Here is a 57,006-nt window from a genome sequence, read left to right as displayed (position 1 = left end):
CGTTCCGTGTCGAAGAAGTCCGCGACCGACTCCGGGCCCTTGCCCTTCGGGAACGCGTCGGTGCGGTACGCGATCGGGGTGGCGTTGATCCAGTTGCCGAGGTAGCACTCGCCGACGGTGCCCTCCGCGAGGTCCGTCTGGTCGATGTCGGCCAGGTCGAGCTTCTCGAAGAGCGTGCCGCAGTTCTGCTGCGCCGCGTAGGGGGCCGTGGCCATGACGTCCCACTGCACGGAGCCGCTCTCCACCTGTGCCTTCACCTGCGCGACGTCGGGCGGTGAGGTGTTGACGAAGGTGACGTTCGGGTGCGCCTTCGTATAGGGCTCCTGCCAGGCCGCGATCTGTGCGTCCTGGCCGCCGCCGCCGTACCCGACGAAGGTGATCGTGGCCGCCGCGTCGTCACCGGCCGCTGCGGAACCGCTCGGGGCGGCCGTTCCGCCGCTCGCGCAGCCGGACAGCAGGGCGGTGATCGCGACGACGCTCACGCCGACGGCGAAGCGGGTGCGGCGGGTGCGGGGGTCGGTGTTCCTACTGATGGATCTGGAGGTGGAGCTGGGCGCCATTGTCGTCTCCTCGGTGTGTGCGCGCCGACGGCCGCCGGGCGCGGGTGGGTGTTCGGGTGCGTCTGCAGGTGTTCGGATGTGTGGGTCGGTTGTCGAATGATCCTCGGGGTGGCTCACGCGGCGACGATGCGCTGCCGCTCCGGTCGCCACCAGGCGGTCACGGTGTCGCCGAGCGTGTGGGCGGCGTCGAGGGCGTCGATACGGACGCGGCCGAGCAGGCCGGTCCCGCCGAGGTCGAGCATGGCGGTCCGGTACGAGCCCATGTACTCCAGGTCGCGGATGGTCGCCTGCACCGTGTTGGCACCCGGTGGGACGGTCGTCGGGTCCTGCACGATGCGCAGGTCCTCCGGTCGCACGACGACGGCGCCGTGCACGCCGACGCCGGGGTGGTCGGCGACGGTGGTCGGATCGATCGACCAGGTGTTGCCCTCCCAACCGGCCTGCGGGCCGAACGCGGAGCCACCGAGGTCGAAGACGTTCGAGTCGCCGAGGAACGTGGCGGTGAACAGGGTGTCCGGCTCCCGGTACAGCTGCTCGGGCGAGCCGACCTGCTCGATGCGTCCGCTGTTGAACAACGCGATCCGGTCGGAGAGGTTCATCGCCTCCTCCTGGTCGTGCGTGACGAAGACGAAGGTGGAGCCGACCTCGCGGTGGATCCGCCGGATCTCCATCTGCAACGCTCCGCGGAGGTTGCGGTCGAGGGCGCCGAGCGGTTCGTCGAGGAGGAGCGCCGCCGGGTTGAACACGATGGCCCGGGCGAGCGCCACGCGCTGCTGCTGCCCACCGGAGAGCTGGGAGGGGAAGTTCCCGTCGCGTCCGGGCAGCTGCACGAGCTCGAGGACCTCGCTCACCCGCCGGGCGATCTCGGCCTTCGGCAGCCGGCGCTCCCGGAGCGGGTACCCGACGTTCTGCGCCACGGTCATGTGCGGGAAGAGGGCGTAGTTCTGGAAGAGCATGCCGAGGTTGCGCTTGTGGGGCGGCAGGGACCCGACATCGGCTCCGTTCAGGTCGATGGTGCCGGCGCTCAGCGTCTCGAAGCCCGCGATGAGGTTCAGCGTCGTCGTCTTGCCAGAGCCGCTCGGGCCGAGCAGGGTCATGAACTCGCCGGGCTCGATGGTGAGCGAGATGTCGTCCACGGCGGGCGCGGCGAGCCCGTAGTCCTTCGTCACCCCGTCGAGACGGATCCTCGTCCCCTGGCGTGGCTGCGTCGCCGTGGTCGACGGGGTGGTGTCTGCGCGTGAGATGGTCACGACGTCTCCTTACGGGTCTTGGTGCGGCTGCCGATGAGCATGGGCACCAGGAAGATGATGGTCACGGCGACGACGACGAGGCTCGACGACGCGGAGATGGTGGGGTCGAGCTCGAAGGTGACGCTGTTGTACATCTGCACCGGCAGCGTCTGGAAGGTCGGCGAGCGCAGGAACAGGGCGATCACGACCTCGTCGAACGAGGTGACGAAGGCGAAGATGGCACCGGTGAGCACGCCACGGCTGATGAGCGGCATGGTGACGGTGATGAAGGACCGCAGCGGTGAGGCTCCGAGCGAGGCCGAGGCGCGCAGGAGCTTCGGGTCGAAGCCGCCGAGCGCGGTCGTCACCGACACGAGCACGAACGGCACCCCGAGCGCGGCGTGGGCGAGCACGTACCCGAGCAGGCTGCCTGTCAGGTGCCACTGGAGGAAGGACACGTAGACGGCGACCGCCACGACGATGGCCGGGGTGACCATCGAGATCATGAGTAGGGTCCGCAGGAACCCGGCGAGCCGTCCGGTCAGGCGGTTCAGCCCGACCGCCGCGGCCGTGCCGACGAGGGTCGCGATGACGGCCGCCAGGATGGCGACGAGGAACGAGTTCCCGAGCGAGGAGAGCCACTTCGGGTCGGTGAAGAAGTTCTCGTACCACCGCAGGGAGAACTCCGTCGGCGGGAACTGGAACGCCGAGGCTGCGCTGAAGCTCAACGGGATGACGATGAGCGTCGGCAGGATGAAGTAGAGGGCGACCAGGGTCCCGATGACGATGAGCCACCAGGGGACCGGGTCGACCCCGCGGTCCTTGCGCCGGACCCGGCGTGCCCCTGGCGAGGTCGAGGGTCCGCGGGCGGTGAGGACGCTGCGGGTGTCGACGTCGTCGACGTCGCTCAGCGCGGTCATGAGTGCTCCTTCGTCGGGGCGGTGCTGGTGACGCCGATGGCCGAGATGGTCCCGCCGAAGCGGTTGGCCCACGCGACCAGGGTGAGGGTGACGACCAGGACGAGGATGCCGAGGGCCCCGGCCCCGGCGAAGTCGAGGAGCTGCGTCGTCCGCTGCGCGAGCAGCTGGGCGATGAGCGACTGCTGCGGCGAGCCGAGGAGGGCCGGGGTGACGTAGAAGCCGAGGCTCAGCGTGAAGACGAGGATGAGTCCGGAGACGACGCCGCCGCGCGAGAGCGGCCAGTAGATCTTCCAGAACGCGACGAGCGGGGAGGAGCCCAGGCCGCGGGCCGCGAGGAGCAGCTTCCGGTCGATGCCGCCCAGTGAGCTGTACAGGGGGAGCACCATGAAGGGGAGGAGCACCTGGCTCATCGCGATCGTGACGCCGACGACACTGCCCTGGAACACCACGTCCCCGGCGCCGAAGAACTCGAACACGCTCTGCACGGGCCCGCCGCGCTGGAGCAGCACGATCCATGCGTAGTTGCGGGCCATGACGGAGGTCCAGAACGGGATCAGCACGATCACGAGCAGGATGCCGCGGGTGCGCGGGCCGACACGCGTCATGAGGTAGGCGTAGGGGTAGCCGAGGAGGAAGGCGACGACCGTGACGATGATCGCCGTCGTGGCCGTCCGGCCGAGCACGGTGAGGGTGACGCCGTCGGTGAAGAGGGAGGCGTAGTGGTCGAGCGTGACGTCGGGCGTGCCGAAGCTGCGGAGGAGGCTTTGCCCGAGTGGGACGAGGAGCACCACGGCGAGGACGCCGAGCGCCGGAACGAGCAGCAGCCAGGCCGGTCGCGGCAACCGTCGGGTGTGCGGGGAGGTGGTCGTCATCTGATCATCCGTTCAGCATGGCGCTGAGCTGCTCGGCAGCCTCACGCAGCATCGTCACGCGCTCCTCGGATTCGGGAGAGGAGGGGAGCATGGTCGTGGTGCCCAGGACGGCCATGGCCGCCTGGACGTCGTCGGCGCCGAACACGGGGGCAGCCACGGAGGCCAGCCCGACCCGGCCGAGGTCGGCCCAGGCGATCCGGTCGCGCCGGGCGAGGGCGAGTTCCGCGTGTTCGCGCTGGGCCTCCGCCGGCGGCAGGCCGGCGTGCAGGCGGGCGACGACCGTGGGGTCCGATTGGAAGGCGAGGAGCACCCGCGACTGGGCGGCCTTGATCTCGAGGACCGTCCCGACGCGCACCGTGAGCACGATGGTGCCCTCGTTCGCCTCCTCGACATGGCCGACGACGGCGCCGGAGCGGCCGAGGAAGCTGACGACGGCGGTGAGACCGGTGCGGTCGGAGAGCTGCCGGAGGAGGGAGGGCGCGAGGCTCATGATCTGCTGGCGCGTCGAGACGAGCCCGGAGAGCTGGTCGATGAGCGGACCGGGGCCGGACGAGGCGTTGAGGAAGCCGGAGGACTGCATGGAGAGCAGGTACCGGTGCGCCGTCGTGCGGTTCAGGCCGAGCCGATCCGCCACGAGCGCGGGGGAGAGGACCCTCGTGTGCTGGTCGAACAGCGCGAGGATCATCGCCGCCCGTTCGATCGACTGGATGGACCCGCGGTCGGTCTCGGGGAGCGGAACCGGCTGGGCCGGAACCTGCTGGGCGATGCCTGCGGTCGCGTCACTCATGTCACACCTCCTCATCGAGGGTCGAAGCGGTTGTCGTCGATCAGTACAGCAGGTGTCTGTTCATAATGCAATCCTCAATTTCGCATCATGAACACAGGACGGTCGACAAGTCCGGGATGATCCTGGCGCTTTCGCTAGACACGATCGGCTTGTGTGCGTAATCTGAACCAAAAGTACGCAATCCGAACACAAGGAGGTTCTCGGATGCTCGCCACCGAAGACGCACCCATCCCGTCGCCCGCACTGCTCAAGGTCCTGCACGGAGCGGTCGACCTGCACGTGCACTCCGGCCCCAGCCCCTTCCCCCGTCGGCTCAACCACGTGGAGGCGTCCTACGACGCCGCCCGCATCGGGCTGCGGGCCATCCTCATCAAGTCGCACCACCACAACACCGTCATGGACCTCCTGGCGATGCGCGACCTCCTCGCCGACGCACCGACCCCCGCCTACGGTGGTGTCGCCCTCAATTCCGAGGTGGGCGGGATCAACCCCTCAGCCGTCGCCGTCGCGATCCAGATGGGCGGCCGCGCCGTCTGGGGTCCCACGGTCTCGGCCGGTCAACACATCCGCGCGCACAGTCACGACGACGGCTTCCCCACCGCCGGTTCCAACCTCGAGGAACGCGAGGAGTCCATCTGGGCGGCGGAGGGCGACGTCTCGGCCGAGACGGTCCGCGTCACCCAGCTCGTCGGCGAGGCCGGCATCATGCTCTCCGGTGGACACCTCGACGCCGAGTCGATGAAGGCGCTGTTCGCGACCGCGAAGGACAACGGCGTCACCAGGCTGCTCCTCCACCACCCGGACTTCATCGTCAACGCCTCCGACGGCGACGTCGAGGAGATGCTCGGCTACGGCGCCTTCGTCGAGCATGAGATGTCGATGTACCACCCGGGCGTCCCCGCTCCCGGCTTCCCCATCAGCCAGCTCGTGGACTGGATCGAGAAGGTCGGCCCGGAACGCACCGTCATCGACTCGGACCTCGGGCAGCTCACCAACCCGCTGCCGGTGGACGGGTACATCTACGTCATCCAGCAGCTGCTCGACCACGGGGTGTCCGAGCGCGACATCCGGCAGATGATCTGCCGGAACACCGCCTTCCTCCTCGGGCTCGAGGAGACCAACTGATGCTGGCCGCCGAGCAGGTCATCATCAGTACGGCCGTCACGGGTTCGGTCAACGTCCCGTCCCAGAGCGACGCCCTGCCGCTCAGTGCCGACCAGGTCGTCGCCTCCGCACTCGAAGCGGTGGAGGCGGGATCGGCCGTCATCCATCTGCATGCCAGGCATCCGGACGGACGGCCCGCCTGGGAGGCCGAGGTCTACGAGCAGATCATCCCGCGGATCCTCGACGAGACCGACGTCGTCATCAACATCACGACGGGCGGCTCCTCGGCCATGACCATGGAGCAACGGCTCGCGGGGGCGATGCGCTTCGCCCCCGAACTCGCCTCGTTGAACATGGGGTCGATGAACTTCGTCTACGCGGGCATCGCCGACAAGGTCACGGAGTGGAAGCACGACTGGGAACGCCAGTACGTGCTGAACACCTACTCGCAGCCGTTCATCAACTCCTTCGACCGCATCGAGCACACGCTCCGCGAGCTGGGCGACGGCCTCGGGACCCGGTTCGAGTACGAGTGCTACGACATCGGCCACCTCTACTCGCTCGCCTACTTCGCCGACCGTGGGCTCGCGAAGGCGCCGTTCCTCATCCAGGGGGTCTTCGGCATCCTCGGTGGGATCGGGGCCGACCACGAGAACCTCACCCACATGGTCGCGATCGCCGACAAGCTCTTCGGCGACGACTACTCGTTCTCCGCGTTCGCCGCCGGCCGCGGCCAGATGCAGTTCGGCACCCACAGCGCCTGGCTCGGGGGACACGTCCGGGTCGGCCTCGAGGACAGCCTCTGGATCGGGAAGGGCGAGCTCGCCACGAGCAACGCACAGCAGGTCCGGAAGATCCGGGCGGTCGTCGAGGACCTCGGCAAGACGATCGCGACGCCGGACGACGCTCGACGCATGCTCCACCTCAAGGGCCTCGACCGAGTCACCCGCTGACCAGGACCCCACCTCACGACAAGGAACCCCATGACGATGTATGCCAAAGACGACATCCGTTCACGGCTGGCGATGGCACCGACCGGCGCCGCGCCGTCGATCGACCCGACCACCCCGGTCAAGCCGTCGCAGTGGATCGCGTTCGACGACGTCCCGCCCGCCGAGACGGGCTCCGCCGGCGGCCGCACCTGGATCGCCAGGGCCGCCAACCTGGTGATCGTGTATTCCGACGCGCGCGCCGGTGAGCGGTTCAGTCGGGCCGGGCAGCCCGATGAGTACGCCGTGCTCCTGTACTCCGACAGCGCCGCCCTCCGCATCTCGGCGGGTGGCGCGGAGGCCGACGTCGCCGAGGAGGCGTTCGTCGTCGTCCCGCCCGGCGACAGCGAGATCGAGGTCGTCACCGACGGGCCCGTGATCCGGCTGTTCTCCACCCGGGCCGAGGACCTCCTGCAGCGCGCCTCGAACGCCGACGCGTACGCCGAACCCGACCAGCGGGCCGCTCCGCTCGAGCCCTGGCCGGACCCGGTCGGCGGATTCGCGCTCCGGGTGTACCGGCTCGCCGACACCCCGATCGCCGAGGGGCGGTTCGGTCGGATCTTCCGCACCACGAACCTCATGGTGAACTTCCTCGCGGAGGAACCCGCGCCACGGGACGCCCACAAGCTCTCGCCGCACTTCCACGATGACTTCGAGCAGATCTCCTTCGGCGTGAAGGGCCGGTTCCGTCACCACATCCGGTACCCGTGGGGACCGGACTCCTCGCAGTGGCGCGCCGACGAACACGAGGAGATCGGCACCCCCTCGATCTGCATCATCCCGCCGCCGACGGTGCACACGACGCAAGGGGTCGGTCCGCACCAGCAGCTCCTGGACATCTTTGCGCCCCCGCGCGTGGACTTCTCGGCATCCGGTTGGGTGCTGAACGCCGACGACTACCCGGCCACGTGACCATGGCGACGAGACGGACGAGCCGGTTCCGAGCCGCCCTCGCCGCTGACGCCGGTCCGGCTCTCGGCACCTGGGTGAAGCTGCCGGCGATGGAGAGCATGGAACTCGTGGCGCTCGCCGGCTTCGACTTCGCGGTCATCGACCTCGAGCACTCGCCGATGAGCATGGAGACGGCCGCGCAGCACATCGGGGTGGCGCTGCTCGCCGGCGTCTCACCGATCGTGCGCATCCCGTCGCTCGATGGCGGTGTCGTCCAGCGCGTGCTCGACGCCGGTGCGGAGGGGATCATGCTCCCGCATGTGGACTCGGTCGCGCAGGCCGAGGCCGCAGCGGCAGCCGTGCGGTTCGCCCCGCTCGGCACCCGCGGTGTCGGCAGCACGAGCCGCGCCGGTGCGTGGGGGGCGACGTCACGCGAGGAGTACCTGCGGTTCGGGCAGGAGGAGGTCGTGTTGATCGCCCAGATCGAGAGCGCCGCCGCCGCACGCGCCGCCGGGGCGATCGCCGCCGTCCCCGGGGTCGACGCCCTGCTCATCGGCGCGGCCGACCTCTCCACGAGCGAGGGTCGGAGCGAGGCCGACCCGGTCGTCGTCGACCTCATCGCCCGAGCGATCCGCGACACCGTCGCCGCCGGGAAGCCCATCGGCAACGCCGGCGGCGCCAGTGCGGCCTCCGTGCAGGCCTCGGTCGACGCCGGCTACCGCTTCACCCTCATGAGCAACGACGCGAGTCTGCTCGGCGGCGCGGCGTCCGCGGCGGTGCAGGCGGGCCGCTCGGTGCGGTACGCCTGACGACAGCAGGACGATGAGACATCCCGACGACACCGACTCCCGAACCGATCAAGCCGCAGCACCCACCTGGTGGAAGGACCCCATGAACACAGCGACACACACGACCACACCGCGCCCTCTCCTCGACGGCAAGGTCGTCCTCGTCGTCGGCGCGAGCGCCGGCATCGGTGCCGACGCCGCGCGCGTCTTCGCCGAGCACGGTGCCTCCGTCATGCTCGTGGCGCGCACCGCCGGGCCGCTCACCGCGGTCACCGACGACCTCGTCGCGGCCGGGTACGACGCCGCGTCGATCACCGGCGACATCAGCGTCGGAGCCGACGTGGCCCGCATCGTCGACGCGACCGTCGAGCGGTTCGGCCGGCTCGACGGCGCGTTCAACAACGCGGCGCTCACGCAGGCAGGGCGCCTGGACGAGGTGAGCGAAGCGGACTTCGACCGCCTCCTCGCCGTCAACGTGAAGGGTGTGTGGCTCTGCCTGCGCGAGGAGCTCCGGGTCATGCGCGCGGCCGGTGCCGGCTCCATCGTCAACGTCAGCAGCATCGGCGGTCTCCGCGGCAGTTCCGGCATGGGCGCCTACCAGGCCACCAAGCACGCCGTGATCGGACTGACCCGTACCGCCGCGCACGACAACGGACCGCTCGGCATCCGGGTGAACGCGCTCGCCCCCGGCCCCACCGAGACCCCCATGCTCGACCAGACGAGGGTCGCCATCCCGGGCGGAGTCGAGGCGCGGATCGCCGCGACGCCGCTCCGCAAGGCGGGCACCGGCGCCGAGGTCGGTGAAGCGGCAGCCTGGCTCCTCAGCGACCTCGCGAGCCACATCAGCGGTGTCGTCCTCCCGGTGGACGGCGGCTTCAGTGCCTGACACCGGCCTCGACCATCGCACCACCGAACACGCCACCGCCACCCACCCCGCCGCCTCCGAACGGACAGGACCCAGCAGCATGACCGAGACCGGAACCCTCCGCCTCCCACCCCGCATCCACGTCGGCTTCGGCGTCCGCCGCCAACTGCCCGTGATCCTCCGCGAGCACGGGACGCGCGTGTTCGCCGTCGTCGACCCCTTCCTCGCCGACTCGCCGGACTTCACGACGATCGTCGACACCCTGCGTGCGGACGGGTTCGAGGTCGCCGTCTACACCGAGGTGCTCCCGGAACTCCCGGTCGACTCGCTCACCGAGGCGGGCCGAGTGGCCGCGGACTTCGCCCCCGACGTCGTGCTGGCCTACGGCGGTGGCAGCTCCCTCGACGCGGCGAAGCTCATCGCGGTGCTCGTCGCCCACGGTGGCGTCCTCGCCGACTACTACGGCGAGAACAACGTGCCGGGCCCCGTCCTCCCGATCGTGGCCGTACCGACGACCGCCGGGACGGGCTCCGAGGTCACCCCGGTCGCCGTCATCTCCGACCCCGCCCAGGAGATGAAGATCGGCGTCTCGAGCCATCACCTCATCCCGGTCGCCGCCGTCGTCGACCCCGAGCTGACCATCGGTGCACCACCGTCGGTCACCGCGTACGCCGGCATCGACGCCCTCGTGCACGCGCTCGAGTCGTTCACCGCGGCCGAGCTGCCGTTGGACTGGGAGACCCGTCTGCCAGTGTTCACCGGGCAGAACCTGTTCGTCCGACACCTGGCGCTCGAGGCGATCCGACGGATCGCGCCCAACCTGCCCAGGGCCGTCGCCGACGGCACCGACCGCGAGGCCCGAGCCGAGGTCGCGTACGGCAGCCTCCTCGCCGGCATGTGCTTCGGTCCGACCGGCACCCACCTCTCCCATGCCGTCCAGTACCCGGTCGGCGCGATCACCAAGACCCCGCACGGACTCGGTACCGGGCTCATGATCCCGTACGTCCTCCAGGCGTGCGTGCCCGTCATCCCCGAACGGCTGGCGGCCATCGACGCGGCACTCGGCGGCACCGAGACCGACGTCCATGCGGCGGCACAGGACGCGGTCGACCGCGTCGCGGAACTCTGCCGCACCATCGGCATCCCGACGAGCCTCGCCGAGATCGGCGTCGAGGCCGATCAGCTGCCCCGTATCGCCGAGCTGGCGATGCGCTCGAGACGACTCGTCGACATCTCACCGATCGGCTCCGACCCGGAGCTGCTGCACGCCATCCTCCAGGCCGCCCACGCCGGCGACCGATCCGCCCTCCGAGCAGACACGGACGCACGATGACCACCACCCTCACCACCACGAGCACCGAACCGATCGCCCGCCTCTTCATCGACGGCGTCTGGCGGGCCGGGTCCGACGGACGCACCTTCCCCGTCGTCGACCCGGCCGACGGCAGCACGATCGCCGACTTCGCCATCGCGAGCCGCGAGGACTGCCTCGCCGCCGTCGAATCCGCCGTCGCCGCCCAGGCCTCCTGGGCGGCCACCCCGCCCCGGGAACGCGGCGAGCTGCTCCGTGCCGCCTACGAGGTCCTCACGGACGAGGTCGAGACGCTCGCCGAGATCATGATCCGGGAGAACGGGAAGTCCTACCGGGACGCCATCGGCGAGGCGAACTACGCCAAGGAGTTCTTCCGGTGGTTCGCGGAGGAAGCCGTCAGGATCCCCGGCGACTACCGGCTCTCCCCGAGCGGCGACAAACGGATCGTCGTCGACCGACAGCCCATCGGCGTCTCCCTCCTCATCACCCCGTGGAACTTCCCCGCCGCGATGGCGACCCGCAAGCTCGCCCCGGCGCTCGCCGCCGGGTGCACGGTCATCCTCAAGCCCGCGCGCGAGACGCCGTTGGCCGCGGCCTACGTGGTCGACGTCCTCCGTCGGGTCGGGTTCCCGCCGGGTGTCGTGAGTCTCGTCACGCCGGTACCCACCGGGCCGATCGTCGCCGAGATGCTCGCGCACCCGGCCGTCCGCAAACTGTCGTTCACCGGGTCGACCGAGGTCGGCCGGGAGCTCCTGCACGCGTGCGCGGACACCGTCGTGAGCGCCTCGATGGAGCTCGGTGGCAACGCCCCCGTGATCGTCCTCCCCGGAGCCGACCTCGACCTCACCGTCCGCGAGTCGCTCCTCGCCAAGATGCGCAACGGCGGCTCGGCGTGCACGGCGGCGAACCGCTTCTACGTGCACACGAGCGTCCACGACGCGTTCGTCGATCGGATGGGCGAGGCGCTCGCCGCGATGCGGGTGGGGCCGGGGCTCGACCACGAGAACGAGCTCGGCGCGCTCGTCTCGGTGCAGGAGCGCGACAAGGTGGCGGCGCTCGTCGAGGGCGCGGTCCGCGACGGGGCCAGCGTCGTGCAGGGCGGTCGACCGTCGAAGGAGGGCGCGTTCTACGACGCGACGCTCGTGACCGGCGTCCGGCACGGCTCGGAGATCACGACTACCGAGATCTTCGGTCCGGTCACGGCCGTGGTGCGGTATGACGAGGTCGACGAGGCGGTGCGCATGGCGAACGACACGGTCTTCGGACTCATGGCATACGTCTTCGGTGAGGAGCGTGAGGCGGTCGCCGTCGCCCGCCGCCTCGAGGCGGGCATGGTCGCCGTCAACCGCGGTGTCGTGAGCGACCCGGCCGCGCCGTTCGGCGGGGTCAAGCAGAGCGGCCTGGGGCGTGAGGGGTCGAGCGAGGGCATCCTCGAGTTCCTGGAGGAGCAGTACATCGCGCTGACGGCGTAGCCGGGGGTGATGAGGCTGGCGGCCGGCTGGGCGATGCGGCATCGTGGGAGCGGCGCCCGACGGTTCCGTCCGCGCCCAGCCGCGCCAAGCATCGAGGAGCTCACGCATGACCGATCGCATCCTGACCACTCATGCGGGGAGTCTGCCGCGCACGCCCGAGTTGACCCGGTTGCTCGTCGCCCGGGACCAGCGGCGCGCGTTCGACGTCGCGGAGCTGGAGGAGGTCGCGGCGGATGCGGTGGCCGCTACGGTCGCCGCCCAGCTCGCGACAGGCCTCGACCTCATCAACGACGGTGAGGTCCCGCGCGTCGGGTTCTCGACCTACGTCCTCGAACGCATCGAGGGATTCGGCGGCGCAGGGCACCGGAAGCCGACGCTCGACTCCCTGGCGTTCCCCGACTACGCCGCCTTCCAGGCCAAGCAGATCGTCGAGGGCGCCGACGTCGCGCGCGTCTGGGATCCGCCGATGGCGCAGGGACTGCTCACCTACGACCCGACGCTGTCCGGCATCACCGCCGACCTCGACGGCTTCGACCGGGAGCTCGCCGTGCAGGCAGCCCAGGGGCGGGTGCCCGCCGGTACCTTCTTCTCCGCGGCGACGCCCGGGATCGTCTCGACCACCCTGCTCCTCGACGCGGCGAACCCGCACTACGGCGACGACCGGGCGTACGTCTTCGCGCTCGCCGAGGAACTGCGGGTCGAGTACGAGGCGATCGCCGCTCGAGGCCACGTCCTGCAGCTCGACGCCCCGGACCTCGCCATGGAGCGGGTCATCCAGTTCGGCGATGCGACGCTCGAGGAGTTCCTCGCGGCGGTGGACCTCCACATCGGCGCCCTCAACCACGCCATCCGGAACATCCCTCGCGAGCAGGTCCGGCTGCACGTCTGTTGGGGCAACTGGCAGGGTCCGCACCAGGACGACGTCCCCGTCGACGTGCTCCTCCCACACCTGTACCGGGCGAACGTCGGTGCGTTCAGCATCCCGCTCGGCAACCCGCGGCACCAGCACGAGGCCCCCGCGTTCCGCGAGCACCCATTGCCCGAGGGGGCGCTGCTCATCCCGGGCGTCATCGACGTCACCACCAACTACCTGGAGCACCCGCAGGTCGTGGCGAACCGCATCGTCGAGGTCGCGGAGGCGGTCGGTGATCCGACGCGCGTGATCGCCGGAACCGACTGCGGTCTCTCGACGTTCGCGAGCTACGAGTTCGTCGCGACGGACGTGGCCTGGGCGAAGCTCGGCGTGCTCGTTGAGGGTGCTGAGATCGCATCGAAGCGGTTGTTCGGCGCCTGACCCGTCGCCGATCCGACGTGGGCGAGGGCGCGGGCGCTCACGTGGTTATCGACGTTTCGTCGCTGACCGAGAGCGTGAGCACGGCCTTGCCGATGAGGGCGTCCTGCTCGAGGTCGCCCTCCAGTCGGCGGAGCTGCCGCGCGACGTCGTTCTCCCGGTCGTCGCCGACGAGGTCGACCGAGGCGACGAGGAAGAGCCGTTCCGGGCCGCTGAACTCGAGGTATAGCGCCGTCACTCGCTCGATCTCGGGGTGCGCCAGGAGCGCGCTGATCGTCTGCGCCCGATACGCCGGGCTCGGGGAGGCCCCGAGGAGGTAGCGACGGTTGCGGTTGATGAGCAGGAGCGCGACCCCGCCGAGCAGCACGCCGATCGCGATCGAGCCGATGGCGTCCCAGACCGGGTCGCCGGTCACCTGGTGGAGGCCGATGCCGGCGCCGGCGATGATGAGGCCGAGGAGTGCCGCGGAGTCCTCGAAGAAGACCGAGCGGAGCGTCGTGTTGGACCCGTTCACGATGTAGTCGAAGAACCCGCGGCCGTACTTCTTCGCCGTGCGACGGCCCTCGAGGATCGACTGCGTGAACGAGAAGCCCTCCAGGAGGAAGGCGACGCCGAGCACGAGGTAGCTGAGGGCGTAATTCTCCATCGCCTCCGGAGCGGTGAGGCTCTGGATGCCGTGCTGGATCGAGACGACGGCGCCGACGGTGAAGATCCCGAAGGCCGCGAAGAGCGAGAAGATGTAAGCGTCGCGGCCGTAGCCGAGCGGGTGGGCGGCGTCCCGCTGTTTGTCGGCGCGTTTGTCGGCGATGAGCAGGAAGATCTCGTTCCCCGCGTCGGCCCACGAGTGTGCCGCCTCCGCGAGCATCGACGCCGAGCCGGTCAGTGCGGCGACGATGGACTTCGCGATGGCGACGATGACGTTGGCCAGGAAGGCGATCACGACGGTCATGGGGCAACGCTACGCCCAGCCGGGCCGCCGTGTGCGCGAGGGACGCCTAGGACTTCAGGACGCGCAGCGCCGATCCCTTGTGAGCGGCCTTCGCACCCGTCTTCTCCGACTCCACGATGAACGCGGGCTCGTCCTTCGACGCCGTGAAGTGCTGGCCGTCGAACTGGAAGTCGGCGGTCTTCCGCTCGACGACCTTCCCCTGCGTCCGACCCTGCGAGGTGCCCCACGACACCCGGTCACCCACTCGTACGTCCGCCATGCTGCCTCCTCGTCGCCAGGCGCCGCACGCGCGACGTGTCGACGACGATGCCAGGACGGCTGACGGGCCGACAAGGGCTTGCGCCCCGATCGGTCCGAGGTCGAGGCCGAGTCCTAGAAGACGTTGATGACGTCCTCGCAGCTGCTCTCCTCGTCGAGGGCCGTGATGACCTTCTGGTCCTCGATGTCGCCGAACGGGAACCCGTCGGGCTGGCCGTCGCCGTACTCGCCGATGTCCTTCAGGACCTCCTGCGACTCCGTGATGACCTGGTCGTAGTTGCGTTCCAGGACGGTGGGGAACTCCTCGAACTCGGCGATGCGCGCTTCGGCGATCTCGATGCGGGCGTCGTAGTGGTCGGTGAAGGCTTTGACGATCGCCTTCGCGTCCTCGCCCGCGGGCGGGTTGTCGGCGACGGCGTCCCGTGCGGCCTGGATGGTGGCCACGTGCGCGTTCGCGGCGTCGAGGATCGCCTGCTTCTGGACCGGGCCGTCCTCCGCCGTGCGGTCCGCACTGCGGACGTCCATAAGCGAGCTGAGGACGTCGTTGTCGGCGTCGTCCGCGGCGAGCATCTCGCTCCAGCCCGTGCAGGCCTCCTTCGCGAACGCGGCGTTGTCGCCCGAGTCGCCTGCGTCATCGGCGCCCCCTGCGCATCCCGTCAACGCCATCATCATGGCGGCCCCCGCGATCGCTGCCGTCCCGAACCTGCGCATTGCCGCCCCCACCGTCTCATCGCGGCCCGACCCCCGGACCACTCGATCAACGGTAGCGAGCGCGGTGGCGTCGCCGCGATGGGGACACCTCCCCATCTCGCGTAGCGTTGGCGGGATGAGTGACGCCACCACCACCGAGGAACACCGCAGGACCGCTGCGCACGCCTACAGTGCGCTCGGCTGCCTGCTCCTCGACGCGGGCACCTCCGTCACCGACGTCCGCGACTCCCTGGAACGCGCCACGGCCGCATCGGGCGACGAGGGCCTCGCTTTCTCGGTGCTGCCGCAGCTCATCATCGTCAACGACGTGCACACCGGCGCGGTGCTCGCCGTCGGCAACACGCACGGCGAGCTGTCGTTCCGCGGCGCGGCCCGGGCGAACCGGCTCATGCGCGAACTCGAGCTCGGGCACTGGCCGGTGGGCGACCTGCCGGCTCGGGTCCAGTCGATCCGGGAGACGCCCCGACCCCACGCCTCGATGCACTGGGTGATCGGGAATCTGCTGCTCGCGGGTGGGCTCGCCCTGCTGTTCCGCTGCCCGTGGTGGGCGATCGTCGCGTCCATGCTCGTCGGCGCGTTCGTCGGCCTCGTCATCACCCTGCTGGCGCGGTGGCGGGGAGCGGTCGCGATCGCCCCGTTCGTGACGGCGTTCGTGTCGACGACGCTCGTCGGCACACTCGCGTCGGCGATGGACCTCGGCCCCGTGCCGCTGTTCGCCGTCTGCGCGCCCATCGCGATCCTCGTGCCCGGGGCGCTCATCACGAACGCCCTGCTGGAACTGACCGCGACCGACATCGTGACGGGTTCAGCACGCCTCATGTACGGGTTGATCGTCCTCGCCTTCATGGCGGCCGGCATCTCGGCCGGGGCGCTGCTCACCGGCCTGTCGATCGACCCCGACTCCACGGCGCTCGTCGGCCAACTCGGCCGCGGCACCACGGACCTCGTCGGTTGGGAGGCGATCCCGCCGCTCTGGTTCACCTGGATCGGGGTGGTGATGCTCGCGGCCGGCATCGGGATCGCGTTCGGTTCCGGTCGCTCCCTGACGCTGCTGACGATCTGCGTGATGGCGCTGACCTATGCGGGCATCGTCCTGTTCGCCCCGCTCGTGGGGAACGCGGTCGCGACGGGGCTCACCGCCGGGCTCGTGTTCGTCGTCGCGCGCATCGTCGAGCGGTACTCGGCGGCCGTGCCGTCCAACGTCACGTTCCAGCCGGCGCTGCTCATGCTCGTGCCGGGCACCGTGGGGCTCGTCTCCCTCGCGACGCTCGAGGGCTCGGCGGTCACGGCGGCGCTCACGGTCTTCATCAGCCTCTGCGTCGGCGTCAAGACGGCTGCGGTCGTGACCGGGGTCGTCATCCCGCCGGTGCGTCCCCGGTCCGCCGCGCCCGCGCCTTGATCGCGAGGATGACCTCGGTCTTCGCGTCGGCGTAGTCGTTCATGTCGTCCCACGACCGGCTGAGCAGCTCCCGCTTGGTGCGCTCGTACAGCGCGCGGTCGTCGGCGTTGGAGCGCAGGTGGTCGCGGAGGAGCAGGTACTCGTCGATCTCCGGCGCGCCCTGTTCGTAGAGGTGCACGTGGACGTCGCGCTCCGGCGTCCGGACCATCCGATGGCGCGGTTCACGGACGCGCAGCACGTAGCCCGCGGCCAGCAGCGGGTCGAGGGAGTCCTCCTCCGCCGTGATGTCCTCCACGGCGACCACGATGTCGACGATCGGCTTCGCGGCGAGTCCGGGCACCGAGGTCGAGCCGATGTGCTCGATCGCCACGGCGTCGGCCCCGAGGGCGTCGAGGATGCGCTGCCGGTGCTCACGGTACCGATCGGGCCAGTGCGGGTCGGCGTCGTGCAGTTCGACCCGGACCGGCTCGGTGCCACCGACGAGTTCGAGCGCCGTGACGTCCGGGCGTCGAGGGCGTCGGTGCAGGCCGTCCTGGAGCGTACGGATGTTCGCGCCGAGGACGCCCGAGGCCAACAACCCGGAACCGAGCGGGCCCGACGGGTCCGTGCCGAGCAGGGGGAGGAGACGGAGGGCCGACCGGACCGGGCCGCTCGCGTGCTCGAGCTGCCAGACGATCTCGGTCGCACCGGCGCCGGGGTGGTCCAGCTCGGCGGCCTTCGCGGCGTAGGCGGCGGCGCCCAGCGCGTGCGCGCCCATGTGGGCGACGCCGGCCGCCTGTCCGGCCGACCAGGCGGCGGCCTTCGCCGCGGGTGCGGTGACCACCTGCGAGGCGCGGTTCGCGACGAACCGTCGGCGGATCTCCCCGGCCGCGTCGAGCTCGCCGGCCGAGAAGGCCCGTGCCCGCGCGATGGCGTCACGCGGACGGTCGTCGTCCGGCGCCTCCGTCTCGAAGAGCGGCAGGACCCGTTCGGCGCAATCGGCGGCCCAAGCGGCGACGAGACGGCGGTCGGCTTCGGGGAGTGATTGCGGCGAGAGCATGCTCCACCTTCGCACGCCGCCGCGGATTCCCGCCGGGTGCCGGGTTAGCGTAGACGGATGGCCGCCCTGAACCTGCCCGTGATCTCCTGCAGCCTCGATCCGGCGAGTCGCAGCCGGACCCTCGCGTCGATGAGCAGCGGGCTGCTCCGCGACCAGGGCCATGAGTCGTCCGTCATCGATCTGGCCGAGCTGGAGCTGCCCGCCTTCGACAACGACCAGGTCTTCGACAGCCCCGTCTTCCGTCGGCTGCACGACGTCATCTCCGCCGCGGACGGTGTCGTCCTCGCGTTCCCGATCTCCAACTGGGCTCCGGCGGCCACCGTGAAGTCGCTCATCGAGGCGACGGGCGCGACCGGCGAGGACGGCAGGGTCGCCGCCTGGTTCGACAAGGTCGTGACCTTCGTCTGCGCCGCGGGCCTGCCGCACAGCTTCATGGCGACCGGCACGCTCGGGCAGTCGCTCATGCTGGACTTCAAGTGCGTGATCAACCCGTACACCGCCTACCTGTCCGAGCGGGACTGGGAACGACCCGAGGTGCTGCGGGTGGACCGCGCCGAGCGGCTCGCCAAGACGATGACCGTGCACGCGGAGCTCTCGGGCCTCCTGGCCGCGCGGACGTACCGCTCCGTCTGGGAGGTGTGAGCTCGCGCCTCGGAGCCGGACGTCTCAGAGGCGGACGACGAGCTTCCGCGCCGAGACCCCGGCGCGGACGCGGTCGAGGGCGGGCTGGATCGCCTCGAGGCCCTCGCCGACCACCTCCGGCGCGGGTGCGCAGACGTGCCGGCCCGCGGCGAGTGCGCTGGGCAGGTAGTCCTCCCAGAGCATCGGGCCGACCTCGTTGGTCATGAGCGAGCTTCCCCAGACGTAGCGAGCGGTGACACCGGCCCGGCGTGCGCGGAGCTGGAGGGCGACGTTCGCCGCCACCAGCCGGCTCATGGTGCGCACGAACGCCAGGCTCGGGCCGCCACGACGCGGTAGGGAGCCGAAGGACACCGAGGGGCTGGCGAGCGCGACGCGTCGGGCGCCGGTCGCCGCGGCGACGGCGACCGACGGTTCCGCCGAGCCGGTGCCGACGGCCAGGACGCCGGCGACGTCCGAGCCGGCCAGGGCATCGATGAGGTCGGCCACGACGGTCGGGCTGCGGTAGTCGAGAACGATCTCGGCCCCGAGGGCGCGCATCCGGTCGTGGTTGTGGGGCGACGCGGTCGTGGCGACGCGGTGGCCGGACGCGACGGCGAGCTGGATGGCGTTGCTCCCGACGCTCGTGGCGCCTCCCCACACGACGACGGTCGTCCCCGTCGGGACGGGGTGCTCGGAGGGGTGGGGGAGCGCCAGGTGGTCGGCCTGGAAGAGGGCGGTCGCTGCGGTGGAGATCGCGAGTGGGAGGACGACGGCGTCCTCGTCGCGGAGGTCCGCCGGGATGGGGGCTGCGAGGTCGGCTCGGACGACCGTGTACTGCTGGAACCCGCCCTCGGCCTCGTGGCGTCGGCCGCGTTCCATGCCGACGGCGTAGGCGACGACCCGGTCGCCGACCGCGAAGCGATGGACACCCTGCCCGATGGCGACGACTTCGCCGGCGACGTCCTCGCCGAGCACGGCGGGGCTGGGGAGCCAGCGGTACATGAGGTTCCCGGTCCACTGCTTCACCTCGTCGAGCGGGTTCACGGCGACCGCGCGGTTCCGGAGGAGGACCTCTCCCGGGCCGGGCTCGTGCATCGCGGCGGGACCGACGACGAGGTCTGCGCGGTGTGCTGGCAGCCAGGCTGCGGTGTTCGTCGACATGCGGACTCCAAGGGGATCGGGACGACCGGCATCCAGTCGATGACATGTCGTGCCATCACTGTACACCTGACGACACGTCGTGTCATCCGCTAGCCTGATCGCATGGCACGCTGGGCACCCGATGCGGCTCTCCGACTCGAGAGCGCTGCGATGGAGCTCTTCGCCGAGCGCGGCTTCTCGGCGACGACGGTCCCGGAGATCGCCGAAGCCGCCGGCCTCACGACGCGCACCTTCTTCCGGCACTTCGCCGACAAGCGCGACGTCCTGTTTCTCCGCGAACGGGAGCTGCCGTCGGTCGTCGGTCGGCTGGTCGCGATGGCGCCGCCCGGGCTCGACCCGCTCGCGCTCGTGATGTCGGGCCTCGAGACGGTCGCGGCCGGTGAGCTGCAACGCTGGCGGGACGACATCGCCGCCCGTCGGACGATCATCCGCTCGGAACCGCAGCTGCGCGAGCGGGAACGGTTGAAGTCCGCCGTGCTCTCCGACGCCATGCGCGACGCACTGGTGGGCAGCGGGGTCACTCCGGCCGACGCGGCGCTCGCCGCATCCATCGGCTCCGCCCTCTTCGACGCCGCCCTCGAGCAGTGGTTGGCCGGCCCGGACGACGTACTCCTCATCGACGTCCTCCGCACGATGCGCCAGCGCCTCGGGGATCTGGCTGGGCGCTGACCGAGGAGATCGGGGCCAGTGGCGAGCGCAGCTTGGCCGTTCTGTTCACGACCCCGCCGTCGCCCGCTCGTACGGTGGATGCATGACACTGAAACTCGGCTTCATCGGCATCGTGACCAATGACATGGCGGCCTCGCTCGCCTTCTACCGCACCCTGGGTGTGCCCGTCGGGCCGGACCAGGACGACGCTCCCCATGTAGACGCCGTCCTCGACGGCGGCGTGACGCTCGCCTGGGACACGGTCGCGACGATCCGCGGCTTCGACCCCTCCTTCACCCCGGCAACTGGTGGCCACCGGATCGCGCTCGCCTTCGACCAAGGGAGTCCAGCGACCGTCGACGCCACCTTCGCCGCTCTCGTCGATGCCGGATACGCCGGGCACGTCGAGCCCTGGGACGCCGTGTGGGGACAGCGGTATGCGACGTTGCTCGATCCGGACGGGAACTCCGTCGACCTCTACGCCGCGCTCGACACGAACTGAGCGGGGCTCGAGCCGACGAGCCGGCGGAACTCGCGGGAGAGGTGGGGTTGATCCGCATATCCTGCCTCGGCGGCGACATCGGCGATGGGCATACCCGAGCGGAGCAGCGTCCGAGCTCGTCGAGACCGTTCCAGGCGCACGAGGGTGGCGTAGCCGTACCCGAACGTGACGAGCATCTGACGCCGGAAGGAGCGTTCAGATCCGCTCATCGTGCTGGCGATGTCTCGCGCCGGAGCCGCCTCGGACGCCGCTCGGCGGATGGCGTCCGACCAGCGACTCGACGCCGCAAGCTGGACGGCGAACGCCTCGAGTGTGCCGACCGGGGCGGGCCCGGCTTCGAGCGGGATCATCGCCTCGCGCAACCGTGCCGCGGTCCGACGATCGGTGACGTCGTCGAGCGGCACGAGCTGATCCGCGATCGCTGCGAGGTCGATGCCGAGCAGGAGCCTGGCCCGACCGGGCTGCATCCTGAATCCGAACGACCCGGTGGCCCCGTCGCGACCGGTGGCGAGCCACCGTGTGGACGGTCCGGCCACCTCGACCCGGCCGTCGCGGAGGATCACGTCGACACAGCCGTCAGCCGGAACCGTGGCGCCCCCGGCGCTCCCGATCGAGCGCCACAGAGCCTCGCCGTGGGTGAACAGATGCTCGGAGTACACCGGATCAGTCTCTCAATCGGCGTCCGATCGTGTCGACGAGGATTCGGACGAGGACAGGGACCGCGGAGCGTGCCGAGGTGCTGCTCATCGGTCTGCGGCTCACTCGTGGCGGCCGACGCCGGGGCAGGCGGGTGCCTGAGCCAGCCACCAGGCGGCGATCGCCTGGTCGGCCTCGCTGGGGTCGCGTGGTGGATCCAGCTCGTCGTCTGCGCTCCCGCACGGCTGGGCCGTGAAGCCGGCGATCCGCGGATTGTCGGCGCTCATCGAGAACGAGATCGCCGTCGCCGAGGTGTTCGCGAGCGTCGTCACCTGCTGGTACGCCGCCCACTGCGGACTCGCCTGCAGCTCCGCGAGGGGCACTCCTCCGAGTCGCGTGTCCCCGGGGAACGCCACCGCGAGGAGGAGCTCGTCGGGCCGGTCGAGGCCCCCACCATGCTGCTCCCCGTACCAGTCGATGCCGGCCACCGAGCCTCCGAGCGGCCCGAGGACGGCGGTCGTCCCCTCGATTGCCGCAATGGTCTCCAGTACGGCGGGCGGGACGGGGAGGCCGGTCGCACTGAACCGAGGGGCTCCGGAGGACGACTCGGGGTTGTTCAGGACGAGCGTGGTCTCCGCAGCTGCCAGCGGGTCCGGGAGCTCGGCCTGGAACTCCCCGACGAAGCCGGCGATGGTGGCTGGCGCGAGCGGTTCGGCGAAGACGAACATGACCTGGAGGTCGGAGGATGCGGGTCGATCCCCGTCGGCGGATGTCGCGACGAGCTCGACCCGGATCGAATCGACCGCGACCGGATCCGTGTCGGCCGCCCAGTCGCGCCAGGCCGTCACGGTCGCATCGATCGTCTTCGCCGGTGCACCGGTGCCGAACCGGACCGAACCCCCTGCGGCGTCCTCGATGATCACCTCGCCGGATTCCTTGCCGTCGGTCGCCTGAGCAGCAGCCGTCGCGACGTCGGCGTAGGACTCGGGCGGAGCGCCGTCGGTCATCTCGACGGTGATCCTGGCGTTGTAGTACGTCTCGAGCCCGCCGCCGTTCGACGCCTCGACCGTTCCACTGACGTCCTCGACATCGGGCAGGCCCTCGACGGCCTCCACGATCGACGCCCGCGCCGCGTCAGCGCCGGCGCTCGAACCGCACCCGGTGAGCAGGACGGCGGCTGTGACCGCGCCGAGTCCGGTGGCGATCGCCCGGCGTGCGTTCCGGCGCGCGCGGGCGCCTCGTGATTCCCCCATGCAGGGAGGCTATCGTGATGCCGCGCTCGTCGTCCGGCGGACGGCGGGGCTTCCATGGTCGAGGATGGATCCATGCCGAACCGGGAGCCGTCCAGCACCAACCCCTACCGCATGAGTCGTCGGCGCATCTCGACGCTGAGCGGTGCGCTCATCGGATCCCTGGTGCTGCTCGTCGGCGTCGCGCTCATCGGGGCCGCGATCGGCGGTGACGACGCCGAGTCCTGGGTCGCCATCGTGTTGTACGTGGCGTTCGGCCTGCCGCTGGCCGTGGGTGCGGTCTTCGGCGGCCTGGCGATCTCCCGGTGGGGGTGGATAGCCGGCACCGTGTTCGGCTTGGGTTGGCTGACGATCCTCGTCGTCGTCTTCGACAACGGGTTCGGACTGTTCACCGACGGTGAGGCCGTGGGGCCGGTGGTCTTCGACAACGCTATCTGGCAGATCATCGGCGTCGCCGGTCTGGTCGTCGGCGGAGCACTGTTCTTCGTCGCCGGTTGGCTGAGCAAGGTCCCGATGTGGATCGGCGGGCCGGCCGGCGGCGTCGACGTCTCGCGCCGGAAGCGTTCGGGCGAGGGGAACGCGGTCGTCCCACCGGCGAAGCGCAAGTCGCGCCCGAAGCCGAAGGGTCGCTCGAAGCAGCAGCGACGCCGCCGCTGACGGGCTGAGGTGGTCGTGGCGGACTGTTCAGTCGCCTCCGCCGCCGCCACCCCCGTCTCCGCCACCCCCGGAATCGCCGCCACCGCCTCCGTCCCAGCCGCCCGAGTCGTGCCCACTGCCGTGGTGACCGCCGCCGTGGTGGTTGTCACCATCCACGATGTACGGTCCTCCGGCATCCGAAGACGATCCTCCACGACGCTTCGATGCGGGAGGACGCCTCCGTCTGGCCTGGACGGTGATCGTGAAGATGATGACCGCGACGGCCGCGACGATGACGAGTGTGGCGACACCGGTGCTGTTCATGGCTCGACCGTAGCGATGTCCGACGCTTGTCGCATCACCCGCGGGTCGAACCTCAGCGCCTCGGGATCGTGGAGCCGCGGAGGACGAGTCGGCCCGGCAGGTACTCGACACCCTGTGCGACCTCCGTGCCCTCGATCGCCTCGAAGATGCGGGTGGCGGCGAGCCGGCCGAGCTGTTGCAGGTTGGCATCGATCGACGACAGTTCCGGGCGAGAGTTGGTGGCCAGGATCTCCCAGTTGTCGAAGCTGACGACCGCGACGTCGCTCGGGACGTCGCGCCCGAGGTCGCGGACGGTGTCGAGGACGCCGCGCGCGATCTGGTCGGAACCGGCCACGATGCCGTCGATCTCGGGGTGCTGGGCGAGGAGCATGGCCGCGGCATCGCGGCCCCAGTGCTCGGTCCACTCCGAGAACATCGGCGAGCCGACGAGCTCCAGGCCCGCCGCTGCGAGAGCGTTCTGCACGCCCGTCACGCGGTCTCTGGCTGCGGCGTACTGCGGCTCGCCCGTGATCATCGCGATGCGGGACCGCCCGCAGGCGATCAGGTGCTCGACCGCGAGCCGACCGCCGTCGCGGTTGTCGGGGGTGATCGAGACGTCGGTCGGGTCGTCGGAAGGTGCGTAGGCGTACACGACCGGCACGGGCAGCTTGTGGCCGAGCGATGGCCGCGGGTCGGTCGTCCGGCCCACGACGATGATGCCGTCGACGCGCCGGGTGAGGAGGGCGTTCAGGTGGTGCTGCTCGCGGATCGCGTCCCCACGCGCGTCGCAGAGGAACACGTTCACCTGTCCGGCGCCGAACGCGTCCTCGGCGCCCATGAGGATGGGGATCACGAAGCGACCCTCGAGGTCGCTCGTGAGGAGGCCGACGGTGCCGGTGCGGCCGTTGATGAGACTCCGGGCGAGTTCGTTGGGGGTGAAGGACACGGTCTTCGCGGCGTCGAGCACTCGCTGGCGGGTCTTGGGTGCGACCTCGCTGCGTCCGTTGATGGCCTTCGAGGCCGTCGCGATCGAGACACCGGCGATGCGGGCGACGTCTCCGAGCGTCGCCGCCCTGCCGCTCGTGGCCCCGCCTGCGGCCATGGCGTCGTCATCGGTCATGACGCCCCCCTTCTCGTTCCGGAAACGTTACCGGATCCCACTCTTGACGCTACCGTGATCCCAGGCTAGCTTTACCGAAAGGCGTTTCGAGAGTTTCGAAACTTCCCCCCGCACCGCCGGGCCCGACCGGTCCGCTCAACGACGAGTCAGAGGAGTCACCATGCGCAGCACGCACACCAGACGGATGCAGCGGGTAGGAGGAGTGGTCGCCGCGGGCGCCCTCCTCGTCGGCCTCGCCGCCTGTTCCTCCGGCGGCGGCGGGAGCTCGCCGCTCGCCAGCGCCGGCCCCGAGGGTGTTGACGACGGTTCCGAGCTCACGCTCTGGACCCGCGCCCCACTCGAGAAGCAGGCCAAGCTCCTCGTCGAGGCCTACAACGCCTCGCATGAGAACCAGGTCAAGCTCACCGTCGTCCCGAACGACGACTACGTCGCGAAGGTCGGCGCGGCAGCCGGTTCCGACAGCCTCCCCGACCTGTTCGCCGCCGACATCGTCTACGTGCCGAACTGGGTCGAGCAGGGTCTCTTCCAGGACCTCACCGCCAACATCGACGGACTCGACTTCAAAGACGAGATCAACAAGGGCCACCTGGCCGCCGGTACCTCCGACGACAAGGAGCACGTCCTCCCGTTCGTGCTCGACCTCTCGATGCTCTTCTGGAACAAGGAGCTGTACAAGGAGGCCGGCCTCGACCCCGAGCAGGGCCCGACGACCCTGGCCGAGTTCGCCGAGGACGCCAAAGCCGTGCAGGCCCTCAACAAGCCCGATACCTACGGCACCGCCACCGGGCTCAACTGCGGCGGCTGCCTCGTGTTCACCTGGTTCCCGAGCGTCTGGGCCGACGGCGAGCAGGTCATGAACGAGGACGGCACCGAGTCCCTCCTCGCCGAGGACGGCGCCAAGGAGGTCTACAGCACGTGGGCCGACCTGTGGAAGTCGGGCGCGGTGCTCCCCTCCTCGAAGGACGAGGCCGGGCCCACCTGGACCGCCGGCTTCACCGAGGGCAAGGTCGGCGTCATGCCGTACCCGGCGACCCTCCTGTCCTCCACCCCGTTCGACGTCGGCGTGTCCGGCATCCCCGGCCCGAAGGGCGGCGACTCGACCTTCGTCGGTGGCGACGGCATCGGCGTCTCGAAGGACTCCAAGAAGGCCGCGCAGTCGTGGAACTTCCTCAGCTGGCTGATGTCCGAGGACGCCCAGGTCGGTGTCCTCGCGAAGGACAACGACGTCGTCTCCCGCTCCGACCTCGCGAACAACGAGTACTCGAGCAAGGACCCGCGACTGGTCACGATCAACGAGGTCGCCTCCAAGGGTGACACCCCGTACTCGCTGAACTTCCAGGAGGCCTTCAACTCGCCGACCAGCCCCTGGCTGACGCTCGTGCGGAACGCGGTCCTCGAAGGCACCGACACGGTCGACGCCGACAGTGACGCGATCACGGACGTGCTCTCGCAGTAGTCCGACCCGCGGGTGCGCCGTCGCATCCCCCGCTGTGACGGCGCACCCGCACCCACCCGCTTCGAAAGGTCCACCCATGAGTACCACCCTCGCCAGACGAGGCCCGACGGACTCGGTCGGTGCCAGGAGACGTCGATCCGCGCACGCCCGCACCGGCTGGCTCTTCGCGCTCCCGACGGCCGTCTTCGTCATCCTGCTGTTCCTCGTCCCGCTCGGACTCGTGTTCCAGATGGCCGCGTCCGACTGGCCCCTCCTCGGCGGCAACCAGGGTGTGAACTTCCCCGAGAACTTCCCGAAGGCGATCGACAACCGGTTCTTCCTCGACTCGGTCGTCTTCACGCTGAAGTACACGGTCATCGCGACCGTCCTCCTCATCGGCCTCGGTCTCGGCCTCGCGCTCCTCGTGCAGGAGTCCAGCCGGTGGAAGGGCTTCCTCCGCACCGCCTTCCTCATCCCGAGTGCCCTCGGCCTCGCCTCGGCGTCGCTCCTCTTCTACGTGCTGTACTCGCCGATCGCCGGCCCCTTCGCGGACCTCACCAAGGCCATGGGCTTCACGTTCCTCGGCACACCCGACGCGGCGCTCTGGTCGACGGTGTTCCTCATCGTCTGGCGCTTCGCCGGCTTCTACATGCTGCTCATGCTCGTCGGCCTCCAGGGGATCCCCGAGGAGGTGTACGAGGCGGCCCGCATCGACGGTGCCTCACGCTGGCAGACCTTCCGCGACATCACCGTCCCGCTGCTGAAGCCCACCCTCGCACTCACCACGGTGATGTGCGTCACCGGTTCCCTGCTCGCGTTCGAGCAGTTCTACATCCTCACCAAGGGCGGCCCGGACAACAGCACGATCACCGTCGTCCAGCTCATCTACAACGTGGCGTTCCAAGGCCCCAACAACCTCGGCGTCGCCGGCGCCCTGTCGGTCCTCGTGCTCGCCGCGCTCATCGTCATCAACATCGTGCAGATCCGCGCGTTCAGCAAGAAGGTCGAGGACTGAGCATGACCATCACCCGGAAGGAACCGGCCACCGTCACCTCGACGATGCCCGACGTCCGCGGACACGGACGCTCTCGCTCTCGCGGGCGCGAGGCCAAGCCCACGAACTTCTTCGGCATCGCCATCAGGATGCCGTTCTGGATCTTCACCGCGGCGCTCGCCGTGATCTTCCTCTACCCGCTCGTCTGGACCGCCGTGCGTTCGGTCTCCCCGCTCGCCGGCACGAACCAGACCGAGGGCTGGGGGCTCGGCAACTACATCACGCTCGCCGGCTACCAGGACGGCATCCTGCAGTACATCGGCAACTCGGTGTTCGTCTCCTTGCTCACCGTCATCCTGACGCTCGTCATCTCGCTCTTCGGCGGGTATGCGTTCGCGAGGTTCCAGTTCCGCGGCAAGAACGCCCTGTTCCTCGCGACCATTGCGATCCTCATGGTCCCGTACGCCACGCTGCTCATCCCGCTGTACGTGCTGCTCAACCTGGTCGGGCTCTCCAACTCGCTCGTCGGGGTGGCGCTCGTGCTCACCATGTTCCAGCTGCCGTTCTCGACCTTCATGATGCGCATCGCGTTCGAGTCGATCCCGAAGGAGCTCGACGAGGCGGCGATGGTCGACGGCTGCACCTCGTGGACCGTGCTGTGGAAGGTGCTCGTGCCGGCGGTGAAGCCGGGTCTCATCACGGTCGGACTGTTCGCGTTCCTCGCGGCGTGGAACGACTTCATGGCGCCCCTCATCCTCATCAACGATTCGGCGAAGATGACGCTGCCGCTCGCGGTCTCGAACCTGCGCGGTCAGGTGCAGGGCGTCGTCGACTACGGCGCGACGGAGGCGGGCGTCGTCGTCCTCGCGCTGCCGTGCATCCTCCTCTTCCTCATCCTCCAACGTCACTACGTGCGCGGCTTCATGTCCGGCGCCTTCAAGGGGTAACCATGAGCACCACCATCAGCAACACGTCGACGCACACCGGCCTGGGCATGGCTCCGGTCGTCCCCACCACCGGTGCCCTCACGCCACTCGGGCTGGACGAGGTCCGGATCACGGACGGATTCTGGGCCGACCGCCAGCGCGTGAACGGCAGCGCGACCCTGCCGCACGTCGAGCACTGGCTCGAGCGCGAGGGATGGCTCCGCAACTTCGACCTCGCCGCCGCGGGCACCCTCCCCGAGGGCCGCCGCGGGCGGGAGTTCGCCGACTCGGAGGTCTACAAGTACCTCGAGGCCGTCGCGTGGGAGCTCGGACGGCTCGGCGGTGACGACGCCTTGGAGTCGCGGTTCCGCAGCGTCGTCGACCGCGTGGCCGCCGCCCAGGAGGCGGACGGCTACGTCAACACCCGCTTCGGGCGCCCCGGGCAGGGTGAGCGCTGGTCCGACCTCGAGTGGGGTCATGAGCTGTACTGCCTCGGTCACCTCTTCCAGGCGGCGGTCGCCCGGGAGCGGACGAGCCCGGGTGCCGACGACGGCCTGCTCGGGATCGCGACGCGCGCCGCGGACCTCATCTGCGAGGTCTTCGGCACCGACGGCATCCAGTCGGTGTGCGGGCACGCCGAGGTCGAGGTCGGTCTCGCGGAGCTCGCCCGGGTGACCGGGGAGTCGCGGTACCTCGACCTCGCCTCGCTCTTCGTCGAACGGCGCGGCACCGGGGTCCTCGCGGACATCGAATACGGCCGGGCGTACTTCCAGGACGACGTCCCGATCCGCGAGGCCGAGGCGCTGCGGGGTCACGCGGTCCGTGCCAACTACCTCGCCGCGGGCGCGACGGACATCGCCGTCGAGCACGGTGACACCGGCCTGCTCGAGGCTCTCCGCGGCCAGTGGGACCGCACGATCGCGCGCCGCACCTACCTGACCGGCGGGCAGGGCTCGCACCATCAGGACGAGGCGTTCGGCGAGGACTTCGAGCTGCCGTCCGACCGCGCGTACTCCGAGACCTGCGCCGGTATCGCGTCGATCATGTTCAGCTGGCGGCTCCTCCTCGAGGATCGGGACGTCCGCTACGCCGACCACATCGAACGCGTCCTCTACAACGTCGTCGCCACGTCGCCGTCGGCCGCGGGCACCGCGTTCTTCTACGCCAACACGCTGCACCAGCGCACGCCGGGGGAGTCGAGCCCCGCCGACGAGGTGTCGCCACGCGCGTCCTCGTCCGAACGTGCGCCCTGGTTCGACGTCTCCTGCTGCCCACCGAACGTCGCTCGCACCCTTGCGAGCCTCGCCGCCTTCGTCGCCACGAGCGACGACCACGGGGTGCAGATCCACCAGTTCGCCTCGGCGACGATCGACACGACCATCGGTGGGGCGCACGGCGGGCGGTTCCGTGCCGAGCTGGTGACCGACTACCCGCGCTCCGGAGTCGTCTCGCTACGGATCCTCGAGGCACCGCGGGAGGCGGTGACCGTCTCGATCCGGGTGCCGTCCTGGGCCGACGACGCGCGCCTGTCGGTCGCTCCGGCGGACGGCGCGGACGAGACGCTGGATGTGGCCCCCGGGTACGCCGACGTCGCCCGAGTGTTCGCCGCGGGCGACGTCGTCGAGCTGTCCTTCGACATGCGGCCGCGCGTCACGCACCCGGACCCGCGCGTCGACGCCATCCGCGGCGCCGTCGCGATCGAGCGTGGCCCGGAGGTCTACTGCGTCGAGTCGGTCGATCTGCCGGGAGGCGACGAGTCGCTCGCCCACATCGAGATCGACCCGGACGCCGGTGTCGAGGAAGCGGGCGACGGGCGCCTGACGGTCGCGCTCCGTGCCCGCCCGGACGCGGACGCGGCCTGGCCCTACGCCGAGCGGTTCGACGCGTCACACGACGCCGAGCCGTTCACCGCGACCATCGCGCCGTACCACTCGTGGGCCGAGCGTGGCCCGTCGACCATGCGCGTCTGGATCCCCACGACGCGGAGCTGACCGACGCTCGACAGGCCACTCGGATCGCCCGAGATCACCCCGGATCGCAAGGATTTCGGGGCGGTGTCGGGCGATTCCGCGTGCCTGATCGTCCGTTTTCCGCGGCGTGTTCCGAAACTTCCGAAAAGCCTTGCGGGAGCTGTGAGTGTGCCGATAACCTCCCCGGGAGTGTCCTACTCACCGACGAGAGGGAATCAGACAGCGTGGTCAGAACACAGCACACCACCCCCGAGCGGGGGACGCGCAGATGGCGCGGCGGGATCGCGGCGACAGCCGTCCTTGCCGTCATCGGCACGACCTTCCTCACGGCGCCGGCACAGGCCGCGAACGCCGACATCGGCTACCCGACGTTCTCGGGCAGCGACACCCCCATCCCGGCGACCGGCACGGGGTACACGGCCGGCAACCAACTGCAGGCCATCTTCGACGCGGACGTCGCGGCGGGCGCCGGAGCCCTCGGCGGCCCCGACTTCTGGATGGACCGGATGCTCCAGCGCACCGGCACCACCGGCAGCTTCGGCGACGACAACCAGTGGCTGTTCAGCCGTGGTCGCGCGGTGTTCATGAAGGAGCACGACCCCTCGAAGCTCGGCTTCGGCGGTCAGGTCGCCTACTGGGAGGCCATCGACGGCAAAGCGGCGTACACGATCGCCGCCAAGGTCGACGGCACCGACGTCACCCTCACCGAGGACACCGCGAGCCGCGTGCAGACGCCGAGCTACTGGCGGAGCGTGCACCGTCACGCCGCCACGGGCATCGAGGTCGTCCAGACGAAGTACATCACCGACGCGAACGTGGCCGTCACCGGCCTCGAGGTCCGCAGTACCAACGGCGCACACACCGTGCAGCTCACCGCCACCTCCGCCTACACGACGGCCGTCGAGGGCGACGAGCTGACGGGCGTCGTCACGGCGGCCAACAAGCTCACGACGATCTTCCCGCGGCTCTCCGGCGACGGCTTCACTCCGGACGGCGGCGGGATCACGACCAGCCTCGCCGTCCCGGCCGGCGGCACCGTCTCCACCAAGGTGCAGCTCGGCTTCGTCACCGACGAGATCGCCGAGTCGCGCACGCAGTACGACGCCGTCCGCGGCCTCGCTCCCGACGCCTCGTACACGGCGCAGGTCACGGCGTACAACCAGTGGTGGGCCGACAACGTGCCCTTCCTGGACACGCCAGAGGACAACATCGACAAGACGCTGTACTACCGCTGGTGGCTCATGCGCTTCAACTTCCTCGACGCGGACATCCCCGGCAACGATTACCAGTTCCCCACCTCGATGGAGGGCGTGCTCGGGTACAACAACGCGATCGTGCTCACCACGGGCATGTTCATCGACGACCTCAAGTACTTCCGCAACCCGATCTACTCCTACGGCCCCTGGGTGTCGGCGGGGGAGACCTCGAAGAGCTACAAGTTCGTCGACAACCCGGGCGACCCGGCGAACTGGTCCAACAGCTACACGCAGTACATCTCCGAGGCCGCGTGGCGCTCGTACCAGCTGCACGGGGGACCGACGGCGATCGCCGAGAACCTGGCGGAGTACGCCGAGGACGACGTGAAGGGCCTGCTCGACGCGTACGACACCGACGACAGCGGCCTGATCGACTACAACTGGGGTGCGATGACAGGCAACGACGCCGACGCGGTGTCGTTCCACGAGCGCCCGAACGCGTACATGGACCGCACCGAGAACGCGTACCTGTACTCCAACGCGCTCGCCTCGGCCGCCGCCTACCGGACGGCCGGCAACGAGGCGAAGGCCGTCGAGATGGACGAGTTCGCGCAGGGCATCAAGGAGAAGGTCGTCGAACTCCTCTGGGACGCCGACGCGAAGGTCCTGAAGCACCGGTTCACGTCCGACGGCAAGCTGGCGAAGTGGAAGGAGATCAACAACTTCTACCCCTTCACCGTCGGCCTCATGCCGAAGCCGGGCGACGCGGACTACGACGACGACTACGTCAAGGCGCTCGACCTCTTCGCGGACGACGCCCAGTATCCGATCTTCCCCTTCTACACGGCGAACCAGGCCGACCAAGCGGACTACGGCGGGCCGGGCAGCAACAACTTCTCGGTGATCAACTCCACCGTGACGTTCCGCATGCTGGCGAAGGTGCTGCGCGACTACCCGACGAAGGCGATCGACGCCGAGTGGTACAAGAAGCTCCTGTACTGGAACGCCTGGTCGCACTACCAGAACGGTGGCGACAACCGCCTGCCCGACCAGAACGAATTCTGGTCCGACGGCGACGCCGACCCGCAGAACATCGGCTACCGCTCCTGGATCCACCACACGATCCTCGGCGCGACGAACTTCACGATGATCGAGGACACCATGGGCCTCCGTCCGCGGAGCGATGCGAAGATCGAGCTCGACCCGATCGACATCGACTGGGACCACTTCACGGCGAACAACATCGCCTTCCGCGACCAGGACCTCACGATCACCTGGGACGCCCCGGGCGGTGAGCGCCACTACGGCGACAGCGTCCCGGAGGGCTACTCGGTGTTCCTCGACGGCAAGCTCGCCTTCACCATCGACTCCCTGAGCAAGGTCGTCTACGACCCCGCGACGGGCACGGTCGAGGTGGCGGACGACGTCACCGTCCTGTCCTCGACGACGGCCTCACTGCAGGCGCCGCAGGACGTCTCCTTCGCTGCCGGTGACCGGGTGGTCGACCTGTTCGCCAAGGCCGGCGCCGACGTGGACCCGGCCAGCGCCGGATCCGTGAACGCCGCCGAGGGTGCCGAGGTCAGCGCGAGCTTCTCCGCACCGAGCCGCCCCGCCACCGCGGCGGTGGACGGCACGACCGCCAACGAGCCCTTCTGGGGCACCGCTGGGTCGCCGAACGCGAAGGACTCGCTCGTGCTCGAGCTCGGAGGCACCAAGACCTTCGACGACGCCAGGGTGTACTTCTACAACTCCTCGTCCACCGCCACCGTGCAGGGGTACTCGGAGCCGGCGACCTACTCGCTCGAGGTCCGGAACGGCGACACCTGGACGGCGATCCCGGCCCAGGCCCGCGGCCCCGTCTACCCGCGAGCCAACTACAACCACGTCCAGTTCCCCGAGGTCACCGGCGACGCCGTGCGATTGACGGTCAACCACGCCGCCGGGTTCAAGACGGGGGTCAAGGAGCTCCAGCTCTTCGCGACCGGCGTCGAGGCGCCGGCGTCCACCAACCAGGCTCCATCGGTGAACGCGTGGGTCGACCAGGCGAACTCGGCCGGTGGCACGCTCGCGCTCGTCGGCGAGGTCAAGGACGACGGGCTGCCGCTCGGCGACGTGACCTCCTCGTGGAGTGTGGTCGACGCGCCGCAGGACGGTCTCGTCATCTTCGGCGACGCCACATCGGCGTCCACCACCGCGAGCTTCACCGCGGAGGGGGCGTACACCCTGCGCCTCACCGCGAGTGACGGCGAACTCACCAGCACGAAGGACCTCGTGGTCCAGGGCGCGGTGTCCGCGGGTGGCCAGAACGTCGCCCGCGAGGCCACGCCGACCGGTGAGTTCACGGCGGGATGGAACAACGTGAACGCCGTCAACGACGGCACCGTCCTCCACAGCGGTGGGTCGCAGGCCGACATCTGGGGCACCTGGTCGGGCAGCCGTCCGGCCACGAGGTGGCTGCAGTACGACTGGGCGAACCCGGTCCGGGTCGACTCCGCGACGGTGTCGTTCTGGGCCGACCAGACGAACCCCTCCTCGGGCTCCGGTGTGAACGTGCCGAAGGCCTGGAAGGCGCAGTACTGGACCGGCGACGCCTGGGCCGACGTCACTGGCGCGTCAGCGTACGGCGTCGAGCGCGATGCCCCGAACGCCGTCGAATTCGACGCCGTGACGACGACCAAGCTCCGCCTCGTGCTGAGCGCGGCCGGCCCCGGCACTGGAGCCGACCCGTACGCCGGTGTCGCGGTCAGCGAGTGGGAGGTGTTCGCGGTCGCCCCGACGGCGATCGAACCCATCGACGTGCGCACCACCACCGGTGTCGTGCCGACACTGCCCGCGACGGTCGACGCGACGTTCGCGGACGGCAGCCACGCCGACCTCCCGGTCTCGTGGGCGTCGATCCCACCCGAGCAGGTCGCGGGTGAGGGCAGCTTCTCCGTCGTCGGTCTCGTGACCGGTTCAGCGGTGCCCGCGAAGGCGACCGTCTGGGTGCGGGCGACCGCTCCTGGCCAGATCAACGCCGTCGATCCCGTCGCGGTCACCACCGCAGCCGGGGTCGCCCCGGCCCTGCCTGCCTCGCTCGGTGTCCTCTACAACGACGGGTCCCGCGAGGACCTGCCGGTGATGTGGGCGACCGTCGACCCGGCGGCATATGCGGCCGAAGGCGTCTTCGAGGTCGCGGGAACGGTCGAGTCGGCCCTCCCCGGCGCGAAGGCGGCTACCGCCACGGTGACCGTCGGCGCCGGCGGCGGCGAGGAGGACGACACCGCTCCGGTGGTCGCGCTCACCGTCGACCCCGCGGCCCCGGCTTCGGGTTGGCACACGGGAGCGGCGACCGTCTCGGTCACCGCGACCGACGACCGCGACTCGGCGCCCGTCGTCGAGGTGTCGATCGATGCCGCCGCCTGGGTGCCGTACACCGGCCCGATCGCCGTGAGTGGGGATGGTGTCCACACCGTCGCCGCCCGCGCGACCGACGCCACCGGCAACCGCTCCGCCGCCTCCGACGTCACCGTCCGGATCGACGCGACCGCACCGCAGGTGACCCCGGTCGCCGACGCTGCGGCCCGCACGGTCAAGGCGACCGCGACGGACGCCGGTTCGGGCCTCGCCTCCATCGAGGTCCGCATCGGTGATGCGCCGGAGTGGACGCCCTACACCAAGGCGGTCCTCGTGGGCCTGGAGGAGACCACGGTCCACCTCCGTGCCACCGACACCGCCGGCAACGTCTCCGCCGAGACGAGTGTCGTCGTGCCGAAGAGTGACGGCCAGTTGCGCCGGAACGTCGCGATCGGAGCCGTCCCGACGGCCTCGTTCACGGCCGCCTGGAACACGGTGGACGGCCTGAACGACGATGTCGCTCCGACCTCGTCGGGTGACGTCACGCCGAACGACAACGCGAGCGTCTGGGGTGCCTGGCCGCAGATTGGGCAGCAGTGGGTCCAGTACGACTGGGCCGAGGCGGTCACCGTCGGCGAGACCGGGGCGTACTTCGTCTCGAACCTCGACGACGCAGGCCTCGGCATCGAGGTCCCGAAGTCCTGGAAAGCGCAGTACTGGGACGCCGAGGCCGGAGACGGCGTCGGTGCCTGGGTCGACGTCGAGGCGCTCGGCGCCTACGGGACCGAGGTCGACGCGTTCAACGCGGTCGCCTTCACCCCGGTGACGACGACGAAGCTGCGACTGCTCCTCGAGGCCAGCGGCACCGAGAGCGGCAAGGGCAGCCTGGGGATCAAGGAGTGGCAGGTGTTCGAGGCGGCCGACCAGCCGGTCCCGGACGTCACCGCCCCGGTCGTGACGGCCACGGTCACGCCTGAGCGACCCGCCTCCGGTTGGTTCCGCGAGGACGTGAGTGTCTCGGCGACCGTCGTCGACGACCGCGACCTCATCGCGACCCTCGAGGTCCGGGTCGGAGCCGGCGAGTGGGCGGCCTACACCGGTCCGGTCGTCGTGAGCGCTGACGGGGCCACCACGGTCTCCTTCCGCGGGACGGACGCCGCCGGCAACGTGTCGGAGCCGTCGGTGGTCGAGGTGCGGCGCGATGCGACCGTCCCGACGGCCGCCGCGACGGTCGACCAGACCGCCCGCACCGTCACGGTGACCGCCGAGGACGCGCACTCCGGTGTCGCGTTCACGGAGGTCCGGGTCGGCGACGGGGCGTGGGCCACGTACGCTGCGCCCGTCGCGGTTGGTGACGCGGCGACCACGGTGGCCGTCCGTGCCACCGACGTCGCCGGCAACGTCTCCGAGTCCGTCTCCGTCGACGTTCCGGCGAAGCCCGTCACGCCTGAGCCGACGCCGACGCCGGTCGACCCGGAGCCGACACCCGGCCCCAGTGAGCCGAGCGGTTCGCTGACCGGTGACGAGGTGCTGCGACTCGGTGTCACGAGCGTGGCCCCCGGCGGAGCACTGCCGGTGTCGCTGACGGGAGCCCAGCCGGGCGCGGTGTTCCGCGTCGAGCTGCGGTCGACGCCCGTGACGCTCGGCACGCTCACGGTGGGTGCCGACGGCACGGCGAACGCGGTGTTCACCGTCCCGTACACGATCACGGCCGGCGTCCACACGCTCGCCCTGGTCCTGCCGGGTGGTGAGGTGACGGCGCAGGTGACCGTCATCACGCCGGGTGCCAGCACGCCGGACGCCATCGCGTCGACCGGTGTGCCCGAGGAGGCCGGCACGTTCGGCCGCCTCGCCGCCCTCGCGGTGCTCCTCGGAGCCGCCGCCGTGCTGATCGCCCGCCAGCGGGCTGGACGCACACCGCTCGAGCGCGGACCGGCCGGACCGCTCGGCTGATCCCCTCGGCAGGCCCGGGGAGCGCATCCCGCTCCCCGGGCCTGTCCCGTCCCGGAAGTCGCGCTCCGGTCCCTGAGCCCCATCACCCGGTCCCTGAGCCCCATCACCCCGGTCCCTGAGCGTGTCGAAGGGCCGCCCGCACCACCACACCGATCACTGGAGATCCTCGTGTCCCGTCCCCTCCGCCTCGCCGCTCTCGGAGCCGCGACCGCCGTCCTCGCGTCGCTGCTCACGGTCGTCGTCGGTTCACCACCGGCTGAGGCGGCCACGCAGAACCCCATCATCGGCGACGGCTCCGTGTACTCGGCGGACCCCGCCACCCTCGTCGTCGACGACGAGCTCTACATCTACGCCGGTCGGGACGAAGCCGGCCCCACCACGAACGACTTCATCATGAACGAGTGGCAGGCGTTCTCCACCGGCGACCCCGACTCCGGCACCTGGGAGCACCACCCGTCGCTCATGCGTCCTGAGACGGTCTTCGACTGGGCGACCTCCGGCCGCGCCTACGCGGGGCAGGTCGTGGAGGGTGCCGACGGCCGCTTCTACTGGTACGTCCCGGTCCACGAGGCGGCGAGCACGTCCGAGGACCAGTTCGGCATCGGCGTCGCGGTCGCCGACGACCCGCTCGGCCCGTGGACGGACGCGGTCGGCGGCCCGATCATCTCCCAGGCCATCCTCGGCAACACGATCCACAACATCGACCCCACGGTCTTCGTCGACGACGACGGTCGTGTCTACCTCTACTGGGGCAGCTTCAGTCAGCTCCGCGCGGTCGAGCTCGAATCGGACATGGTGACGCTCACGGGTGACGTGCGCACGATCTCCTCCGGTGTCGACGGCTTCTTCGAAGCGGCGTGGCTGTTCAAGCGCGGCGCCACCTACTACCTCGCCTACGCGGCGAACAACGCCGGACCCGACTCCACCTGCACCCCGGCGACCTACCACGCGTGCATCGCGTACTCCTCGGCCGATTCGCCGTTCGGGCCGTGGACCCAGCGCGGCCGCGTCCTCGCCCCCGTGTCGTCCACGACCTCGCACCCGGCCATCACCGAGTTCCAGGGCGAGTGGTACATCGCGTACCACACGGCCGACGCCGTCGGCGGGAACCACTTCCGTCGCTCGGTCGCCATCGACAGCGTGGAGTGGGACGACACGACCGTGCCGCCGACCATGCGCGAGGTCGTCACGACCCCGGAGCGCGGTCCCGACCTCAGCCCACGGCGCAACGTCGCACCCTGGGCGACCGCCTCGGCCTCGAACGAGCCCGTCCCGACGCAGTACTGGATCGACGCCCTCAACGACGAGACGATCCGACCGAATCCGCTGCCGCCGGACATGTGGGGCAGCTGGTCGGCGGAGCGCCCCGCCCAGCAGTGGATCCAGTACGACTGGGAACGCCCCGTGCGCATCGACAGCGCGTCGATCAAGTTCTTCCGCGACGTCGCACCGGGCACCGGCAACGGGGTGTCCGACCCGTCGAGCTGGAGGCTGCAGTCCTGGAAGTCCGGAGCCTGGGTGGACGTCGTGAACCCGAGCGGCTACCCGACCTCCACGACCGCGGAGCACACCGTGACCTTCGAACCGGTCACCACCACCCGGCTCCGGGCGGTGCTCAACGCTTCGTCCAACGGGGCGAACCCGCCGGCGTATTCGGCGCTCGCCGTCGAGGAGTGGCGCGTGCTGGCCGCCGAGACGACGGGGTACCAGCCGGTCGCCGTGTCGACGATCACCGGGACGCAGCCCCTCCTCCCGGAAACCGTGCTCCTCGATGACGCGACGGGCGGCTCCGTCCGGGCGACCGTGCACTGGGACGCCGTCCCCGCGGACCAGCTCGCCGCGCCCGGATCCTTCACCGTGCTCGGCACCGCCGAAGGCTATGCGGCCGGCCGCGTGGAGGCGACCGTGACGGTCATCGACGGCACGGTCACCGAGGACACGCAAGCGCCGACGCTCGACGTCGAGACGATCGGCGTCGACGGCGCTGGGGACTGGTTCCTCGGTGACGTCGCGCTGCGGGCGACGGCGCTCGACGCGGCGGATCCGACGCCGCTCATCGAGTTCCAGCAGGACGGCGGCGACTGGACCGCCGTCACCGGGCAGCGGACGGCCGTGCAGACGATCACCGGTGACGGACCGCACAGCGTGGCCATCCGGGCGACGGACGCCGCCGGGAACACCTCCGAGGTCTGGAACACGTCGTTCCGGATCGACTCCGGTGTCCCGACCGTCGACGCGGCGTTCGATGCGGAGAGCCGGACGGTCACGGCATCGGGCACCGACCCCGGCGCCCCGGAGACCGCATCCGGTCTCGCGGGCCTCGAGGTCGCCGTCGACGGACAGGACGCCTGGGAGCCGTACACCACGCCGGTCGAGCTCGACCTCGAGGCGCACGACGTCTACCTGCGTGCGAGCGACGCCGCCGGCAACGTGTCGGAGGTCACCGCCATCGCCGTGCCGCGCTCGCCGGACGCCCCGCTCGAAGGCGACATCGCATCGTTCGCCACGGCGACCGCCTCCTACTCCTCGCCGTGGACCACGGTCGACGCCGTCAACGACGGCAGTGCCTCGGGTGCGTCCTGGGGCACTTGGCCGATGGTCGGTGAGCAGTGGGTGCAGCTGAGCTGGGCCCGCGAGGTCACGCTCGACGCGGCGTCGGTGCACTTCTTCGCCGACGCCGCAGACGAGGCGAACGTGGGGGTGATCCCGCCGCGCAGCTGGGTGGTGGAGACGCTCGCCGCGGACGGCTCCTGGGTGCCGGTCGCCACCACGGACCCGTACACCCGGGACCGCGACGTCGCCAACGCCGTGGGCTTCACACCGGTCGCGACGACGGCACTCCGGGTGCGCATGCAAGCCTGGGGTGCGGCGGAGCAGGGCGGATCCGTCGGGATCCTGGAGATCACGGCGAACGCGGTCGCCCCGGCTGAGGAGCCGGACACGACGGCGCCCACCGTGACGCTCGCGCCGAGTCCGGCCGAGCCGACGGGTGAGGGCGGTTGGTATCGCGAGGGCGTGTCCGTCGCGGTCGACGCGGCAGATGACGTCGACGACGCCCCGATGGTCGAACTCCGGCTCGGCGACGGCGCGTGGACGCCGGCGGAAGAAGTCGAGGCGTTCGACCCGGACACGCGGGTGCTGGCGCTCGACGCCGACGGCGTGCACCAGGTCGCGGCCCGCGCGACCGACGCCGCTGGGAACGTCTCCGAACCGGTGGCCCTGACGGTGGACATCGACACGAGCGCGCCGGAGGTCGACGCGGTCACCACGCCGGAGGCTCCCGCGACCGGACCCGTGACCGTGCGGTTCGACGCGACGGACGAGGGTTCCGGGGTCGCCCTGGTCGAAGCGACAGTGAGCCAGGGCGGCGCCGGTTCGGGCGAGGCCGGTTGGTCACCCGTCTCCGATGCCGGGCTCGTGCTCGACGAACCGGGCGAGCACCTCGTGCGGTACCGCGCCACCGACGTCGCCGGCAACGTCGGCACCGAGCGTTCGGCGACGGTCACGGTCGTCGAGACGCCCGTCGACCCGGAGCCGGGGGACGGCGTCCGGGTGGTCCTCGGTGCCGCGTCGGTGACGGCGGGCGGTTCCCTCGCGGTCGCCGGTTCCGGCTTCGGCCCTGGTGAGCAGGTGACGGTCACGCTCTTCTCCGACCCGGTGCGGCTCGCCACCTTCACCGCCGACGGCTCGGGTGCCGTCTCGGGCGTCGTCGCCGTGCCGGTGTCGACTCCGAACGGGGTGCACACGGTCGAACTTCGAGGTGTCACCACCGATCGTGCGGCGACGGCCTCGCTGCAGGTGACGGGCGGTGGAGCCCTCCCGGGCACGTCGGTCGGGACTCCTGGTGCCCCGGTGCCCGGAGCCGGCGGGGGCGGCGGTGGCGACGACCTCGCCAGGACCGGCGTCGCGCCGTCCGCGATGCTGCTCATCTCCGTACTCACCCTCCTCTCCGGTGTGCTCCTCGTCGCGAGGCGTCGTCAGGAGGCGTTCCGGGGTTGAGTGCGCCCTTCCGCGGTGAAGCACGCCGTTCCCTGGCGGCGACGGGCGCTGCACGGGAGGCGAGGGCGCCGGGGACGAGGCGGTGGAGTCCACACCCTTCGACAGGCTCAGGGACCGGGACGGGCTCGGGGGACCGGATGAGCTCGGGGGACCGGACGGAGCCGGCTTGCGTTGCCTATCGAATAACGATAGCTTTCCATTGTTCTTCGATGGAGGTGCGCGATGCGCGGAGTGACGGTCTTGGTGTTGCGGGTGATCCTCGCGATCGCCCTGGTGGGTTCGCTGGTGGTGCAGGTGGTGATGGTGCCGTTGCTCTGGGCGGACCTCGACGGCGTGGACGAGGTGCCGCGGGCCCTGTTCGTGATCATCGTGATCGCCGAGATCATCACCTTCCAGCTCTGCGCGGTCTGCGTCTGGGCGCTGCTCGACCTGGTCCGCCGTGGCCGGGTGTTCTCGGCTCGCTCGTTCCGCTTCGTCGACGTGATCATCGGTGCGATCGCGGTGTCTGCGCTGCTCACCTTCGGCTTGGCGGTGCTCCTCGCGCCGGGCGGGATCGCGCCAGGGGTCATCGGTCTCCTCTGCGGTGCCGCGCTGGTGACGGCGGGCGTCGCGCTCGTCGTCGTGGTCATGCGGTCGCTCCTGCGACAGGCGGTCGACCGGGAGATCGAGGCGCAGGAGTTGCGCTCCGAGCTGGACGACGTGATCTGATGCCGATCATCGTGGACATCGACGTCATGTTGGCGCGCCGCAAGATGTCGGTCGGCACGCTGTCGGAGCTCGTCGGCGTGACGCCCGCGAACCTCGCGGTGTTGAAGAACGGCCGTGCGAAGGCCGTCCGGTTCACGACGCTCGAGGCGCTGTGCGTCGCGCTCGACTGCCAGCCTGGCGACCTCCTGCGCTGGGAGGCGGAGTCGGACTGAGTGCCCCAGATCGCCCGGTCGCCCCGCCGGGCATACTGCCGCCGGGCATACTGGTGTCTCCTCGACCCGCGATCCGGAAGCAGCCATGACGTATCCTCCGAACCCTCAGTCGCCTTCTGGTCAGGCCCCGTACGGCCAGCAGCCGTACGGCCAAGCCCCCTACGGCCAGCAGCCGTACGGCCAGCCCCAGTACGGCCAGGCCCCCTACGGCCAGCCCCAGTTCCAGGCGCCTGCTCCTCGAGGGGCCTCCTCACCGGACGACCTGTCCCTGCCGCTCTACGGCGCGACGTTCACCCAGGCGAGGAGACGGTTCTTCCAGCAGTACGCGGACTTCTCGGGCCGGGCGTCGCTCAGCGAGTACTGGTGGGCCAGCCTGTTCACCACGATCGTCATGCTCATCCCGACGCTGTTGGTGACCATCGGTGCGATCCTCGTCACGGTCACCGCCACGACGACGGCCGTGGAGCAGCAGTCCCGGTACGACAACGGGTACACCGGGGAGTTCGACGGGGTCGACCTGGGCGCCACGGGCATCGGTGTCAGCGCGATCGTCCTGATCGTCGGGGTGGTCCTGATGCTCATCGCGTGGGTGGCGCTCTTCGTGCCGAGCCTTGCGCTCACCTGGCGACGCCTGCACGACGCAGGCTTCCCGGGCACCTACTACTTCTTCACCCTCGTGCCGTCGGTCGGCAGCGTGATCGTGCTCGTGATGGTGCTGTTGCCGTCGAAGCCGGAGGGCCAGCGGTTCGACGTGCAGGCCCAGGTGCCTGCTCAGGTGCCGGCCAAGGGCTGAACCGAACCTCATGCGGGCAGGGCGGCGACCTTCCGGAGGAGGACGTCGCGCTCGCGCTCGTTCATGGCGAGGTGGGCTGCGGTCGTGAGTTCCGACCGAGCCTCCTCGGTGCGACCGAGCTGCGCGAGCAGTTCCCCACGCACGCTCGGGAGCAGGTGTGAGCCGCGGAGCATCGGTTCGTCGGCGAGGGCGTCGACGATGCGGAGTGCGGTCGCCGGGCCGGTCGCCATCGACACCGCGATCGCACGGTTGAGTTCGACCACGGGGTTCGGGGCGATCCTGCCGAGGGCCTCGTAAAGGATCACGATCCGCTCCCAGTCCGTCGCCGCGACGCTCGGGGCCACCGAGTGGCACTGCGCGATCGCGGCCTGGAGTCCGTAGGCGCCCCGGCCGCGACCGAGTGCGTCGGCCCGGTCGAGTGCCGCTGAGCCGCGGACGATCTGTGCGCGATCCCAGCGGTCGCGGTGCTGGTCCGCCAGGAGGATCGCCGAGCCGTCCGGCGCCACGCGTGCGGCGAAGCGCGAGGCCTGGAACTCCATCAGGGCAACGAGGGCGTGCGCCTCCGGCTCGCGGGGCACGAGCGCGACGAGTCGGCGGCCGAGCCGGAGTGCCTCGTTCGCGAGGTCGGAACGGATCCACGACGACCCGCTCGTCGCCGCGTACCCCTCGGTGAACAGGAGGTACACGACGCCGAGCACAGCCGACAACCGTTGCCGCCATTCGGCAGGGTCTGGCGCCTCGAACGGGACATCCGCTGCCGCGAGGGTCTGCTTCGCCCGGGTGATCCTCGCCTGCACGGTCGGGACCGGGACGAGCAGCATCCGGGCGATCTCCCGGGTGGTCAGGCCGCTGACCACCCGGAGGGTGAGCGCCACCTGCGACTCCCGCGACAGCACGGGGTGGCAGGCCGTGAAGACGAGCCGGAGCACGTCGTCGCCGATCGGTTCCCAGTCGTCGTCACCGGCCTGCTCGAGGTCGCGGGCGAGCGCCCGGTACCGCTCGTCGAGTGCCACGCGCCGCCGCCAGCCGTCGATCGCCCGGCGTTTGGCGACCATCGTCAGCCAGGCACCGGGGACGCGCGGCACGCCGTCGCGCGGCCACTGTTCGAGCGCCTCGAGCAACGCCTCCTGCGCCAGGTCCTCGGCGAGTCCGAGGTCGCCGGTCAGCTTGGTCAGCGTCGCGACGATCTGGGCGCTCTCGATCCGCCAGACCCCCTCGACACTGCGGCGGACGGCGTCGTCGGTCATGGTCGTGCCGGGCTCAGGCCGGGTCGGCGGCGGGCTTCGGAGCGCCTTCCTCGGCGCGCCACTCCTGCTCCTTCTGGAGGTACTCGTTGTCGGCGTGGTCGGCGAAGTCCGACATGTCGGTGATGCGGCGCACCTCGATCTTGTTGCCGGGGGCGAGCGGCGCGCGGCTGGCCCACTCGATCGCCTCTTCGCGGGTTGCGACCTCGATGGTCCAGAACCCGTTGAAGAGTTCGTGCAGTTCGCCGTAGGGGCCGTCGGTCACGATCGGGGCCTCCGTCGTGAACTCGACGACGGCACCCTGCGCGGCGTCGGTGAGGCCGTCGCCGCCGACCATGACGCCGGCGGTGATCATCGACTCGTTGTAGGCGCCCATCGCGTTGATGACCGCTTCGAAGTCCATGTCCTCGAACTTCTCGATGGACCCGCTGTTGCGCATGATGAGCATGTATTTCGACATCGTCTTCTCCTGGTTTCCGGGGCGCGATCGCCCGCCTCACTACGACGTCGAACGGCGGATGCGGAAATCGACATCGCGGTCAGGATATCTCCGGCGGGCAGGCCATGGGGAGGGTGAACGGGGTGCTGCCGGGAGGTGTCCGGTGCGCGAACAGCGGCGGACGGAAGCCCAGGTTCACAGCCCGGGCAACACCTGTGGGCCGATACTGGAGGCATGGCAACCGACATCGACCACGAAGAGATCATCCGTCAGCTCACCGAGAAGCTGAGCGACAAGTACTCGGGGGTCGATTCCGCTCGGATCGGCGCGCTCGTCCGCGAAGAGGTCAGCGCCCTCGCCGAGCGTCCGGTGCAGGATTATGTGACCGTGCTCGCCGAGCGTGCGGTCAAGAAGACGCTGAAGCGCTCCGAGAAGTAGCGGCGGGCGGCGTCGGCTCGCTCGCTATCGGTCGACTCGGCCGGCCAGGGCTTCGATGGACACCACGATCACGATGCAGACGACGAGCAGTGTGAAGACGTTCGGGTTGAGTGTCAGCCCGTACACGACGACGGCGCACAGGGCGAGCACGCCGATGATGACCAGTGCGCGGCGTGGCGATCGTCGTTTCGTTCCGCTGGTGTCCGACATGGGCTCCCCTTCGCTGGCGGCTGCCGAGTCACCAGCCTAGAAGCGCTCCGCAGACTGGCGCATCCAGCCTGGGTCGATAGACTCGGCGCGGGTACTTTTGTCGATCCGTCGACAGAAGCGGTTTGACCGGCGTCGGTGACGCGGTGGGCCGCCCGTCGGTGCCCGCCCGAAGCTACGAAGGAGTACCCATGAGCGCACCGTCCGTGCAGCTGTACACCGTCCGCGACGCCATCGCCGAGGACCTGCAGGGCGCCGTCGCCCGCATCGCCGAGATTGGCTTCACCAAGGTCGAGCCCTACGCGTTCGTCGAGCGGGCCGCCGAGTTCGAGACGGCGTTCGCGGCCGTCGGCGTATCGGCCCCGTCCGGCCACGCGCCCGTCATCGACGCCGCCGACCCGGCCGTCGCGTTCGACGCCGCCTCGCGGCTCGGCATCGGGACGGTCATCGACCCGTTCATCCCGACCGACCGCTGGCAGACCGCGGACGATGCCGCTCGCCTCGCCGAGCGGGTCAACGAACTCGCCGTCCAGGCTGCCGCCTCCGGCCTCAAGTTCGGCTACCACAACCACAACTGGGAGTTCTCGACCCACGTCGACGGCCGCCCCATCTTCGAGCTGTTCGTCGAGCAGCTGTCGCCCGAGGTCGTCCTCGAGATCGACACCTTCTGGTCGACCGTAGGTGGTGCGGACACTCCGGCGTTCCTGCGTTCGCTCGGTGACCGCGTGCAGTTCCTGCACATCAAGGACGGCATCATCTCCGGCGACATCGCCACCGCACTGCCGAGCAGCGAGAGCGCACTCGTCGTACCCGACGCCCTGGCGCAGGCGTTCGCGAACCAGCAGCCCGCCGGCCAGGGCCAGGTCGACATCCCGGCGATCCTCGCCGCCGCGCCGCACGCGACCCGCGTGGTCGAGTTCGACGGCTACAGCAAGGAGATCTTCGGCGGCGTCGCCGAGTCCTTCGCCTGGCTCGCCGAGCACGACAAGTAGCACGCACCTCGACACTTCGACAGGCTCAGCGACCGGGTCTCCGGTCCCTGAGCCTGTCGCAGGGCGGCACCCTCGGTCCCTGAGCCTGTCGAAGGGCGCGCCGAACGTGGGCACCCCCGGTCCCTGAGCCTGTCGAAGGGCGCGCGCCCGCTCAGAACGGCGGATCGGCGTCCGGTTCCGTCCGATGTCGCTTGCCGTCAGGTGTCGTCCAATCGAGGACGCCGTCGGCTCTGTGGTCGAGGGACCACCCGGGTAGGTGCTTCAGTCGGTGGTGATGTCGGCACACGCAGGCCAGATTGCCGACACTCGTCGTTCCGCCGTCGGCCCAGGCGATCGAGTGGTCGAGGTCGCAGGCCCGAGCCCGCCTCCCGCACCCTGGTGCGCGACAGGTGACGTCGCGGAGGCGGACCGCCCGCTGGAGATCTGCCGGCACGCGGTATTGTTGCCGCCCGACCGAGAGGACCGAACTCGTCTCCGGGTCGGTGAGCACCCTCGTCATCGAGGGCGCGTTGACCGCGAGCCTTGCTGCGGTCTCGGGGTCGATCGGGCCGTAGCCGTCGAGGGTCGCCGGGGTCTCGGTGACCCCTAACAGGCTGAGCACGGGCACGGTGAGGTTCACCGTCGGCTGGATGTCGTCGAGTACCTCCACCGGCCGGGCGATCGGCGACCGCCGGCCTTGGTGGTCGGTCTGGTCGGACGTGGTCACGCCGCTGATGCAGAGCGAGCCGAGTGCGTCGGCACGCAGCTGCTGGCAGGTGCGGTCGTCGTTCGTCAGGTGGGCTGCACCGACGAGCGCGTCGAGGCGCTCTCCGATCGCGATGGCGACGGGTGCCGTGGTGAACAGGTGCACCCACGCCATGCCGTCGGCCGCGGGCTCGACCTCGACCCGGCGGTCCGCCTCGGACCGCGCCGCACGGACCGTGATGGACTCGGGGTGCACGCGCTCGCGGAGGACTCGGGCGCGCTGCTGCAGTCGCGCGACGGTCGACTGCTCCGCGATGGGCAGGATCCTCTTCACGAACGCGGCTCGGCCGTGCGCGGGGATGTCTCGGAGCTGATCGGTGATGGTCCGCGCGTGACGGCCCGAGATGCGGCCGTCCTCCAACGCGCTGAGCACCGCCGGAGCATCGGCGACGAGCCGTTCGGCGTCGCCGGTGGCCCGTTGCACGGTCTGCTCCGAGGAGCGCGTCGCCATGGCGAGCGCCGCGCAGGCGGAACGACGGACGAGTGCCTTCCGCTGCGCGGGCGTCTCGTCGTGCGACACGAGACTGTCCGCCATCGCGTCGGCGAGGGCTGCTGACCGGGCCAGCAGGCGAGCCTCCCGGGCGTCGAGTGCCGAGCGCTCGCGCGCGATGGAGGTGAATTCGTCCGACAGCTCCGCGAGGCGATCTTCGAAGACATCCACCGCGCGCAGCGGGAGCGTGGTGGAGGGCTCGGTCATGACTCCAGTCCACCACGGACCACTGACATTCGAGATGGTCAGAGCACTGGTGCATGCACTTCGACAGGCTCAGGGACCGGGACAAGCCCGGTGGCCAATCACCGGTCCCTGGGCCTGTCGAAGGGCACCGGCACTACCCGCGCAGCGGCGTGCGCACCACCCGCACGGCACCCGCCGGGATCCGCACCGCGCCCGCGACCACCGGCTCACCGGTCAGGAGTTCGACCGTGCCGCCGGTCGCGAGCTCCGCGTCCGTGTCGCCATGGTTGATCGCGACGGTGAACGACGCCTCGTCGCCCCAGCGGGTGACGACCTCGAGCCCGAGGGCCGGCACCGGCGGTGCGTCGACGCCGGCCTGCTCCAGCGCCTCGGACAGCAGCTCCGACAGCCCTGCCTCGTCGAGCTTCGTCGAGACGTACCAGGCGGTCCCCGCGCCGAAGCGGTTGCGGGTCACCGCGGGGCTCCCGGCCGCCGGGCCCGAGCGGTACGAGGAGACGGCCTCCGCACCCTCCAGGACGATGTCGTCGGTCCAGCTCGATCCGGTGCGACCGTCGTCGAGCTCGACGGTCTCGTGCTCATGCAGCGGCAGGAACTCGGGGACGGACAGTCCCAGCACTCGGCGGAACGCACCCGGCGCGCCGCCCTCCCACACCGCGTCGTGCTCGTTGACAACGCCCGAGAAGTACGACACCACGAGGCTGCCGCCGTCCTCGACGTAGCGGGTGAGGTTCTCGGAGGTCTCGCGATCGGCGAGGTACAGCGACGGCGCGAGCACGAGGCGGTAGCCGCTCAGGTCGGCGTGCGGGTGGACGAAGTCGACCGTGACGCCGGCCCGCCAGAGGGCGGCGTAGTAGGCCTCGACGCGCTCGCGGTGGTCGAGCTCGACGGAGGGACGCCACTCCAGGTCCTGGGCCCAGAACGACTCCACGTCCCAGAGGATCGCGACCTCACTGCGAACGCGTGAACCGAGCATCTCGTCGAGACGGCCGAGGTCCTGCCCGAGTGCGACGACCTCGCGCCAGATCCGGCTCTGGGTCCCGGCGTGGGGGAGCATCGCCGAGTGGAACTTCTCCGCACCCGAGCGGGAGGCGCGGAACTGGAAGTACAGGATCGCGTCGGCGCCGCGGGCCAGGTGGCTCATGCTGTTGCGGGCGAGCTCTCCGGCGCGCTTCGCGATGTTCCGCGGCTGCCAGTTGACGGCCGACGTCGAGTGCTCCATGAGGATCCACGGGTCACCGCCGGCGAGGGAGCGGGTCAGGTCGGAGTCGAGGGCGAGCAGGATGTGGTTGTCCGCGCGTTCGGCGACGAGGTAGTAGTCGTTGGCGACGATGTCCACCTCGCGACTCCAGGCCCAGTAGTCGATCGACCGGCAGTTGGTGGCCATGAAGTTCGTCGTGACGGGCACGTCCGGTGCGTGGCGCTTGATGATGTCACGTTCGGCGACGTAGCACTCGAGCAGGGTGTCGGAGGTGTAGCGCGCGAAGTCGAGTCGCTGCGTCTGGTTGACGACGGAGGCGGACACGCGCGGGGCGTCGATCTCGTCCCACTCGCCGTAGTCCTGGCCCCAGAACCGGGTGCCCCACGCGGCGTTGAGGGCGGCGACGGAGCCGTACCGTCGCTGCAGCCAGGCGCGGAAGGCGAGCACGGAGCCGTCCGAGTAGTCCTCGCTGATCGGCGCGCCGTACTCGTTGTGCACGTGCCACAGCACCACGGCGGGGTGTGATCCGTAGCGCGCGGCGAGCTGCTCGGTGATCGCCGCGGCCGCCCGACGGTAGGCGGGGGAGCTCGGGCTCGCGATGCCGCGCGAGCCGTGGCCAAGCCGCAGGCCTTCGCGGGTCACGGGGTGCGCCTCGGGGTACTGCTTCCAGAACCAGGCGGGCGGGACGGTTGTCGGGGTCGCGAGGTCGACCGAGATCCCCGCATCGTGCAGGAGACCGATGATCTCGTCGAGGAACGTGAAGTCGTACTCACCCTCCCGCGGTTCGAGGACCGCCCAGGAGAAGATGCCGACGCTCACGAGGTCGACACCGGCGGCCTGCATGAGGGCGATGTCCTCGAGCCACGTCTCTCGCGGCCACTGCTCGGGGTTGTAGTCGCCGCCGTAGCGGAGGCCGGTGCTGCCGGGGATCCAAGTGGCCTGGGCGGTGAGCGGGTCGAGCTCGATGGTCATGCTGCGTCTCCTGTGACTCAGTGGGCCGAGAGGGATCCGGTCGATCACCTGGCTGTGTGCGCTCCCAGTTCTATCACAGCCGCACCTGCTCGTGGTGGCGGCAATCTGGTTGTTGACAAGCTGAACCCGGTGTGAATAACTGTAACCGCTCACAGGTACAACGACGTTCTCCATCGAAGCGTCGCTGCCCCGCACCAGAGCGCCCCAGCTTTCGACAAGGAGGACGAATGCGCAGCACGCTTCGCCACATCGGCATCGCCACGGTCGCCACGACGGCTCTACTGCTCTCCGGATGCTCGGCATCCTCGGGCGGCACCGAGTCAGGCCCCGTGAAACTCACCTACTGGGCCTGGGCGCCCAACCTCGAACAGGTCGTCGAGCTGTGGAACGAGGACCACCCCGACATCCAGGTGGTCGTGCAGAAGCAGGACGGCGGCGACCCGGCCATCACCAAGCTGCTCACCGCGATCAAGGCCGGCAGCGGCGCCCCCGACCTCATCCAGGCCGAGTACCAGAAGATCCCGACGCTCGTCGCCTCCGACGCCCTCGCCGACATCTCGGAGCAGGGCGCAGCAGACCTCAAGGACGACTTCTCCGACGGCGTCTGGAACTCCGTGACGCTCGGTGGCGACGCGGTCTACGCGGTGCCGCAGGACTCCGGCCCGATGATGGCGTACTACCGCACCGACATCCTCGACAGCCTCGGGCTCAGCGTCCCGACCACGTGGGACGAGTACGCCGAGGTCGCCCGTGCCGTGCACCAGGCCGACCCGACGAAGTACCTCGGCACCTTCTCCGCGAACGACGCGGGTTGGTTCGCCGGACTCGCGCAGCAGGCGGGCGCTTCCTGGTGGTCCATCGACGGCGACAGCTGGGGCGTCGACATCGACGCCGGCCCGACCGAGCAGGTCGCGTCCTACTGGGGCAAGCTCGTCGAAGAGGGCGCCATCGACAATAAGCCGATGTACACGCCCGAGTGGAACGCCGGACTGAACGACGGCTCGCAGGTCGGCTGGATCTCCTCCGTCTGGGCCCCCGGGGTGCTCGGCGGCAACGCTCCCGACACCGCAGGCAAGTGGACCGCAGCGGAACTCCCGCAGTGGGACGCCTCGAAGCCGTCCAACGGCAACTGGGGTGGTTCGTCCACCGCGGTGACCACGCAGTCGAAGCACGCGGCCGCCGCCGTCGAGTTCGCCACCTGGCTGAACACCGACCCGAAGGCCGTCGCGGCGCTCGCCGACGTCTCGGGCGTCTACCCGGCCGCCACGAAGGTCGCCGCCGACGCGCTCCAGACGTCCCCGGAGTTCTTCAGCCAGCAGAGCGACTTCTACGACATCGCGTCGAAGGCATCCGAGTCGGTCGCGCCGTTCACCTACGGCCCGAACGTCAACGTCGCCTTCAGCGCGTACAACGACGAGTTCGCGAAGGCGGCCGAGGCGAAGACCGCGCAGGCCTTCTCCGACGCCGTGGCCGCGATGCAGTCGATCACCATCGACGACCTGAAGAAGAGCGGTTTCTCGGTCAAGTAGTCCCCGCGGGGCCGGCTCACCGAGTCGGCCCCGCTCCCCGCTCCCGCACTCGACCCAAGGACCCGGCATGGCTGCACCATCGACGCTGGACACGATCCGGCCCACCCAGGACCCGCCGCGCGGCTCGCGCCGACCGGCCCGGTCACGCAAGAACCTGAAGAACCGGGTCCTCATCCCGTACGTGATGCTCGCCCCCGGCATCATCCTGTTCCTCGTGTTCATGGCCGCGCCCATCGTGTACACGCTGTTCCTCAGCTTCCAGAAGAAGCAGGTGACGGGCCTCGGCCTCGGCTCCGGTGGGCGCACGACCGCGTTCGCCGGTTTCGAGAACTACCTCGGCGCCTTCGGCGATGCGGAGTTCGCGGCGAGTGTCGGCCGGGTGCTGCTGTACGGCCTCATCCTCATCCCGTGCATGCTCGGGCTCGCGCTCCTGTTCGCCCTGCTGCTCGACTCCCGACGCACGCGGGCGGTCTCCTTCTCGCGGATCTCGATCTTCCTGCCTTACGCGGTGCCCGCCGTGATCAGCTCGCTGCTCTGGGGCTTCCTCTACCTGCCCGCGGTGAGCCCCTTCTACGCCATCTTCGACAGCCTCGGGTGGAACGCCCCCGAGATCCTGTCGTCCGGCACGATCATCTTCGGCATCGCGAACATCGCCCTCTGGGGTGGCGTCGGCTTCAACATGATCGTCATCTACACCTCGCTCAAGGCCGTTCCGAGCGAGATCTACGAAGCCGCCCGCATCGACGGTGCGAGCGAGGTCCAGATCGCCCTGCGGATCAAGATCCCGATCGTCGCCCCGGCCCTCGTGATGACCGCGCTGTTCTCCATGGTCGCGACGCTGCAGGTGTTCGCCGAACCCACCACGCTCCGACCGCTCACCAACAGCCTGTCCACGAGCTGGTCGCCACTCATGCTCGTCTACCGCGACGCGTTCACCCGCGACGACATCTACTCGGCCGCCGCGACCTCGATCATCATCGCCGTCGCCACCTTCATCGTCTCCTTCCTCTTCCTCAGGGTCGTGCAGAAGCGAGCCTTCGGTCAGGAGGACTGACACATGACGACCACCCTTCGACCCGACAAGACGGCCAGCCCGCGTCGCCGCGAGCGCGCAGGCAGCACGACCATGCGGTCCGACCGCCCCAGCGGGATCTCGACCGGCATCCTCATCCTCGGCGCGATCTACTGCCTGTTCCCGGTGTTCTGGGTGCTCATGGCGTCGACGAAGAGCAGCGGAGAGCTGTTCTCCACTTTCACCCTCATGCCGAGCAGTCACCTGTTCGACAACATCGTCGAACTCACCCAGTACCGGGACGGACTGTTCTGGCGCTGGATGGTGAACACGGCGCTGTACGCGGGCATCGGTGCGATCGCCTCCACCTGGGTCTCCGCGATCTCCGGCTACGTGCTCGCCAAGTTCGACTTCCCCGGGAAGCGGACCGTCTTCAGCATCCTGCTCATGGGCGTCCTCGTGCCCGGCGTGATCCTCGCGATCCCGCAGTACTTCCTGCTCGCGAACGTCGGCCTCACGAACACGTTCTGGGGTGTGCTGCTGCCACAGATCATCAGCCCGTACGGTATCTACCTCGCCCGCATCTACGCGGCCGCGGCCGTGCCGACCGACGTCATCGAAGCCGCCCGCACCGAGGGCGCCGGCGAGTTCCGGATCTTCGGGCGGATCGCGATGCCGATGATGCTGCCCGGCCTCGTCACGATCTTCCTGTTCCAGTTCGTCGCCATCTGGAACAACTTCATGCTGCCGTACATCATGCTCGGCGACGACTCGCTGTTCCCCATCACCGTGGGGCTCAACGGGCTCCTCAACCAGGGCGCCTCGGCACCGGCGCTCTACACGCTCGTGATCACCGGTGCGCTGCTCGCGATCGTCCCGCTCATCCTGATCTTCCTCATCCTGCAGCGGTTCTGGCGGGTCGACCTCGCAGCCGGCGCTGTGAAGGCATGAGGCACGGTGGCATGCGGTGCAACGCCCATCGGACCGCGGAACGCCCCCGCACTAGGCTGACGGGATGACCACCGTCCCGTCCCGTCGGCGCCCGACGATCGACGACGTCGCGGAGGCCGCCGGCGTCTCCCGGGGCACCGTCTCGCGGGTGCTGAACGGCGGCCGGTGGGTGAGCCAGGACGCGAAGGCGGCGGTCGACGCGGCCATCCGCAAGACCGGGTACCGGGTCAACCCCCACGCCCGCAGCCTCGCCACGAACCGCACGGGCTCCGTCGCGTTCCTCCTCACCGAGGACCACCAACTGCTCTTCGAGGACCCCAACTTCTCCATGCTGCTGACGGGGGCCGCCCAGGCGCTCGCCGAACGGCAGCTGTCGCTCGTGCTCATCATGGCGGGCAGTGCGGCCGAGCAGGAGCGGGCCCTCGCCTACATCGAGGCCGGGCACGTCGACGGCGTGCTGCTGGTGTCGGCGCACAGCGGGCAGCGACTCATCAGCGACATCGTCGACTCGAAGGTGCCGGCGATCGCCTGTGGCATCCCGCTGGGCTTCCAGAAGCGCCTCGGCTACGTGGCCGCCGACGACCTCGAGGGGGCGCGCGAGATGGTGGCGCACCTGCGGAGCCTCGGTCGCGAGCGCATCGCGACCGTCGCCGGCCCGGCCGACACCCCGGGCGGGGTGACCCGGCTGGAGGGCTACCGGCTGGAACTCGGCGAGGCGTTCGACGAACGGCTCGTGCGGCACGGCGACTACGGACGGGCGAGCGGCGAGGCCGCGATGCGCGAGCTGCTGGCGGCCGACCCCACGATCGACGCCGTGTTCGTCGCCAACGACCGCATGGCCGCCGGCGCGATCGACGCCCTGCACGCCGCCGGGAAGCGGGTCCCCGAGGACGTCGCCGTCGGCGGGTTCGACGACTCGAGCATCGCGCTCGGCACCGAGCCGGCGCTGACGACCATGCGGCAGCCGTTCGAGCGGATCAGCGCCGAGATGGTGCGGTTGCTGCTGCAGGTCATCGAGGGCGAGCGCCCTGCGGCGATCACCCTCCCGACGGAACTCGTGGTCCGCGACTCGGCGTGAGCCCTTCGACAAGCTCAGGGACCGGAGTGCAAGCTCAGGGACCGGAGTGCAAGCTCAGGGACCGGGGCGCAAGCTTCAGGGACCGGCGTGCCCTTCGACAGGCTCAGTGACCGGGGGCCCGGGCCACCGCAACCCCGAGCGTCTCGCAGCCGGTTCGGTGAGGATGGGAGCATGAGCGATCAGTCCGAGACCACCAATCAGCCCGATCCCGACGACCAGCCCGGCATCCCCGATGCGGAGTCCCTCGAACCCACGAAGCGCACCATCGCGATCCTCGGCGCCAACGGCGACCTGGCGAAGCGGCTCCTGATCCCCGGCCTCGGCGAGGTCGTCGACGCCGCGCGCGGCATCTCCCTGCAGATCATCGGAGCCGCCCGCACGCCGCAGTCGAACGAGGAGTGGCGGGCCACCGTGCGGACGAGCCTGGAAGACGCCGGCATCGGTGACCGGACCGTCGACGCGCTCGTGTCGACCACCGAGTTCATCCCGACCGACGCCTCCGACCCGGACGAACTCCGGGCCCTCCTCGACGCCTGCACCGGTTCGCCGATCCTCTACATCGCCCTGCCGCCCTCGGCCGGACGCAAGGTCGCCGAGGCCCTCGCACAGATCGACCTGCCCGACGACCTCCTCATCGCCATCGAGAAGCCGTTCGGTGACGACCTCGCGGACGCGCAGGCGCTCAACGCGGCGCTCGCCGACGTCGTGCCCGAGGAGCGCCTGTGGCGGATCGACCACTTCCTCGGCAACTCGACCGTCCTCGGGATGCTCGGCCTGCGCTTCGGCAACCGGCTGCTGGAGGCGGGCTGGAACGCGGAGCAGATCGAGAAGGTTGAGATCTTCTACGACGAGGAGCTCGGTCTCGAGGGGCGCGCCAAGTTCTACGACCAGACGGGAGCGCTGCGCGACATGCTGCAGAGCCACCTCCTCATGGTGCTCGCGCTCACGGCGATGGAGCGGCCCGACGCGGTGACGCCGACGGACGTCCACGACCGCATCGCCGAGGTCCTCGGGGCGGTGCGCCTCTGGAAGGACGACCCGTCGACCGCCCGTCGCGCCCGCTACACCGAGGGCCGGGTGGGCGAGCGCTTCTTCCCCTCCTACGTGGACGAGCCCGACGTAGACCCCTCGCGCGACACGGAGACGCTCGCGCAGATCCTCCTGCAGGTCGACACCCCGCGCTGGCAGGGCGTGCCGTTCGTCCTGCGCTCCGGCAAGGGCATCGGTGACCCGCGTCGTGAGGTCGCCGTGCACTTCCGTCGTTCCGCGGTGCCGACCGGCCTGGACGCTCCCGACGGGCCGTCCGACACCGTGCTCCGCATGTCGCTCAAAGGTGGCGCGGTGCACCTGGACCTCATCGTCACCGGCGCCGACGACGTGGACGGGCTGCGCCGGGTCGAGCTGGAGGCAGACCCGGGGGCGGCGACCCTCAGCGCCTACGCGCAGGTCCTCGCCGGCCTGCTGCAGGAGAACACCCTGCTCTCGGTCCGCGGCGACATCGCCGAGCAGTGCTGGCGCATCGTCACCCCCGTGGTGAACGCGTGGGCAGCCGGCGAGACGACGCTCGAGGAGTACGAGGCGGGGAGCCCCGGTCCGAGCGACTGGTGACGCTTGCTGCCGGAGGGCTGACCGCCTGACACGAAACGACCCGCGCCGAGTGATCGGCGCGGGTCGTTCTCGTGCAGCGAGTCGTTACGCCGAGGGCTTCAGGACGACCTTGATGCAGCCGTCCTCCTTCTTCTGGAACGTCTCGTACATGGCGGGGGCCTCGTCGAGCGGCACCCGGTGCGTCGCGAGGTCGAGGACGCCGAGCGGGTCGGCGCTGTCCTCGACGAGCGGCAGGAGCGTCGGGATCCAGCGGGCGACGTTGCACTGCCCCATCCGGAGCGACACCTGCTTGTCGAACATCGACTTCATCGGCATGATGTCCGCCTCACCGGCGTAGACACCGCTGAGCGACACGACACCGCCACGGCGGACGAGGTCGAGTGCCGTGTGCAGGGCCGCGAGGCGGTCGATGCCCGCGTGCTCCATGGCCGGGCGGGCGACGGCGTCGGGGAGCAGTCCGACCGCGGTCTGCGCGGCGGCGGCGACCGGCGAACCGTGTGCCTCCATACCGACGGCGTCGACGACGCCGTCGGGACCGCGTCCGCCGGTGGCGTCACGGAGTTCCGCGACGAGGTCGTCGGAGAGGTCGAGGGCCCGGATGCCGTGTTGTTCGGCGAGCGCACGACGCTCGGGGACCGGGTCGACGGCGAAGACCTCGAGGCCGCGGTGCTTGGCGATGCGGGCGGCCAGCTGGCCGACGGGACCGAGGCCGAGCACGGTGATCGAGCCGCCCTCCGGCACCTCGGCGTACTCGACGCCCTGCCAGGCCGTCGGGAGGATGTCGCTCAGGTACAGGTAGGACTCGTCGGGCAGCTCGCGTCCGACGACGATGCAGTTGGCGTCGGCGAGCCGGACCTGCAGGAACTCGGCCTGCCCACCGGGCACCTGGCCGTAGAGCTTCGTGTAGCCGTACAGCGATGCACCGCTGCCGTGCTCGGTCACCTGGGTGGTCTCGCACTGCGACTGCAGGCCGTTGCGACACATGAAGCATTCGCCGCAGGCGATGGTGAACGGGATGACCACGCGGTCGCCGACGGCCACCCGGGTGACCTCGGAGCCCACGGCCTCGACGACGCCCATGGTCTCGTGGCCGAGGACGTCACCGCGGTCGAGGAACGGGCCGAAGAGTTCGTAGAGGTGGAGGTCGGAGCCGCAGATGGCTGCCGAGGTGACGCGGATGATCGCATCGGTCGGGGCGGTGATCGCGGGGTCCGGGACGGTCTCGACCGACACCGAACGGCGACCCTGATAGGTGAGTGCGCGCATGGATGCTCCTTCGTCGTTGTCCTTCCACCCTGCGCCTCCCGAGGCGTGGGCACCGGGGGGTGGACGTCTCGGCGGAGGGCTGATACGAGGTCAGCTGGCCGCGTCGGCCGCCACCCGCAGGAGTGCGGCGAGCACGGTCCGGACGGTGGACCGCGCCATCGCCTCAGGTCGCGCGAGGACGTCGACGTGACGGACGAGGACGGCCCCGGCGACCGGGCGCAGGACCATGCCGTCGACCGCCAGGGGTGCGGCGGTCGTCCGGGGCATGACCGCGATCGCGGCGCCGGTGCGGACCACCTGGGCGGCGACGGAGAACTCGTTGATGCGGTGGTCGATCCGTGGCGCCTGCCCGCTCATGGCGCCGAGGTGGTGCAGCACCCCGGCGAGCGGGAAGCCCTCGTGCGTGGAGATCCAGCGTTCGTCGCGAAGATCCTCCGGACGGACCTCCGGCTGCGCGGCGAGCGGGTGCGCCTCGTGCATGGCGATGTCGAGCGGCTCGACGAGCAGCGGGGTCACGACCAGCCGGTCGAGCGGCCAGGCCGGTTCGTGGGGGAGGCGGTGGGCGATGACGAGGTCGTAGTCGGCGGTGAGACTGGCGAAGCGGTCCTGGGCGACGTCGGCGTCGGCGAGCAGGAGGCGCGGGACGGGGCCGACCGGTCCCGTGCTTCCCGTTGCCCCGACCGCGGTCAGCAGTGGGCCGAAGAGCGCGAGCCCGGCGCTGTGGAACGCGGACACACTGACCGGGCGCTGCTCGTGCTGGAGGAAGGAGTCGACGGCCTCCCTCGCCTCCGCGAGC

At 70.2% G+C, this 57,006-nt stretch carries 50 protein-coding genes (2 of these 50 only partly in view); 29 read left to right on the top strand and 21 right to left on the bottom strand.

Translation table 11 applies throughout. The features are described 5' to 3' along the window. The 5 genes from QRN27_RS10365 to QRN27_RS10345 form a co-directional block, all read right to left on the bottom strand. Positions 1-560, bottom strand: partial view of an extracellular solute-binding protein gene (locus QRN27_RS10365; protein ID WP_285042172.1) — the 5' portion only. Its footprint begins 571 nt before the window's first position; only the first 560 of its 1,131 coding nucleotides appear in the window; its start codon is at positions 558-560; the stop codon falls past the left edge of the window. Between the two features lie 113 nt (positions 561-673). Next, positions 674-1,810, bottom strand: coding sequence for an ABC transporter ATP-binding protein (locus QRN27_RS10360; RefSeq protein ID WP_285042171.1), 1,137 nt, complete (start codon positions 1,808-1,810; stop codon positions 674-676). Further along, positions 1,807-2,709 (bottom strand): ABC transporter permease, encoded by a 903-nt coding sequence (locus QRN27_RS10355; protein WP_285035468.1) that lies wholly within the window; start codon positions 2,707-2,709, stop codon positions 1,807-1,809. Before QRN27_RS10355 ends, QRN27_RS10360 begins: the two co-directional genes overlap by 4 nt. After that, positions 2,706-3,581 (bottom strand): ABC transporter permease, encoded by an 876-nt coding sequence (locus QRN27_RS10350; protein ID WP_285035470.1) that lies wholly within the window; start codon positions 3,579-3,581, stop codon positions 2,706-2,708. Before QRN27_RS10350 ends, QRN27_RS10355 begins: the two co-directional genes overlap by 4 nt. A gap of 4 nt (positions 3,582-3,585) precedes the next feature. Beyond that, positions 3,586-4,368 (bottom strand): IclR family transcriptional regulator, encoded by a 783-nt coding sequence (locus QRN27_RS10345; protein WP_285042170.1) that lies wholly within the window; start codon positions 4,366-4,368, stop codon positions 3,586-3,588. A gap of 204 nt (positions 4,369-4,572) precedes the next feature. Between QRN27_RS10345 and QRN27_RS10340 the strand changes: the two genes are divergently transcribed. The 8 genes from QRN27_RS10340 to QRN27_RS10305 all read left to right on the top strand — a co-directional run bounded on the left by QRN27_RS10340 (position 4,573) and on the right by QRN27_RS10305 (position 13,083). Next, positions 4,573-5,493 (top strand): DUF6282 family protein, encoded by a 921-nt coding sequence (locus QRN27_RS10340; RefSeq protein WP_285042169.1) that lies wholly within the window; start codon positions 4,573-4,575, stop codon positions 5,491-5,493. Next, positions 5,493-6,425, top strand: a complete 933-nt coding sequence (gene kce / locus QRN27_RS10335) for a 3,5-dioxohexanoate:acetyl-CoA acetone transferase (RefSeq protein ID WP_285042168.1) — start codon at positions 5,493-5,495, stop codon at positions 6,423-6,425. The genes QRN27_RS10340 and kce overlap by 1 nt, the downstream gene beginning before the upstream one ends. Before the next feature lie 30 nt (positions 6,426-6,455). Continuing rightward, positions 6,456-7,373: a cupin domain-containing protein gene (locus tag QRN27_RS10330; protein ID WP_285042167.1), complete on the top strand. Its 918-nt coding sequence runs from the start codon at positions 6,456-6,458 to the stop codon at positions 7,371-7,373. A 2-nt stretch (positions 7,374-7,375) separates the two neighbouring features. After that, positions 7,376-8,161 carry an HpcH/HpaI aldolase family protein gene (locus QRN27_RS10325; protein WP_285042484.1) on the top strand — a complete coding sequence of 262 codons (786 nt, stop codon included), beginning with the start codon at positions 7,376-7,378 and terminating at the stop codon, positions 8,159-8,161. Positions 8,162-8,243: 82 nt separating this feature from the next. Beyond that, positions 8,244-9,026, top strand: a complete 783-nt coding sequence (locus tag QRN27_RS10320; RefSeq protein ID WP_285042166.1) for an SDR family NAD(P)-dependent oxidoreductase — start codon at positions 8,244-8,246, stop codon at positions 9,024-9,026. Positions 9,027-9,105: 79 nt separating this feature from the next. Further along, positions 9,106-10,338, top strand: coding sequence for an iron-containing alcohol dehydrogenase (locus tag QRN27_RS10315; RefSeq protein WP_285042165.1), 1,233 nt, complete (start codon positions 9,106-9,108; stop codon positions 10,336-10,338). Then, positions 10,335-11,789, top strand: coding sequence for an NAD-dependent succinate-semialdehyde dehydrogenase (locus tag QRN27_RS10310; RefSeq protein ID WP_285042164.1), 1,455 nt, complete (start codon positions 10,335-10,337; stop codon positions 11,787-11,789). The genes QRN27_RS10315 and QRN27_RS10310 overlap by 4 nt, the downstream gene beginning before the upstream one ends. A 106-nt stretch (positions 11,790-11,895) precedes the next feature. Continuing rightward, complete coding sequence (locus QRN27_RS10305; RefSeq protein ID WP_285042163.1) at positions 11,896-13,083, top strand: uroporphyrinogen decarboxylase/cobalamine-independent methonine synthase family protein; 1,188 nt, start codon at positions 11,896-11,898, stop codon at positions 13,081-13,083. 37 nt (positions 13,084-13,120) lie between these two features. Here the strand turns inward: QRN27_RS10305 and QRN27_RS10300 are convergent, their stop codons facing one another. From QRN27_RS10300 to QRN27_RS10290, 3 genes are all read right to left on the bottom strand, one after another. After that, complete coding sequence (locus QRN27_RS10300) at positions 13,121-14,029, bottom strand: cation diffusion facilitator family transporter (protein WP_285042162.1); 909 nt, start codon at positions 14,027-14,029, stop codon at positions 13,121-13,123. A 46-nt stretch (positions 14,030-14,075) separates the two neighbouring features. Then, positions 14,076-14,288 (bottom strand): hypervirulence associated TUDOR domain-containing protein, encoded by a 213-nt coding sequence (locus QRN27_RS10295; protein WP_064295385.1) that lies wholly within the window; start codon positions 14,286-14,288, stop codon positions 14,076-14,078. Positions 14,289-14,401: 113 nt separating this feature from the next. Then, complete coding sequence (locus QRN27_RS10290; RefSeq protein ID WP_285042161.1) at positions 14,402-14,998, bottom strand: hypothetical protein; 597 nt, start codon at positions 14,996-14,998, stop codon at positions 14,402-14,404. Positions 14,999-15,113: 115 nt separating this feature from the next. On the opposite strand from QRN27_RS10290, the gene QRN27_RS10285 reads away from it, so the two are divergent. After that, positions 15,114-16,397, top strand: a complete 1,284-nt coding sequence (locus tag QRN27_RS10285; protein ID WP_285042160.1) for a threonine/serine exporter family protein — start codon at positions 15,114-15,116, stop codon at positions 16,395-16,397. Here the strand turns inward: QRN27_RS10285 and QRN27_RS18350 are convergent. Then, positions 16,354-17,436, bottom strand: a complete 1,083-nt coding sequence (locus QRN27_RS18350; protein WP_350224091.1) for a GrpB family protein — start codon at positions 17,434-17,436, stop codon at positions 16,354-16,356. The genes QRN27_RS10285 and QRN27_RS18350 overlap by 44 nt on opposite strands. A 57-nt stretch (positions 17,437-17,493) precedes the next feature. Here QRN27_RS18350 and QRN27_RS10270 point away from each other — a divergent pair, with 57 nt between their 5' ends. Further along, entirely contained in the window at positions 17,494-18,078 is a 585-nt protein-coding gene (locus tag QRN27_RS10270) for an NADPH-dependent FMN reductase (protein ID WP_285042159.1), read from the top strand. A 24-nt stretch (positions 18,079-18,102) separates the two neighbouring features. Here QRN27_RS10270 and QRN27_RS10265 read toward each other — a convergent pair whose 3' ends face one another. Then, positions 18,103-19,218 carry a zinc-binding alcohol dehydrogenase family protein gene (locus QRN27_RS10265; RefSeq protein ID WP_285042158.1) on the bottom strand — a complete coding sequence of 372 codons (1,116 nt, stop codon included), beginning with the start codon at positions 19,216-19,218 and terminating at the stop codon, positions 18,103-18,105. Positions 19,219-19,320: 102 nt separating this feature from the next. Here QRN27_RS10265 and QRN27_RS10260 point away from each other — a divergent pair, with 102 nt between their 5' ends. Together QRN27_RS10260 and QRN27_RS10255 are read left to right on the top strand one after the other, a co-directional pair. Continuing rightward, entirely contained in the window at positions 19,321-19,887 is a 567-nt protein-coding gene (locus QRN27_RS10260) for a TetR family transcriptional regulator (RefSeq protein ID WP_285042157.1), read from the top strand. 82 nt (positions 19,888-19,969) lie between these two features. Next, positions 19,970-20,368 (top strand): VOC family protein, encoded by a 399-nt coding sequence (locus tag QRN27_RS10255; RefSeq protein ID WP_056009798.1) that lies wholly within the window; start codon positions 19,970-19,972, stop codon positions 20,366-20,368. On the opposite strand, the gene QRN27_RS10250 is transcribed toward QRN27_RS10255, so the two are convergent. Together QRN27_RS10250 and QRN27_RS10245 are read right to left on the bottom strand one after the other, a co-directional pair. Continuing rightward, positions 20,344-21,027, bottom strand: coding sequence for a helix-turn-helix transcriptional regulator (locus QRN27_RS10250; RefSeq protein ID WP_285042156.1), 684 nt, complete (start codon positions 21,025-21,027; stop codon positions 20,344-20,346). The genes QRN27_RS10255 and QRN27_RS10250 overlap by 25 nt on opposite strands. A gap of 99 nt (positions 21,028-21,126) precedes the next feature. Next, positions 21,127-22,257 (bottom strand): hypothetical protein, encoded by a 1,131-nt coding sequence (locus QRN27_RS10245; RefSeq protein WP_285042155.1) that lies wholly within the window; start codon positions 22,255-22,257, stop codon positions 21,127-21,129. 72 nt (positions 22,258-22,329) lie between these two features. On the opposite strand from QRN27_RS10245, the gene QRN27_RS10240 reads away from it, so the two are divergent. Beyond that, the gene (locus tag QRN27_RS10240) at positions 22,330-22,911 is read left to right on the top strand and encodes a hypothetical protein (protein WP_285042154.1); all 582 of its coding nucleotides are present in this window, start codon (positions 22,330-22,332) and stop codon (positions 22,909-22,911) included. Positions 22,912-22,938: 27 nt separating this feature from the next. Here the strand turns inward: QRN27_RS10240 and QRN27_RS10235 are convergent, their stop codons facing one another. Next, the gene (locus tag QRN27_RS10235; RefSeq protein ID WP_285035509.1) at positions 22,939-23,214 is read right to left on the bottom strand and encodes a hypothetical protein; all 276 of its coding nucleotides are present in this window, start codon (positions 23,212-23,214) and stop codon (positions 22,939-22,941) included. A gap of 52 nt (positions 23,215-23,266) precedes the next feature. Beyond that, positions 23,267-24,313 (bottom strand): LacI family DNA-binding transcriptional regulator, encoded by a 1,047-nt coding sequence (locus QRN27_RS10230; RefSeq protein ID WP_285042153.1) that lies wholly within the window; start codon positions 24,311-24,313, stop codon positions 23,267-23,269. Between the two features lie 160 nt (positions 24,314-24,473). Between QRN27_RS10230 and QRN27_RS10225 the strand changes: the two genes are divergently transcribed. From QRN27_RS10225 to QRN27_RS10185, 9 genes are all read left to right on the top strand, one after another. Beyond that, positions 24,474-25,769, top strand: a complete 1,296-nt coding sequence (locus QRN27_RS10225) for an ABC transporter substrate-binding protein (protein ID WP_056009788.1) — start codon at positions 24,474-24,476, stop codon at positions 25,767-25,769. A gap of 76 nt (positions 25,770-25,845) precedes the next feature. Beyond that, positions 25,846-26,763 (top strand): carbohydrate ABC transporter permease, encoded by a 918-nt coding sequence (locus QRN27_RS10220; RefSeq protein ID WP_285042152.1) that lies wholly within the window; start codon positions 25,846-25,848, stop codon positions 26,761-26,763. 2 nt (positions 26,764-26,765) lie between these two features. Further along, complete coding sequence (locus QRN27_RS10215; RefSeq protein WP_350224090.1) at positions 26,766-27,689, top strand: carbohydrate ABC transporter permease; 924 nt, start codon at positions 26,766-26,768, stop codon at positions 27,687-27,689. A 2-nt stretch (positions 27,690-27,691) separates the two neighbouring features. After that, positions 27,692-29,659: a glycoside hydrolase family 127 protein gene (locus QRN27_RS10210; RefSeq protein WP_285042151.1), complete on the top strand. Its 1,968-nt coding sequence runs from the start codon at positions 27,692-27,694 to the stop codon at positions 29,657-29,659. A gap of 203 nt (positions 29,660-29,862) precedes the next feature. Next, positions 29,863-36,123, top strand: a complete 6,261-nt coding sequence (locus QRN27_RS10205) for an OmpL47-type beta-barrel domain-containing protein (RefSeq protein ID WP_285042150.1) — start codon at positions 29,863-29,865, stop codon at positions 36,121-36,123. A gap of 168 nt (positions 36,124-36,291) precedes the next feature. Further along, positions 36,292-40,122, top strand: coding sequence for an OmpL47-type beta-barrel domain-containing protein (locus QRN27_RS10200; protein WP_285042149.1), 3,831 nt, complete (start codon positions 36,292-36,294; stop codon positions 40,120-40,122). Between the two features lie 222 nt (positions 40,123-40,344). Beyond that, positions 40,345-40,830: a DUF2975 domain-containing protein gene (locus QRN27_RS10195; protein ID WP_285042148.1), complete on the top strand. Its 486-nt coding sequence runs from the start codon at positions 40,345-40,347 to the stop codon at positions 40,828-40,830. After that, positions 40,830-41,042, top strand: a complete 213-nt coding sequence (locus tag QRN27_RS10190) for a helix-turn-helix domain-containing protein (protein WP_285042147.1) — start codon at positions 40,830-40,832, stop codon at positions 41,040-41,042. The genes QRN27_RS10195 and QRN27_RS10190 overlap by 1 nt, the downstream gene beginning before the upstream one ends. Positions 41,043-41,127: 85 nt before the next feature. After that, on the top strand, positions 41,128-41,835 hold the full coding sequence (locus QRN27_RS10185; RefSeq protein ID WP_285042146.1) for a DUF805 domain-containing protein: 708 nt from the start codon (positions 41,128-41,130) through the stop codon (positions 41,833-41,835). A gap of 8 nt (positions 41,836-41,843) precedes the next feature. On the opposite strand, the gene QRN27_RS10180 is transcribed toward QRN27_RS10185, so the two are convergent. Together QRN27_RS10180 and QRN27_RS10175 are read right to left on the bottom strand one after the other, a co-directional pair. Then, the gene (locus tag QRN27_RS10180; RefSeq protein WP_285042145.1) at positions 41,844-43,082 is read right to left on the bottom strand and encodes an RNA polymerase sigma factor; all 1,239 of its coding nucleotides are present in this window, start codon (positions 43,080-43,082) and stop codon (positions 41,844-41,846) included. Positions 43,083-43,095: 13 nt separating this feature from the next. Then, on the bottom strand, positions 43,096-43,539 hold the full coding sequence (locus QRN27_RS10175) for a YciI family protein (RefSeq protein ID WP_285042144.1): 444 nt from the start codon (positions 43,537-43,539) through the stop codon (positions 43,096-43,098). A gap of 213 nt (positions 43,540-43,752) precedes the next feature. On the opposite strand from QRN27_RS10175, the gene QRN27_RS10170 reads away from it, so the two are divergent. Further along, positions 43,753-43,956, top strand: coding sequence for a three-helix bundle dimerization domain-containing protein (locus QRN27_RS10170; protein WP_056009776.1), 204 nt, complete (start codon positions 43,753-43,755; stop codon positions 43,954-43,956). Between the two features lie 24 nt (positions 43,957-43,980). Here the strand turns inward: QRN27_RS10170 and QRN27_RS10165 are convergent, their stop codons facing one another. Beyond that, on the bottom strand, positions 43,981-44,166 hold the full coding sequence (locus QRN27_RS10165) for a hypothetical protein (RefSeq protein ID WP_285042143.1): 186 nt from the start codon (positions 44,164-44,166) through the stop codon (positions 43,981-43,983). Between the two features lie 188 nt (positions 44,167-44,354). On the opposite strand from QRN27_RS10165, the gene QRN27_RS10160 reads away from it, so the two are divergent. Beyond that, on the top strand, positions 44,355-45,155 hold the full coding sequence (locus tag QRN27_RS10160; RefSeq protein WP_285042142.1) for a sugar phosphate isomerase/epimerase family protein: 801 nt from the start codon (positions 44,355-44,357) through the stop codon (positions 45,153-45,155). Between the two features lie 151 nt (positions 45,156-45,306). Here the strand turns inward: QRN27_RS10160 and QRN27_RS10155 are convergent, their stop codons facing one another. Both QRN27_RS10155 and QRN27_RS10150 read right to left on the bottom strand, forming a co-directional pair. Then, on the bottom strand, positions 45,307-46,596 hold the full coding sequence (locus QRN27_RS10155) for an HNH endonuclease signature motif containing protein (protein ID WP_285042141.1): 1,290 nt from the start codon (positions 46,594-46,596) through the stop codon (positions 45,307-45,309). A 133-nt stretch (positions 46,597-46,729) separates the two neighbouring features. Then, positions 46,730-48,766, bottom strand: coding sequence for a beta-galactosidase (locus tag QRN27_RS10150; RefSeq protein ID WP_285042140.1), 2,037 nt, complete (start codon positions 48,764-48,766; stop codon positions 46,730-46,732). Between the two features lie 227 nt (positions 48,767-48,993). Here QRN27_RS10150 and QRN27_RS10145 point away from each other — a divergent pair, with 227 nt between their 5' ends. The 5 genes from QRN27_RS10145 to QRN27_RS10125 all read left to right on the top strand — a co-directional run bounded on the left by QRN27_RS10145 (position 48,994) and on the right by QRN27_RS10125 (position 54,944). Further along, entirely contained in the window at positions 48,994-50,295 is a 1,302-nt protein-coding gene (locus tag QRN27_RS10145; protein ID WP_285042139.1) for an ABC transporter substrate-binding protein, read from the top strand. A gap of 67 nt (positions 50,296-50,362) precedes the next feature. Next, the gene (locus QRN27_RS10140) at positions 50,363-51,349 is read left to right on the top strand and encodes a carbohydrate ABC transporter permease (RefSeq protein ID WP_082455981.1); all 987 of its coding nucleotides are present in this window, start codon (positions 50,363-50,365) and stop codon (positions 51,347-51,349) included. 3 nt (positions 51,350-51,352) lie between these two features. Then, entirely contained in the window at positions 51,353-52,258 is a 906-nt protein-coding gene (locus QRN27_RS10135) for a carbohydrate ABC transporter permease (protein WP_502929515.1), read from the top strand. 64 nt (positions 52,259-52,322) lie between these two features. Then, complete coding sequence (locus QRN27_RS10130; protein ID WP_285042138.1) at positions 52,323-53,336, top strand: LacI family DNA-binding transcriptional regulator; 1,014 nt, start codon at positions 52,323-52,325, stop codon at positions 53,334-53,336. 171 nt (positions 53,337-53,507) lie between these two features. Then, positions 53,508-54,944, top strand: a complete 1,437-nt coding sequence (locus QRN27_RS10125; RefSeq protein WP_285042137.1) for a glucose-6-phosphate dehydrogenase — start codon at positions 53,508-53,510, stop codon at positions 54,942-54,944. Positions 54,945-55,028: 84 nt separating this feature from the next. On the opposite strand, the gene QRN27_RS10120 is transcribed toward QRN27_RS10125, so the two are convergent. Beyond that, positions 55,029-56,210, bottom strand: a complete 1,182-nt coding sequence (locus tag QRN27_RS10120; protein ID WP_285042136.1) for an alcohol dehydrogenase catalytic domain-containing protein — start codon at positions 56,208-56,210, stop codon at positions 55,029-55,031. Between the two features lie 90 nt (positions 56,211-56,300). Continuing rightward, positions 56,301-57,006, bottom strand: partial view of a LysR family transcriptional regulator gene (locus QRN27_RS10115; protein ID WP_285042135.1) — the 3' portion only. It continues 221 nt past the right edge of the window; only the last 706 of its 927 coding nucleotides appear in the window; the start codon falls outside the window, past its right edge; its stop codon occupies positions 56,301-56,303.

Source organism: Plantibacter sp. LMC-P-059a (assembly GCF_030209505.1).
Taxonomy (GTDB): domain Bacteria; phylum Actinomycetota; class Actinomycetes; order Actinomycetales; family Microbacteriaceae; genus Plantibacter.
Note: the sequence above shows the minus strand (reverse complement) of the source record. Positions and strands in the feature narration are given on the sequence as shown.

Bases quoted from the DNA above. Each gene is read 5' to 3' on its own strand.
- QRN27_RS10185 (WP_285042146.1), top strand. From the start codon at position 41,128: ATGACGTATCCTCCGAACCCTCAGTCGCCTTCTGGTCAGGCCCCGTAC.
- QRN27_RS10340 (WP_285042169.1), top strand. From the start codon at position 4,573: ATGCTCGCCACCGAAGACGCACCCATCCCGTCGCCCGCACTGCTCAAG.
- QRN27_RS10345 (WP_285042170.1), bottom strand. From the start codon at position 4,368: ATGAGTGACGCGACCGCAGGCATCGCCCAGCAGGTTCCGGCCCAGCCG.
- QRN27_RS10125 (WP_285042137.1), top strand. From the start codon at position 53,508: ATGAGCGATCAGTCCGAGACCACCAATCAGCCCGATCCCGACGACCAG.
- QRN27_RS10320 (WP_285042166.1), top strand. From the start codon at position 8,244: ATGAACACAGCGACACACACGACCACACCGCGCCCTCTCCTCGACGGC.
- QRN27_RS10180 (WP_285042145.1), bottom strand. From the start codon at position 43,082: ATGACCGACGACGCCGTCCGCCGCAGTGTCGAGGGGGTCTGGCGGATC.
- QRN27_RS10230 (WP_285042153.1), bottom strand. From the start codon at position 24,313: ATGACCGATGACGACGCCATGGCCGCAGGCGGGGCCACGAGCGGCAGG.
- QRN27_RS10165 (WP_285042143.1), bottom strand. From the start codon at position 44,166: ATGTCGGACACCAGCGGAACGAAACGACGATCGCCACGCCGCGCACTG.
- QRN27_RS10245 (WP_285042155.1), bottom strand. From the start codon at position 22,257: ATGGGGGAATCACGAGGCGCCCGCGCGCGCCGGAACGCACGCCGGGCG.
- QRN27_RS10175 (WP_285042144.1), bottom strand. From the start codon at position 43,539: ATGTCGAAATACATGCTCATCATGCGCAACAGCGGGTCCATCGAGAAG.
- QRN27_RS10140 (WP_082455981.1), top strand. From the start codon at position 50,363: ATGGCTGCACCATCGACGCTGGACACGATCCGGCCCACCCAGGACCCG.
- QRN27_RS10215 (WP_350224090.1), top strand. From the start codon at position 26,766: ATGACCATCACCCGGAAGGAACCGGCCACCGTCACCTCGACGATGCCC.
- QRN27_RS10220 (WP_285042152.1), top strand. From the start codon at position 25,846: ATGAGTACCACCCTCGCCAGACGAGGCCCGACGGACTCGGTCGGTGCC.
- QRN27_RS10355 (WP_285035468.1), bottom strand. From the start codon at position 2,709: ATGACCGCGCTGAGCGACGTCGACGACGTCGACACCCGCAGCGTCCTC.
- QRN27_RS10170 (WP_056009776.1), top strand. From the start codon at position 43,753: ATGGCAACCGACATCGACCACGAAGAGATCATCCGTCAGCTCACCGAG.
- QRN27_RS10350 (WP_285035470.1), bottom strand. From the start codon at position 3,581: ATGACGACCACCTCCCCGCACACCCGACGGTTGCCGCGACCGGCCTGG.
- QRN27_RS10150 (WP_285042140.1), bottom strand. From the start codon at position 48,766: ATGACCATCGAGCTCGACCCGCTCACCGCCCAGGCCACTTGGATCCCC.
- QRN27_RS10325 (WP_285042484.1), top strand. From the start codon at position 7,376: ATGGCGACGAGACGGACGAGCCGGTTCCGAGCCGCCCTCGCCGCTGAC.
- QRN27_RS10155 (WP_285042141.1), bottom strand. From the start codon at position 46,596: ATGACCGAGCCCTCCACCACGCTCCCGCTGCGCGCGGTGGATGTCTTC.
- QRN27_RS10240 (WP_285042154.1), top strand. From the start codon at position 22,330: ATGCCGAACCGGGAGCCGTCCAGCACCAACCCCTACCGCATGAGTCGT.
- QRN27_RS10285 (WP_285042160.1), top strand. From the start codon at position 15,114: ATGAGTGACGCCACCACCACCGAGGAACACCGCAGGACCGCTGCGCAC.
- QRN27_RS10130 (WP_285042138.1), top strand. From the start codon at position 52,323: ATGACCACCGTCCCGTCCCGTCGGCGCCCGACGATCGACGACGTCGCG.
- QRN27_RS10295 (WP_064295385.1), bottom strand. From the start codon at position 14,288: ATGGCGGACGTACGAGTGGGTGACCGGGTGTCGTGGGGCACCTCGCAG.
- QRN27_RS10315 (WP_285042165.1), top strand. From the start codon at position 9,106: ATGACCGAGACCGGAACCCTCCGCCTCCCACCCCGCATCCACGTCGGC.
- QRN27_RS10120 (WP_285042136.1), bottom strand. From the start codon at position 56,210: ATGCGCGCACTCACCTATCAGGGTCGCCGTTCGGTGTCGGTCGAGACC.
- QRN27_RS10210 (WP_285042151.1), top strand. From the start codon at position 27,692: ATGAGCACCACCATCAGCAACACGTCGACGCACACCGGCCTGGGCATG.
- QRN27_RS10260 (WP_285042157.1), top strand. From the start codon at position 19,321: ATGGCACGCTGGGCACCCGATGCGGCTCTCCGACTCGAGAGCGCTGCG.
- QRN27_RS10290 (WP_285042161.1), bottom strand. From the start codon at position 14,998: ATGCGCAGGTTCGGGACGGCAGCGATCGCGGGGGCCGCCATGATGATG.
- QRN27_RS10225 (WP_056009788.1), top strand. From the start codon at position 24,474: ATGCGCAGCACGCACACCAGACGGATGCAGCGGGTAGGAGGAGTGGTC.
- QRN27_RS10135 (WP_502929515.1), top strand. From the start codon at position 51,353: ATGACGACCACCCTTCGACCCGACAAGACGGCCAGCCCGCGTCGCCGC.
- QRN27_RS10160 (WP_285042142.1), top strand. From the start codon at position 44,355: ATGAGCGCACCGTCCGTGCAGCTGTACACCGTCCGCGACGCCATCGCC.
- QRN27_RS10300 (WP_285042162.1), bottom strand. From the start codon at position 14,029: ATGACCGTCGTGATCGCCTTCCTGGCCAACGTCATCGTCGCCATCGCG.
- QRN27_RS10265 (WP_285042158.1), bottom strand. From the start codon at position 19,218: ATGTCGACGAACACCGCAGCCTGGCTGCCAGCACACCGCGCAGACCTC.
- QRN27_RS10195 (WP_285042148.1), top strand. From the start codon at position 40,345: ATGCGCGGAGTGACGGTCTTGGTGTTGCGGGTGATCCTCGCGATCGCC.
- QRN27_RS10145 (WP_285042139.1), top strand. From the start codon at position 48,994: ATGCGCAGCACGCTTCGCCACATCGGCATCGCCACGGTCGCCACGACG.
- QRN27_RS10190 (WP_285042147.1), top strand. From the start codon at position 40,830: ATGCCGATCATCGTGGACATCGACGTCATGTTGGCGCGCCGCAAGATG.
- QRN27_RS10255 (WP_056009798.1), top strand. From the start codon at position 19,970: ATGACACTGAAACTCGGCTTCATCGGCATCGTGACCAATGACATGGCG.
- QRN27_RS10310 (WP_285042164.1), top strand. From the start codon at position 10,335: ATGACCACCACCCTCACCACCACGAGCACCGAACCGATCGCCCGCCTC.
- QRN27_RS10235 (WP_285035509.1), bottom strand. From the start codon at position 23,214: ATGAACAGCACCGGTGTCGCCACACTCGTCATCGTCGCGGCCGTCGCG.
- QRN27_RS10305 (WP_285042163.1), top strand. From the start codon at position 11,896: ATGACCGATCGCATCCTGACCACTCATGCGGGGAGTCTGCCGCGCACG.
- kce (WP_285042168.1), top strand. From the start codon at position 5,493: ATGCTGGCCGCCGAGCAGGTCATCATCAGTACGGCCGTCACGGGTTCG.
- QRN27_RS10330 (WP_285042167.1), top strand. From the start codon at position 6,456: ATGACGATGTATGCCAAAGACGACATCCGTTCACGGCTGGCGATGGCA.
- QRN27_RS10270 (WP_285042159.1), top strand. From the start codon at position 17,494: ATGGCCGCCCTGAACCTGCCCGTGATCTCCTGCAGCCTCGATCCGGCG.
- QRN27_RS18350 (WP_350224091.1), bottom strand. From the start codon at position 17,436: ATGCTCTCGCCGCAATCACTCCCCGAAGCCGACCGCCGTCTCGTCGCC.